Source organism: Acidaminococcus sp. AM05-11 (genome assembly GCF_003472805.1).
GTDB classification, from domain to species: domain Bacteria; phylum Bacillota; class Negativicutes; order Acidaminococcales; family Acidaminococcaceae; genus Acidaminococcus; species Acidaminococcus hominis.
Map to the genome: position 1 here is coordinate 1 of NZ_QRMX01000009.1, position 57,671 is coordinate 57,671.

At 54.1% G+C, this 57,671-nt stretch carries 49 protein-coding genes, 3 tRNA genes and 2 pseudogenes (1 of these 54 running past the window's edge); 4 read left to right on the top strand and 50 right to left on the bottom strand.

Translation table 11 applies throughout. The features are described 5' to 3' along the window. Positions 1 to 418: 418 nt before the first annotated feature. The 16 genes from eutH to DW089_RS06325 all read right to left on the bottom strand — a co-directional run bounded on the left by eutH (position 419) and on the right by DW089_RS06325 (position 16,677). Entirely contained in the window at positions 419 to 1,492 is a 1,074-nt protein-coding gene (eutH, locus tag DW089_RS06250) for an ethanolamine utilization protein EutH (protein ID WP_233547569.1), read from the bottom strand. A 51-nt stretch (positions 1,493 to 1,543) separates the two neighbouring features. Then, positions 1,544 to 2,290 carry a gamma-glutamyl-gamma-aminobutyrate hydrolase family protein gene (locus tag DW089_RS06255; protein ID WP_199614641.1) on the bottom strand — a complete coding sequence of 249 codons (747 nt, stop codon included), beginning with the start codon at positions 2,288 to 2,290 and terminating at the stop codon, positions 1,544 to 1,546. A gap of 35 nt (positions 2,291 to 2,325) precedes the next feature. Further along, positions 2,326 to 3,732 carry a sodium:alanine symporter family protein gene (locus DW089_RS06260; protein WP_231086339.1) on the bottom strand — a complete coding sequence of 469 codons (1,407 nt, stop codon included), beginning with the start codon at positions 3,730 to 3,732 and terminating at the stop codon, positions 2,326 to 2,328. Positions 3,733 to 4,092: 360 nt separating this feature from the next. After that, on the bottom strand, positions 4,093 to 5,337 hold the full coding sequence (locus DW089_RS06265) for a MerR family transcriptional regulator (RefSeq protein ID WP_158572332.1): 1,245 nt from the start codon (positions 5,335 to 5,337) through the stop codon (positions 4,093 to 4,095). Positions 5,338 to 5,398: 61 nt separating this feature from the next. Beyond that, positions 5,399 to 6,139 carry an RsiV family protein gene (locus DW089_RS06270; RefSeq protein WP_105326887.1) on the bottom strand — a complete coding sequence of 247 codons (741 nt, stop codon included), beginning with the start codon at positions 6,137 to 6,139 and terminating at the stop codon, positions 5,399 to 5,401. Between the two features lie 87 nt (positions 6,140 to 6,226). Then, positions 6,227 to 6,961 carry an energy transducer TonB gene (locus tag DW089_RS06275; RefSeq protein ID WP_105326886.1) on the bottom strand — a complete coding sequence of 245 codons (735 nt, stop codon included), beginning with the start codon at positions 6,959 to 6,961 and terminating at the stop codon, positions 6,227 to 6,229. Then, a complete protein-coding gene (locus DW089_RS06280) occupies positions 6,954 to 7,370 on the bottom strand; it encodes a biopolymer transporter ExbD (RefSeq protein ID WP_105326885.1) in 417 nt (138 codons plus the stop codon). Before DW089_RS06280 ends, DW089_RS06275 begins: the two co-directional genes overlap by 8 nt. Then, entirely contained in the window at positions 7,367 to 7,951 is a 585-nt protein-coding gene (locus tag DW089_RS06285; protein ID WP_231086337.1) for a MotA/TolQ/ExbB proton channel family protein, read from the bottom strand. The genes DW089_RS06280 and DW089_RS06285 overlap by 4 nt, the downstream gene beginning before the upstream one ends. 53 nt (positions 7,952 to 8,004) lie before the next feature. Further along, on the bottom strand, positions 8,005 to 8,841 hold the full coding sequence (locus DW089_RS06290; RefSeq protein ID WP_158572333.1) for an ABC transporter ATP-binding protein: 837 nt from the start codon (positions 8,839 to 8,841) through the stop codon (positions 8,005 to 8,007). 1 nt (position 8,842) lies between these two features. Further along, positions 8,843 to 9,808, bottom strand: coding sequence for an ABC transporter substrate-binding protein (locus DW089_RS06295; RefSeq protein ID WP_231086335.1), 966 nt, complete (start codon positions 9,806 to 9,808; stop codon positions 8,843 to 8,845). Positions 9,809 to 9,877: 69 nt separating this feature from the next. After that, positions 9,878 to 11,788: a TonB-dependent siderophore receptor gene (locus DW089_RS06300; RefSeq protein WP_105326882.1), complete on the bottom strand. Its 1,911-nt coding sequence runs from the start codon at positions 11,786 to 11,788 to the stop codon at positions 9,878 to 9,880. A gap of 27 nt (positions 11,789 to 11,815) precedes the next feature. Then, entirely contained in the window at positions 11,816 to 12,553 is a 738-nt protein-coding gene (gene truA, locus DW089_RS06305; protein ID WP_105326881.1) for a tRNA pseudouridine(38-40) synthase TruA, read from the bottom strand. Beyond that, a complete protein-coding gene (locus DW089_RS06310; RefSeq protein WP_105326880.1) occupies positions 12,550 to 13,359 on the bottom strand; it encodes an energy-coupling factor transporter transmembrane protein EcfT in 810 nt (269 codons plus the stop codon). The genes truA and DW089_RS06310 overlap by 4 nt, the downstream gene beginning before the upstream one ends. Next, the gene (locus DW089_RS06315; RefSeq protein ID WP_105326879.1) at positions 13,349 to 14,215 is read right to left on the bottom strand and encodes an energy-coupling factor transporter ATPase; all 867 of its coding nucleotides are present in this window, start codon (positions 14,213 to 14,215) and stop codon (positions 13,349 to 13,351) included. The genes DW089_RS06310 and DW089_RS06315 overlap by 11 nt, the downstream gene beginning before the upstream one ends. After that, positions 14,200 to 15,036, bottom strand: a complete 837-nt coding sequence (locus DW089_RS06320; RefSeq protein ID WP_105326878.1) for an energy-coupling factor transporter ATPase — start codon at positions 15,034 to 15,036, stop codon at positions 14,200 to 14,202. The genes DW089_RS06315 and DW089_RS06320 overlap by 16 nt, the downstream gene beginning before the upstream one ends. A 96-nt stretch (positions 15,037 to 15,132) precedes the next feature. Beyond that, positions 15,133 to 16,677, bottom strand: a complete 1,545-nt coding sequence (locus DW089_RS06325; RefSeq protein ID WP_105326877.1) for an AbgT family transporter — start codon at positions 16,675 to 16,677, stop codon at positions 15,133 to 15,135. A gap of 113 nt (positions 16,678 to 16,790) precedes the next feature. On the opposite strand from DW089_RS06325, the gene DW089_RS06330 reads away from it, so the two are divergent. After that, entirely contained in the window at positions 16,791 to 17,564 is a 774-nt protein-coding gene (locus DW089_RS06330) for a hypothetical protein (protein ID WP_146109054.1), read from the top strand. Between the two features lie 5 nt (positions 17,565 to 17,569). Continuing rightward, on the top strand, positions 17,570 to 18,691 hold the full coding sequence (locus DW089_RS06335) for a M20/M25/M40 family metallo-hydrolase (protein ID WP_105326875.1): 1,122 nt from the start codon (positions 17,570 to 17,572) through the stop codon (positions 18,689 to 18,691). Positions 18,692 to 18,734: 43 nt separating this feature from the next. On the opposite strand, the gene DW089_RS06340 is transcribed toward DW089_RS06335, so the two are convergent. The 16 genes from DW089_RS06340 to gatC all read right to left on the bottom strand — a co-directional run bounded on the left by DW089_RS06340 (position 18,735) and on the right by gatC (position 37,672). Next, positions 18,735 to 19,064: a carboxymuconolactone decarboxylase family protein gene (locus tag DW089_RS06340; RefSeq protein ID WP_353937273.1), complete on the bottom strand. Its 330-nt coding sequence runs from the start codon at positions 19,062 to 19,064 to the stop codon at positions 18,735 to 18,737. A gap of 597 nt (positions 19,065 to 19,661) precedes the next feature. Next, entirely contained in the window at positions 19,662 to 23,693 is a 4,032-nt protein-coding gene (gene rpoC / locus DW089_RS06345) for a DNA-directed RNA polymerase subunit beta' (RefSeq protein ID WP_231086333.1), read from the bottom strand. Positions 23,694 to 23,709: 16 nt separating this feature from the next. Further along, positions 23,710 to 27,432 carry a DNA-directed RNA polymerase subunit beta gene (gene rpoB / locus DW089_RS06350; RefSeq protein ID WP_105326873.1) on the bottom strand — a complete coding sequence of 1,241 codons (3,723 nt, stop codon included), beginning with the start codon at positions 27,430 to 27,432 and terminating at the stop codon, positions 23,710 to 23,712. A 256-nt stretch (positions 27,433 to 27,688) separates the two neighbouring features. Beyond that, positions 27,689 to 28,090 (bottom strand): type II toxin-antitoxin system RelE/ParE family toxin, encoded by a 402-nt coding sequence (locus tag DW089_RS06355; RefSeq protein ID WP_105326872.1) that lies wholly within the window; start codon positions 28,088 to 28,090, stop codon positions 27,689 to 27,691. 83 nt (positions 28,091 to 28,173) lie between these two features. After that, positions 28,174 to 28,464, bottom strand: coding sequence for a 50S ribosomal protein L27 (rpmA, locus tag DW089_RS06360; protein WP_105326871.1), 291 nt, complete (start codon positions 28,462 to 28,464; stop codon positions 28,174 to 28,176). A gap of 5 nt (positions 28,465 to 28,469) precedes the next feature. Then, positions 28,470 to 28,796, bottom strand: coding sequence for a ribosomal-processing cysteine protease Prp (locus DW089_RS06365; RefSeq protein ID WP_105326870.1), 327 nt, complete (start codon positions 28,794 to 28,796; stop codon positions 28,470 to 28,472). A 3-nt stretch (positions 28,797 to 28,799) separates the two neighbouring features. Then, a complete protein-coding gene (gene rplU / locus DW089_RS06370; RefSeq protein ID WP_105326869.1) occupies positions 28,800 to 29,111 on the bottom strand; it encodes a 50S ribosomal protein L21 in 312 nt (103 codons plus the stop codon). A gap of 162 nt (positions 29,112 to 29,273) precedes the next feature. Next, positions 29,274 to 29,795, bottom strand: a complete 522-nt coding sequence (locus tag DW089_RS06375) for a cyclophilin-like fold protein (RefSeq protein ID WP_105326868.1) — start codon at positions 29,793 to 29,795, stop codon at positions 29,274 to 29,276. Positions 29,796 to 29,947: 152 nt separating this feature from the next. Then, the gene (locus tag DW089_RS06380) at positions 29,948 to 30,559 is read right to left on the bottom strand and encodes a flavodoxin (protein WP_105326867.1); all 612 of its coding nucleotides are present in this window, start codon (positions 30,557 to 30,559) and stop codon (positions 29,948 to 29,950) included. A 17-nt stretch (positions 30,560 to 30,576) separates the two neighbouring features. Then, complete coding sequence (locus DW089_RS06385; protein ID WP_199614643.1) at positions 30,577 to 31,101, bottom strand: cyclophilin-like fold protein; 525 nt, start codon at positions 31,099 to 31,101, stop codon at positions 30,577 to 30,579. Positions 31,102 to 31,249: 148 nt separating this feature from the next. Next, positions 31,250 to 32,131, bottom strand: a complete 882-nt coding sequence (locus tag DW089_RS06390) for a LysR family transcriptional regulator (RefSeq protein ID WP_105326866.1) — start codon at positions 32,129 to 32,131, stop codon at positions 31,250 to 31,252. Between the two features lie 80 nt (positions 32,132 to 32,211). Next, positions 32,212 to 32,733 carry a cyclophilin-like fold protein gene (locus DW089_RS06395; RefSeq protein WP_158572334.1) on the bottom strand — a complete coding sequence of 174 codons (522 nt, stop codon included), beginning with the start codon at positions 32,731 to 32,733 and terminating at the stop codon, positions 32,212 to 32,214. Positions 32,734 to 32,758: 25 nt separating this feature from the next. Beyond that, complete coding sequence (locus tag DW089_RS06400) at positions 32,759 to 34,090, bottom strand: GDSL-type esterase/lipase family protein (protein ID WP_231086331.1); 1,332 nt, start codon at positions 34,088 to 34,090, stop codon at positions 32,759 to 32,761. 365 nt (positions 34,091 to 34,455) lie between these two features. Then, a complete protein-coding gene (gatB, locus tag DW089_RS06405; protein WP_105326864.1) occupies positions 34,456 to 35,904 on the bottom strand; it encodes an Asp-tRNA(Asn)/Glu-tRNA(Gln) amidotransferase subunit GatB in 1,449 nt (482 codons plus the stop codon). Next, positions 35,904 to 37,370: an Asp-tRNA(Asn)/Glu-tRNA(Gln) amidotransferase subunit GatA gene (gatA, locus tag DW089_RS06410; RefSeq protein ID WP_105326863.1), complete on the bottom strand. Its 1,467-nt coding sequence runs from the start codon at positions 37,368 to 37,370 to the stop codon at positions 35,904 to 35,906. Before gatA ends, gatB begins: the two co-directional genes overlap by 1 nt. 14 nt (positions 37,371 to 37,384) lie before the next feature. Beyond that, complete coding sequence (gene gatC, locus DW089_RS06415) at positions 37,385 to 37,672, bottom strand: Asp-tRNA(Asn)/Glu-tRNA(Gln) amidotransferase subunit GatC (protein ID WP_105326862.1); 288 nt, start codon at positions 37,670 to 37,672, stop codon at positions 37,385 to 37,387. Between the two features lie 224 nt (positions 37,673 to 37,896). Between gatC and DW089_RS06420 the strand changes: the two genes are divergently transcribed. Together DW089_RS06420 and DW089_RS06425 are read left to right on the top strand one after the other, a co-directional pair. Continuing rightward, complete coding sequence (locus tag DW089_RS06420) at positions 37,897 to 39,033, top strand: PLP-dependent aspartate aminotransferase family protein (RefSeq protein ID WP_105326861.1); 1,137 nt, start codon at positions 37,897 to 37,899, stop codon at positions 39,031 to 39,033. Positions 39,034 to 39,148: 115 nt separating this feature from the next. Continuing rightward, entirely contained in the window at positions 39,149 to 39,439 is a 291-nt protein-coding gene (locus DW089_RS06425) for a GNAT family N-acetyltransferase (RefSeq protein ID WP_105327423.1), read from the top strand. Between the two features lie 63 nt (positions 39,440 to 39,502). On the opposite strand, the gene glyS is transcribed toward DW089_RS06425, so the two are convergent. The 18 genes and pseudogenes from glyS to DW089_RS06510 form a co-directional block, all read right to left on the bottom strand. Continuing rightward, positions 39,503 to 41,563 (bottom strand): glycine--tRNA ligase subunit beta, encoded by a 2,061-nt coding sequence (glyS, locus tag DW089_RS06430; RefSeq protein ID WP_105326860.1) that lies wholly within the window; start codon positions 41,561 to 41,563, stop codon positions 39,503 to 39,505. Next, complete coding sequence (gene glyQ, locus DW089_RS06435; RefSeq protein WP_105326859.1) at positions 41,563 to 42,441, bottom strand: glycine--tRNA ligase subunit alpha; 879 nt, start codon at positions 42,439 to 42,441, stop codon at positions 41,563 to 41,565. The genes glyS and glyQ overlap by 1 nt, the downstream gene beginning before the upstream one ends. A 196-nt stretch (positions 42,442 to 42,637) precedes the next feature. After that, complete coding sequence (locus DW089_RS06440) at positions 42,638 to 43,402, bottom strand: glycosyltransferase family 2 protein (protein WP_105326858.1); 765 nt, start codon at positions 43,400 to 43,402, stop codon at positions 42,638 to 42,640. A 16-nt stretch (positions 43,403 to 43,418) separates the two neighbouring features. Beyond that, on the bottom strand, positions 43,419 to 45,446 hold the full coding sequence (locus tag DW089_RS06445; protein ID WP_118286960.1) for an LTA synthase family protein: 2,028 nt from the start codon (positions 45,444 to 45,446) through the stop codon (positions 43,419 to 43,421). A gap of 182 nt (positions 45,447 to 45,628) precedes the next feature. After that, positions 45,629 to 45,703 (bottom strand) — tRNA-Ile (locus DW089_RS06450). A gap of 45 nt (positions 45,704 to 45,748) precedes the next feature. Further along, positions 45,749 to 46,504, bottom strand: a pseudogene (rpoD, locus tag DW089_RS11800) (RNA polymerase sigma factor RpoD); the annotation flags it as partial. 495 nt (positions 46,505 to 46,999) lie between these two features. Then, a pseudogene (locus tag DW089_RS11805) lies at positions 47,000 to 47,527 on the bottom strand (RNA polymerase sigma factor region1.1 domain-containing protein); the annotation flags it as partial. A gap of 40 nt (positions 47,528 to 47,567) precedes the next feature. Beyond that, positions 47,568 to 49,385, bottom strand: a complete 1,818-nt coding sequence (gene dnaG / locus DW089_RS06460; protein WP_105326855.1) for a DNA primase — start codon at positions 49,383 to 49,385, stop codon at positions 47,568 to 47,570. Between the two features lie 109 nt (positions 49,386 to 49,494). Beyond that, on the bottom strand, positions 49,495 to 50,316 hold the full coding sequence (locus DW089_RS06465; RefSeq protein WP_199614651.1) for a pyruvate, water dikinase regulatory protein: 822 nt from the start codon (positions 50,314 to 50,316) through the stop codon (positions 49,495 to 49,497). Then, positions 50,309 to 50,965 (bottom strand): helix-turn-helix transcriptional regulator, encoded by a 657-nt coding sequence (locus DW089_RS06470; protein ID WP_105326853.1) that lies wholly within the window; start codon positions 50,963 to 50,965, stop codon positions 50,309 to 50,311. Before DW089_RS06470 ends, DW089_RS06465 begins: the two co-directional genes overlap by 8 nt. Positions 50,966 to 51,100: 135 nt before the next feature. Then, positions 51,101 to 53,494, bottom strand: coding sequence for a phosphoenolpyruvate synthase (gene ppsA, locus DW089_RS06475; RefSeq protein WP_118286961.1), 2,394 nt, complete (start codon positions 53,492 to 53,494; stop codon positions 51,101 to 51,103). Between the two features lie 176 nt (positions 53,495 to 53,670). Further along, the gene (yfcE, locus tag DW089_RS06480; protein WP_105326851.1) at positions 53,671 to 54,216 is read right to left on the bottom strand and encodes a phosphodiesterase; all 546 of its coding nucleotides are present in this window, start codon (positions 54,214 to 54,216) and stop codon (positions 53,671 to 53,673) included. A 3-nt stretch (positions 54,217 to 54,219) separates the two neighbouring features. Beyond that, the gene (locus DW089_RS06485) at positions 54,220 to 54,786 is read right to left on the bottom strand and encodes a flavin reductase family protein (RefSeq protein WP_105326850.1); all 567 of its coding nucleotides are present in this window, start codon (positions 54,784 to 54,786) and stop codon (positions 54,220 to 54,222) included. A gap of 36 nt (positions 54,787 to 54,822) precedes the next feature. Next, positions 54,823 to 55,800, bottom strand: a complete 978-nt coding sequence (locus DW089_RS06490) for an iron ABC transporter permease (protein WP_231086327.1) — start codon at positions 55,798 to 55,800, stop codon at positions 54,823 to 54,825. 111 nt (positions 55,801 to 55,911) lie between these two features. After that, positions 55,912 to 55,986 (bottom strand) — tRNA-Glu (locus DW089_RS06495). Positions 55,987 to 55,997: 11 nt separating this feature from the next. Next, a tRNA-Gln gene (locus DW089_RS06500) sits at positions 55,998 to 56,071 on the bottom strand. Between the two features lie 95 nt (positions 56,072 to 56,166). Beyond that, entirely contained in the window at positions 56,167 to 56,910 is a 744-nt protein-coding gene (locus tag DW089_RS06505; protein WP_105326849.1) for a metallophosphoesterase, read from the bottom strand. 183 nt (positions 56,911 to 57,093) lie between these two features. Continuing rightward, on the bottom strand, positions 57,094 to 57,671 hold the 3' portion of the coding sequence (locus DW089_RS06510) for an AEC family transporter (RefSeq protein WP_231086325.1). The gene runs 346 nt beyond the window's last position; 578 of the gene's 924 nt are visible here — the last part of the coding sequence; the start codon falls outside the window, past its right edge; the stop codon is at positions 57,094 to 57,096.

Sequence of the window (57,671 nt, forward strand, 5' to 3'; positions counted from 1 at the left end):
AGGTGACTTGACCCGCACATCTGTCAATCAATATTCAGTTTTCAAAGTTCGTCTTGCTGTCTCAGCGACAGCTTGTTTATTCTAGCAAACTTAGAAGTTTTTGTCAACAACTTTTTTGTTTTTCTTTTGAAAAACAGCGTTTTGATATTTCCAAGTGTTGCTTGCTTCTCAAGAGGAAGCTTAGTTATAATACCATACCCCTGGCAGAATGGCAAAATGGAAAATTACGGTTAATAACAGTTTAAATTTGGTTTTTACGCGTTTTTTACATTCTCGCAGTTCTCTTTTCATTACTTTCTTAAACTTTACGTTACTTTACGTAAGAATTACAAAAGCTCGTTGAATCGTTCGTACTAAATCGAACAATTCAACGAGCTTTTACTTGTATCAGTTGCATATGTAACAACTATTACAGCTTTTAGCTTTTTTTATTTTCTTTGGCCGTATACCTGTTGGCCACCCATAGCGCCAACAGCGCACCCACCAGTTTACCGGCAATAACGGGAATGGTCATACCCGGCTCCACCCCAGCGGTAAAGCCCAGATAGTCCCCAAAGGTGCAGGATGCTGATACCATGAAGGCAATATTTTTGACTTTCCCGGCTTCCGTCATTTTGGGCAGCATCATGAAGGTAGGCAGCGGATTTACCAGCGTTACCCCAAAGCCAAATACATCGTCCTTGTTTACGGCCTTGCCGCCCTTCTTGTCCATGCGTTTTTCCACTGCTTTGGTTACCAGGGACATAATGGGCAGAGCACCCATAAGGAACACGGCAATGACGTCTACGATTTTCATAGCCACGTCCACTTTCTCCATACCGGCGATAATGGTAATGCCCGTTACCTGGGTAAAGCCAGCTGCCACAAGCCCCAGCGTTCCCAGCAGGGAAACCAGTTTGCCCAGCGCCAAGCAGCCGGCAATAATCAACCGAGGTCTCAGCAGCAGGCCCACTGCCAGCAGTAGGGACAGCAGCAGCACCGGCACCGTATTGTACAAGATGCTGCCCAGGGGAAACCCTGCAGCCAGACCTCCTGCCACAGCCCCAATGGGCATGGGAATAATGCCCAGCATAATTCCTTTGGCAAAAGAATCCAAGTCGTTGTCACTGATAATGCTCAGGCCCAAAGGAATCAGAAATACCAGGGTACAGCCCAGGGTAGTACCGATATTCAGGCCGGCATACAGAGCCATAGAGGGATCCTTGGCCAGTTCCATAGCCAAAGGATAACCGCCCATATCACTGGAAAGCAAGCCTCCAAACAGTGCCGGGTCCACCCCTGTGGAATTATACACCAGCGCGGCCAAAGGCTTAATATTGCTGGAAATCACAGGGGCCAAACAAATCATCCCTGCCATCCCCAGAGCCAGAGGGCCCATGGCATTGAGCCCATCTACAAACTTCTGCCCCAGCCCCAATTTGTTGCCGCGCAGATGGTCAATTCCGCCCAGCACAATACCAATGCCGATAATCATGAATAAAAGCTTGTCCAACCCCATCAAATTCACCCAGTTTCCCGCTAAATTTGCTGCCCCTGGGAAGCCTTACTGATTTGCTGCAGCAGTTACAAATGCCTTAAAAATGTTCTGCTGCTCTTGTGTAGTAAACATCATCTCTGGATGCCATTGTACGCCCAGGGTAAATACCTCAGCATCCTTCAGCTCCACCGCCTCAATGACCCCGTCCTCGGAACGAGCCGTTACCTTCAGCTTGGTTCCAGGATTTTTTACCGCTTGGTGATGGTAACTGTTTACCTCCACAGAGTCGTTACAGAGGATAGTATAGAGCAGGCTGTCTTTTTCTACAAGATTTTTATGCACAGAATATTCTCTGGGACTATTCCCCATAAAATGCTTCAGGTAACCGCCTTCGCTTTCCAGATCCTGGTACAGGGTTCCGCCCAAAGCGGTGGTCAGGATTTGGATTCCCCGGCAAATTCCTAAAAACGGTTTTTTATTGGCTAAGGCATAGCGGGTAATGTATAAATCCATTTTATCCCGCTCCGGAATAATCCGGCCGCATTGGCCAATCATCCGGGTTCCGTAATTTTTGGGATCCACATCATGGCCGCCGGTGACCAAAACCCCGTCTAATTTGGCCAGCAAAGGATCCAACTCCTGCATAGCTTTCAGCCGAGGCAGCAGCACGGGGATGCCCCCAGCCTTTTCTACCGCATAGACGTAGTCCCCTGCCAGATACAGCCAATCCTGGCCGGCAATACCTACGCCGGATTGCAGGCCCAGGCCATCCTGGGGATCATAGTTGCACGTTACACCGATTACTGGTTTCAAAGTTGTCATCGTAGTCATCCTTTCTGCCATACAAATTATTTGTTCAAGCCTTTACGGGCAGCATATTCTTTTTCCATTTTGACCCAGGGAGCCCATTTTTCCGTTTCCCATCTTTGGGGATTGGAGAAATATTCCTTGAACAGCTCCACAATCTGGCCGTTGCACCAGTATACCCCCAGCATATTGACCAGCACATACACGCCAGCAAAGAAGTCTACATAGGTAATCAGTTTGGAAATCCCAACCATGCCGCCGCCCAGGATCAATACCAGCATAATCCAGCGGGCTACGCCCCGGGCCTTTTCACCCACCAAGGCAATGAACTGGGCTTCGGTAAATTCAATCTGGGCGCAGGCGGTGGTAAAGGTAAACAGCACTACTGCTATCGTAACCAAAAGGCCGCCAAAGCTGCCCAGGCTTTGCTCAAAGGCCGTAGCCGTCATAATGGCCGGATCCAGTTTCAGGGTCCAAACGCCGCTGGTGAGCACCACCAGGCAGGTCATGGAACATACGATAATGGTATCAAAAAATACTTCAAATACGGCCCACATGCTTTGCTGAATGGGGTGATTCACATCGGCTACCGCATGAACAATGGTGGTTACGCCGGTACCGGCGTCATTGGAGTAGCAGCCCCGGGCAATCCCCCACCGGATGCTTTGGGTTACCGTAGCACCCACGAACCCGCCAACGGCAGCATGACCGGTAAAGGCATCCGCAAAAACAGCTGCCAAAGCACCGGGCAGATTGCCCACGTTCATGGCAATCACCACCAGGCAGCCTGCCATGTACATCACACTCATAAAAGGAACCAGTTTTTCCGTTACGGACAGCAGGCTCTTCATGCCGCCGATAACTACCAGGCCCACCAACAGGGTCAGCACCACCGTGGTAGCCAGCCGGGGCGTACCAATCCCCACCAGGTTATCCACCCCAGAACCGATCTGGGCCGAAGCGGCCAAAAACAGGCAGAAGATGCAGAGTACGGCATACACCGGGCTGATCCACTTCCAGCCGGTACCCTTGGTCAAGTAGATCTGGGGACCGCCTTCCCATACCCCGTTGTCCCCCATCCGGCGATACTTCATGGCCATGGTGGTTTCACAGAATTTGATGACGCAGCAGAAGAACCCGGACAGCCACAGCCAGAACACGCCCCCAGGGCCGCCAAAGGCTACCGCCATGGCCGTACCGATGATGTTGCCGGCCCCCAAGGTAGAAGCCAGGGCCCCGGTAACTGCCTGCCAGCCGGAGAACTTGCCGTCTTCACCCTTTTCCCCAAAGGATTTCCCAATGGTGTTTTTCAGGATAAAGCCCAACCGGGTAAATTGGGGAAAGCCCAGCCGGATGGACATGATGAAACCGCCGCCTACCACCCACAGCAGCATGGGGATGCCCCAGAGCCAATTTGCAAAAGCCTGCATACCTTCTAGAATAAACATAATGATTCCTCCTCGCATTTCCTGGCAGCAATGCCGTCCTTTCGTTTGTTGCCCCCATAGTAAGACCTATAGTCCACACCACGTCAAGAAGAAACTTTACGTTCTGTCCTCCGAACGTTTTCTTATTGTATGCAATCTGTTCTATTTTTAGCCATTTGTTTCTTGTATTAACCATAATGTATACTGTATTAACCATACAGCATTCTTGGTTCCTATTCTTTCAGACTTTATTTCACCAAACTCGCTTTAAAAAAGTCATTTTTATTTTTTTGTATAATTCTCCGTTTCGTTCGCCCCAGGGATTTTGCCTCATAAAAAAAAGATGGAGTTAACTCCATCTTTTTCAAAAATATTTTTCGCTTACAATTTTTTCCCCACATATCCATACATTTCCAAGGGTTCCCCATCCACATGTTCGGTATACATGTGATGTTTGGTGGTCTCCAGCACCGTCCCCAGCAGCTTGGTCTTCAGGCTGTACCCATTCTGCCGATACTCTTCCTCCAGGGCTTTCATACTGCACATCCGGCTGCTGCCCTCGGGGTACTTACGCATCAGGTTTTTCCGGCTTTGGCTGCCCCAAGGCAGGCTTTGGTACGCCCCAATCAGCTCTGCTCCGGGCTTCAGCTGTTCCTTCAGGTTCTGAAGCTGGCACTGCTTATGGTAAAAGCTGTATTCCAGCTCTCCAAAAAGGGCCACCACCAGATCAAGGGACTCCCTGGCCAGTGGCAGGTGCTCACCGGCATCCGCAATATACAAAACCTTTAGATCAGGAGCCAGGGTCTCCATCAGGGATTTATAGTCTGCCAGCACTTCCGGGTACTTGTCCGCAATGATGTACAGACAGTCCTGGGGCAGATTGTCCAAAAAATTATAGATAAAAAAGTAGCCGTTGATGTTCCCTTCAAAAATCACTTTCCCGTGCAAGTCCCTCTTGTTCAGCTCCTGCAGCATAAATTCCGGGCAGCGAGGCGCACAGATACTGAACTGGAGCCCGGTCTCATGGTACAGTTTCCGCTCCAGGTCCGGGGTATCGTGGTTTCCTGTATAAAGGTTCCCCGTCAGCAGGATGCCGTTGCGAATCTCCATCTGGCAGCCGCAGTCACAGCGCAGCTGCCCTTTCATCAGGAAAGACCGGCTGATTTCCCCACCTTCAATGGTAAAGCTTTTGCCGCAGTGGGGGCAGCGCAGCAGGGCAATGGCCTCCAGCGGCACCCCGCTGGCAGCCGTATGGGCAACCTTTTTCCGTTCTTCCAGCTGCCGGATTTCCTGCTGGAGCAGTTCCAGGCTGGCGTCCAGATTTTCCCGCTGCTGCCGCAGCTCCTTGGCCTTATTTTCCAATAGTTCAATGCATCGGTTCAGGGTGGCTGGCTCGATAAAGTTGGACATCCGTTTCAGGTACAGCAGGCTGCGGATTTCCGTAATGCTTAACTGCATATTTTTCAGCCGCAGGATAGTTCCCATATCCAGCTTATCTTTCTCGCCAAAATGCATCTGGGTTCCCACCACCTGGGGCCGCAATAGACCCATTTTCACGTAATAGCGGACCGTGTCCTTGGAAACCTGGTACAGGTCCGCAAAATCTCCGATTTTCAGATCTTGCATGGGAATTCCTCCTATAGGGTAAAAGCAGGCAAAGCCATAGGGTTTTGCCTGCTTTTTTTGCTCAAATACCGTTTTGCATGGACAGATCGATGATGCCCACCGCATACGGTGCGATTTCGTAGGGCTGGAACAAAAAGTGGATACTGCCGTCCGGGTCCAGATAGTAATTTTCCGGCAATTTTTCCAAGCCCTTAAATTCCGGATAGAAGTAATGGCCTGTGCCATAGGGCGTTGCCCACAGCTTTTCGTTGATTTTTTCCAGAGTAAACAGGGCTTTCTGGTGCTTGGGCACAAGGTCCTGCCATTTCACCAGCTCCCCGGTCTTGAGAGAAAAGGTGTAGCCCCGTTCCCAACTCAAGGGGTGGGCTGCCCGTTCAAAATAATCCATACCGTATTCCCGCACAGACAAATACCCCTCGCCGTAATGGCACAGCCGGTAGTGGATATAGGAGGTCAGCTTTTCCGAATGAACGTTGGCTTTTTCGTAATCCTTCCGGGACTTTTCCGCTACCTTTTTCAGGTACCGGGAAATTTTCCGGGATGCCTCCGGATTCTCTGCCAGGTACACCTGGGGATAGCTGAGATTCAGGCCATTTTCCTGAATCAGCTGGCTGCGGATCACCAGCCCCTGCTGGGCAACCATGACCTGCCCTGGAAATTCCCCTTCCAGCGGCTGCTCCAGGGTCAAATGGGCGGTTTTGGCCCAATCATTTTCTGCCGCCTGACTCATTCCTGGTCCGGACAGTACCAACGCCAGGGCCATAAATCCCGTCAGCAGCAAGCCTGCCTGCTTCTTTCCCATACTGCCTCATCCTTTCCTGTCTAGACACTTGCCACGACTTATTCTCTCCTTGTATTATACAAAGCCTTTTCGGCCTCTGCAAGAAAATCACTCCTCCAGGCTGTACCGTACCCGAATTCGGGCGGTGCTGGTTATGGGCTGTCCAGTCCGGTCCAGGGCCGGCTGGAACTGCCCCTGCCGGACCGACTGGAGAGCCGCCCGGTCCAGCCGGTCGTAGCCGGAGCTTTCCTCCAACCAGGCTTCCGTTACGCCGCCCGAAGGGCTTACCGTTACCCCTACCAGAACGCTGCCTTCTTCGCCGGCACTCCGGGCAGAGGCTGGGTACACCTTATGGTAAGAGGACAGGACGGGTCCCCGGCTAAGGTCCGCACTGCCGCTTCCAGCCCCGTTCCCAGCCCCGGAGCCAGAGCCTTCTCCGCCGCCTTCTCCACCGCCATTAGCGCCAGTGCCCGTGCCGGAGCCAGCAGGGCTTGCTGTGCCAGTCCCGCTGCCCGCAGCGCTGGGAGCAGAAAACCCTGCACTGCTCTCCCCCGTAGTAAGTACTCTTTTCCCCGGCTCGCCTCCTTCTGCTGAAGGGCCGGTAGGGGTCTGCAGCAGCTGCTGCAGTACCTGTTCCGTATTTTCCCCAGTACCGGCAGCGTTGCCAGACACCCCGGCTGCGCCGCCTGCCGTATTGCCCCCCACTTCCTGAAGGGTTACGTGAATGCTGGGGGGCTGGGGCGCTGGCCGCAGCTGGTACAGCAGCCCGCCTGCTGCAAAGACGAGCAAACCATGCACCAGCAGGGACCAGCCCAGATACCCGGGCCATTTTCCCTTAGCCATGACTTCCCTCCAGCTGCACCGTCAGGGCAAAATCCTTGATGCCGCAGGTTTTCAGTTCTCCCATAACACCCATGACCCGGCCGTAGCTTACCTCCTGGTCGGCCCGCAGGTTCACCACCTGACCCTTGCCCTGCTGCACCGCAGTCTGGGCCTCAGCCTTTAGCTGTTCCACCGTTACCGGCTGCCCCTGGAAATAAAGGCCTCCGTCCCGGGTAAGGGTTACTTCCAAGGGTGCTTCCTGCTGGAGTACCCCTTGGGCCTTGGGCAATTCCACGGGTACCCCGTACTGCTGGGTCATGTACATGGTACACACAATGAAGAAGACCAGCAGCAGAAACACCATATCAATCATAGGGGAAATCTGGATATTGGATTCCTTTTCCGAGGAAGAAGAACCGAAATGGATCATTGGTGCCAGCCCCCTTGCTGCGGCAGGCTGTCCGCATTTTCCATAAAGGTATTATCCACCTGTTCCAGCTCCCCTGCCAGGGTTTTTACCCGCTGGGCAAAATACGTATGACAGCAAATGGTCACAATGGCAATCAGCAGGCCAAAGATGGTGGTAATCAGGGCTTCCCCCACCCCGGCGGTAACCGCCAAAGGATTTTCCCAGCGGGTACCCAGGGCATCAAAAGAAGCCATCATCCCGGTGATGGTTCCCAAAAGGCCCAAAATAGGCGCCAGGGTCACAATCACCTGGAGATAGGTCAGGCCTTTTTCAAAATGCTGCAGCAGCTGCCGGCTTTCCCCTACAATATAGCTCTCCTTGGTCCGGACCTGGGGAGGAGCGGAAAGAAGTTTCCGTCCCAAAGCCGCCATTTCTCCCGGAGTATTCTCTGTCAGCTGCCAAGCCTCCTGCCAGCGGCTTTCCCGCAGCAGAGCGCAGAATTGCTGGGGAAAAACCCGGCCTGAATCCTCCTTATGAAAATACTTCCACCGTTCCAGGGTAAGGGCCAGGGAAATCACAGAACAAAGCAGCAGGGGCCACATTACCAAACCTCCCCGCAAAAAATAACTCCAACCTGTTTTCAGCCATTCCATCACTAATCTGCCTCCGTAAATCGATTTTTCAAAATGTCCTGCAATAACTCCTGCTGCCGTTTTTCCTGTTGGGGATTGGGCCGGGGCTGAATCCGCAGCCCTCCAGGGCCCCGCACCACCTGGCAGGAAAGGCCATAAGCCTCACTCAGCAGCGTTTCTGTCAGCACCTGTTCCGGAGTGCCCTGGGCCAGAATTTTTCCCCGCCCCACCAGCACCAGCCGATCACAATAAGCCGCAGCCAGGGTCAGGTCGTGCAGGGAAAGCAGAATTCCCAGGCCTTTTTCCACCAGCTGGCGGCAAAGCTGCAGCAGCTGTTCCCCCGCCGCCAGGTCCAGTTCCCCCAGGGGCTCATCCAGCACCCAATAGGGCGCCTGCTGGAGCAGGGTCCGGGCCAATAGCACCCGCTGGCGTTGGCCTCCGGACAATTGGTCCACCGGCTGCGCCGTCAGTTCTTCCGCTCCCATAAGGGCCAGACAGCGCCGGGCCTGCTGCCGCTCCGCTTCCCCTTCCTGGGCCAGCCAGGAAAGATAGGGATAGCAGCCAGTCAGCACCACGTCCTCCGCCGTATACCCAAAAGCAAGCTGCCCGTCCTGGGGCAGGTAGGCAATTTTCCGGGCAAGCTGCTGCCGGCTGAGCTGCCTAAGTTCCCTTCCGTCCACCTGAGCCGTTCCCCGCCCAAGGGGCAGGATTCCCGCCAGGCTTTTCAGCAAGGTGCTTTTCCCGGCACCGTTAGGGCCAATGAGCCCTACACACTCTCCTTGGGCCAGGGAAAAGTCCACCTGGTCCAAAACCTCTTTTTCTCTATAGCCCAATCGGGCCCCAATTAATTCCAGTGTCATATCAGTACCCCTTGAGCAGCGGCTCTTTGTCCCAAACAAACAATTTCCGGCCAAAAGCTGCGTTGGCCATGGCCTTGATGCCATACACCAGCTGGGGAGAAGCGTCATAGACGTACCGGTCCGGCAGCGCCACCAGATGCTTCAGGCCCCGCAGCTCCTGGTAGGCCGGATTGGCAAAAAACTGCTGCCGGATAGCCGCATAATCCTGCTGTTCCTCCGGATAGGGCTGGGCCACCAGGAAAAAGTCCGGGTCCGCCCGGAGCACTGCTTCAGGCGTCAGGGTATCTCCGTTTTTCAGGCCGGCTTCAGCCAAGCCATTGCGAAAGCCCGCCCGCTTGGTCAATTGGTCGTAAAGGGACCCGGTGCCGCCGTAACGGCTCATCAGCGAAACCAGAAACCCCACCGGCCGGGGCTGGGGCTCCTGGGCCACCACCCGGTCGATTTCTGTCAGCTGCGCTTCCAGCTGCCGGACCACCTTTTCTCCGGTCTCTTCCTGCCGGAGGGCTTTGGCCATCAGCCGTACATTGTCTTCCACTTGTCCAAGCGTAGACGGGCCATAGCACACCACCACAGGAATCCCCAGTTCCTCCACCTTGGCAATCAGCCCCGGATCGGACCAGGTGGAAGCCAAAAACAAATCCGGCTGGACGCCAGCCACAGCTTCCGGGGTATAATCCCGCAGCCGGGGGGTGACGCCTTTGGTTTCTTCACTGATAAAGGAGACCCCCGGTTCCCCGTCCAGATAATAGGCAGCCGCCAAACGCTCTGCCGGCACCAGGGTCAGCAGGGTTTCATCCAAATGGAGGGAATCGGTCACAATCCGCCGAGGCTCCTGGGGCAAAGTGACAGTTTTTCCCCGGACATCTACTACCGTATAGCCGCTTTTTAGCTGGGGTTTTGCCGTTGGGCCACAGCCAAAAAGCACCAGCAGCACACCCAGCAGCAATAGAAAGCGCAGGCTTTTCATGGGGTTCCTCCTTCTTAGGCTTCAGATACAGAAAAAGAGGCTGTGCAGCGCTCAGCCTCCCCTTCCTCTTTAGAACGAATATTCCGCGCCAACCATAATCCGGCGTCCGGGCATGGGATAGCTATCCTGCCCTCCGACTACGCCGCCCTGCTCAGCATAGGCTGCGTTGGTCAAATTGTAAACTGTGGCGTAGCCGGTCCAGTTTTGGTTAAACTTGTACCGGGCATTGAAATCCATGGTCAGGTACCGGTCTTCCCCGTAGTTTTTCCGGCTGAGACCGGTGGCTGCCCGGCCCCTAAGGGACAGGTTCCACCGCAGGTCATGGAACCGGACCCCAAACTGGTAGTAGTTGGGGGCATAGTTGTTGTCCCGGGTGTAGCCTGCATCAGCACGATTATCTTCCACTTTTACATAAGTATAAGACCCTTCCAAATCCCAATGCTTATTCAAATGGTGCACAGCGGACAGTTCCAGGCCGCGTTTCTTTTCTTTTTGGATATTCTCCGCGTAGGAATCCGTGCGGTACTCATTAACCTTCACTTCGCGCCACTCAATAGCATTGTTTAGCAGGCTATAGAAAGCATTAATGCTCACATCAGTTTTGGGCGTGGCCTTAAAGTTGTAGCCAATATTCCACACATTGCCGGTTTCCGCCTTCAGGTTGTCCTTGCCTACATATTTGCCCCACCCCCACAGGGACAGGTCAGAATAATAATACAGGTCATCGATGGTGGGCGTCCGAAATACCTGGTTCCAGGATACGTACAGATTGCTGTCCTGGGAGAATTTCTTGTTCACGGAAACACTGCCCGTGGTCCGGTTCCCGCTGTGGCTATGGTCATCATAGCGGACCCCGGCGTTTAACTGCCAGGAAGGCAGGAACTGCCACTGGTCCTGGACAAAGAGAGCCTTGTTGTTATACCCCTGGGTTCCCGTATAGCTGGCTATATTTTCAGCTTGGGCATGCCGGTATTCCAGACCCGCAATCAGCGTATTGTTCTCCGCCAGTTTCAGGTTCTGCTGGGCCTCCACCGCCCAATCGGTTTCGTCCATGCCCCCCAGGTTGTAGTAGGAATAATAGTTCCGGTACAGCTGCACATAGCCTTTGTTGTCCAGGTTCCGGTTCCAGTCGTAGCGCAGGCCCACATTGTTGGTTTTCTTGTCAATCTGGGAAGGGCTGTAATAGTTCACCTGGTAGGGGTTATTGCCCTCCAGATTGGAATAGTCATAGTTCAGGGTCAGGCCGCTGTTGGCATCAAAATCCTGGGTCACCTTCAGGGACAGGGCGTCCTGGGTATAGTCACTTCTGCCGGGCCACCGCTTGGTGTCCCCATTATGATCCTTATACTTTGTGTAGGAAGCCTTTTCCAGCTGGGCACTGACCAGAATTCCGGTTTTGTCCTGCCGGCCGCTGACGGTTACCCCCAGGTCCTGATTGCCCCAGGAGCCATAGCCTGCCCGCAGGGTTCCCGTAGTTTCTTCCGTATTTTTCGTGATAATATTGATTACGCCGCCTACGGCGTCCGCCCCGTACAGGGTGGAGGCGCCGCCTTTCACCACTTCAATCTTCTCAATGGCGCCCATGGGCGGCAGGGTATTCAGGTCAAGCGTAGCCTTCACCATAGACCCCATACTATTATTTACCCGGCGGCCATCCACCAGCACCAGCACCCGCTCATCTCCGTTGAGCATCACGTGGCGCTCACCGGCGCCAATACCACCCTGCATGACCCGGGCACCGGATACATCCTCCAGGGCTTCCGCCACATTTTCGTAGCCCCGCTCCTTGATCTGCTGGGCCGTAATCACCGTTACATTGGCAGGGGTATCCGCCTTGGTATTTTTCAGCCGGTTGGCAGTAATGACAATCTCCTGTACCGGTTCCTGGGCCGCATCGGCCGCCAGGGCCAGTCCACTGCCCAGAGTCAAAAGGGTCAGTGGTACCGTTACGCTAAGGGTTTTCCCCATCATTTTTTTCATTGCAAAAGCCCCTTCCAATTTTTCGTTTTAATATTTCACATGCATTAAATAAAGTCCTTGGGCCGGAGCAGCCATCCCCGCTTGCTTCCGGTCCTTAGCGGCCAGTACCGCCGCAAAATCTTCTACCGTCCATTTGCCGGTGCCCACCCGCACCAGACAGCCCACAATATTGCGCACCATCCGGTACAGGAAACCGTCCCCGGTAATGGTAAACACATACAGGTCCCCGTCCTGCACCCAATGAGCTTCCTTCAGGGTCCGAACCGGGGACCGATCCTGGCTCCCTTGGTTTTTGAAGGAAGAAAAGTCGTGGGTGCCCAAAAGCAGCTGGGCTGCCTGGTTCATGGCTTCTACCTCCAGGGGCTCCCGGATTTCCCAGGTATAGTTCCGCTGACAGGGATCCGGCAGAGGCGCATAAAGTACCTTGTATTGGTACGTTTTTTCAATAGCATCGTAGCGGGCATGAAAATTCTCCGGTGCCACTTCCGCGGTGCGGATGACAATATCCGGGGGCAGGACTGGCTCCAAAGCCCGCCGGTAGTTTTCCGGGGGAATGGGACTTTCCGTAGAAAAGGAAATCACCTGTCCCAGCCCGTGGACTCCGGCATCGGTCCGGCCTGCCGCCTTGATCAAAATCGGTTCGCCCAGTACCCGGGTCAGGGCCCGTTCCAGCACCTGCTGGACACCTACCCCGTTTTTCTGGCGCTGGAACCCTTGGTAACTGGTTCCGTCGTAGGCCACCAGGGCCTTAATGGTTCTTCTCATGCAGCAAGCGGCCCCCATTTCAAAAAGGCCAGCAGGGCAAATAGGCCCAGCATCACCAGGGCCGCAGCGCCATCACCTTTTTTATAAACCAGTTCATTCATCCGGGTCCGACCTTCCCCGCCCCGGTAGCACCGGGCTTCCATGGCCAGGGCCAGTTCATCGGCCCGGCGGAAGGCAGAAATAAACAGGGGAATCAAAATGGGCAGCATATTCCGGGCCCGTTTCATGATATTCCCCGAAGAAAAGTCCGCACCCCGGGACATCTGGGCCTTCATGATCCGGTCCGTTTCCTCCAGCAGGGTAGGAATAAAGCGCAGGGCAATGGTCATCATCATGGCCAGCTCGTGGGCCGGCACCCCGATTTTCTTAAAGGGCCGCAGCAGGGATTCTATTCCATCCGTCAGTACAATGGGTGACGTAGTAAAGGTCATCAAGGAAGAAATCAAAAGCAGCAGCACCAGTCTCAGGGACATCTTGATTCCCAGAATGATGCCTTCTTCTGTCAGGGTAATGAATTTCCAGCTCCACAGCACCTTCCCGGGATCCGTAACAAAATGAATGCCCATGGTCAGCAAAATAATGACCCACAGGGGTTTCAGCGACCGCAGCAGCAGACCTGCCGGCAGCTTGGCCAGCAGGGTGCCCAAAAAAATCAGGGCAATCAGCAGTCCGTAGGACAACGGCGAATCGGCCATAAACACCATGACCATATAAAACAGGACGGACAGGATTTTGGTCCTGGGGTCCAAACGATGAATGCAGGAATTGCCGGGATAGTATTGGCCCAGCGTAATATCAGTCAGCATGTTTCCACCCCTTTGCCCGCATAATAGCTGCCACCAGTTCGTCCTGGGTAAGAGGCGTACCGTGCAGGGGCAGCCCAGCCTGTGCCAGCTCATCAGCCAGTTTCAGGCTCTCCGGAATATCCACGGACAGCTCCTGGAGCTTTTGGCGCTCCTTGGCAAACAATTCCCGGGCCGGGCCGTCCAAATGGACCTTCCCGCCCTGCATTACCAGAAGCCGGTCCGCATACTGGGCCGCTTCTTCCATACTATGGGTAATGAGCAGCACCCCCATTTTCCGCTTATGGAAAATTTGCAGCAGCTGGTGGAACACATTGTCCCGGCTGACCGGGTCCAAACCCGCACTGGGCTCGTCCATAATCAGGTAATCCGGTTCCATGGCCACTACCCCGGCAATGGCCACCCGGCGCATCTGTCCGCCGGACAATTGGAAAGGAGACCGTTGGGCAAAGGTATCGTAGTCCAAATCCACAAATTCCAGGGCGCTTCGGACAGCTTCTTCCACTTCTTCCGGGGTCTTTCCCTGATTCCGAGGCCCAAAAGCCACGTCTTCATAAATAGTTTCCGCAAAGAGCTGGTGTTCCGGATATTGGAATACCATACCCACCTTGCCCCTGGCGGTTTTTACCTGGGCACCTTTGCCGGCCAGGTCCACCCCATCTACCAGCACCCGGCCGGAAGAAGGATGGAGCAGCCCATTCAGATGCTCAGCCAGGGTGGACTTGCCGCTGCCCGTGTGGCCGATAAGCGCTACAAATTCCCCTTTTTCCAGGGTAAAGCTCACATCATCCAGGGCTTTCTGCTCCAGACTGGTGTGGGCCATATAGGTATAGGAGATATGATCTACTTGGATGGACATAATGCTTCACACAACTCCTTATGGGTCAGAATGGGAGGCAATTTGTGCCCCTGTTTGTTCAGGACATTGGCCACCTCAGCGGCCAGAGGGCATTCCAGGCCCAGGGCACGAATCCGGTCCACCTGGGTGAATACCTCTTTGGGGGTGCCTTCCAGGGCGATTGTTCCCTGGTCCATGGCGATGATCCGGTCCGCCAGGATGGCTTCCTCCATTTTGTGGGTAATGTACACAATGGTAATGTGTTTTTCCTTGTTCAGCCGCAGCACCGTGCTGACAATCTCCTGCCGGCCTTTGGGGTCCAGCATGGCGGTGGGTTCGTCAAAAACAATGCAGCGGGGCTCCAGGGCCAGCACCCCGGCAATGGCCACCCGCTGTTTCTGGCCGCCGGACAGCCGGTGAGGTGCATGCTTGGCATACTCAGTCATGCCCACCACTTCCAGGGCCTGCTGGACCCGAGGCCGGATTTCCGGTCCGGGCACCCCGATGTTTTCCAGGCCAAAGGCCACATCTTCTTCCACGATGGCAGCCACAATCTGGTTGTCCGGGTTTTGGAGGACCATGCCCACCTGCTGGCGCACCGGCCACAGGTTCTCTTCCAGGGACGTATCCATTCCCGCTACCAGGCACTGGCCTTCCGTGGGCAGCAAAAGGCCGTTGAAATGCCGGGCCAGGGTGGACTTGCCGCTGCCGTTGGTGCCAATAATGGCCACAAATTCACCGGGGGCAATGGACAGGTTGATGCCCTTTAGAGCCGTCATTTCCTGGTTTTGGCCATCGATATAGGTATGGGTCAAATTTCTCGTTTCAAGTATCGGTTCCATAAAATCCTCCATAAATTAAGATTATAACTTTGTTGACCGCACCCCGTCAATGACACAAAAAAAGTGGTGTGCAGATTCGCACACCACTTCAGGTTCTTACAGGATTCCAGGAGGAAGCATAGTTCCTACACCAGGTCCAATGGGCAGGCCCAGCGCCAGCCAACCAATCAGGAAAAGGATCCAGGCAATCTGCAGCACAATCGCAATGGGGATCATGTTGGAGATCAGGGTACCAATGGCAAGATTGGGCATGTATTTTTCCTGGGCCACGCTGAGGATCATCCAGATATACGGGCTCATAGGCGTGAAGCAGTTGCCCGGGGAGTCCCCCAGCCGGTACAGCAGTTGGGCGAAACCAGGATGGTAGCCCAGCAGCATGAACATGGGAACGAAAATCGGGGCGAAAATAGCCCACTTGGCAGAACCGGAGGAAACGAAAATGTTTACGCCGGCGGTAATCAGGATAAAGGCAATGCACATGGGGATACCGGTAAAACCAACGCCCTTCAGGAAGTCAGCGCCGCTGATGGCCATCAAGGTACCCAATTGGGTCCAGTTGAACAGCCCTTGGAACTGGCCGCAGAAGAAGCAGAACACCACATAGGCGCCCATACCGCTCATTTGTTTTACCATGGCACCGTTGATGCTTTTAATGGAATTGAATTTCCCGGTGCTCATACCAAACACAATGCCGGCAATGCTGAACAGGAAGAACAGAATAGGAATCAGGCCCTTCAGCAGCAGAGAACCTACCAGGGTATGACCGTCCTTGGACAAGATGCCCGTAAAGAAGCCTACAGCCAGAATAACCACGTAGATAATAACGGCCAGCGCAGAATGATGCAGGGCCTTGACTTCCGTGGGGGTTACTTCAACAGCCTCTGCTTCCGTTTCCGCCCCTTCGTACTTGCCAAAGCGCGGTTCGATGATTTTTACAGAAACTGCACCAATCACCAAAGAGCACAGGAAGGTGGAAACGAACATGAAATACCAGTTACAGGTTACGTCTACGGCAAAGGCGCCGGGCGTACCCAAAAAGGCATCAATGGCCTGGTTGGTCAAGCCTTGCAGCAGGGAGTCAGTGCCTGCCACCATCAGGTTGGCGGTAAAACCAGCCTGGGCACCGGCGTAGCCAACGATCATGCCTACCACCGGGTGCTTTTTCACGCCGATGTACACAATGGCGGCCAAAGGCGGAATGACGATCATGGCCGTATCGGAAGCGATGTTGCCCACCGTACCCAGGAAAGCAATCAAATAGGGAACAATGGAGGGCGGCACATTTTTCAGGGACCGTCTCAGCATGGTCACCAACAGGCCGGATTCTTCACAGAACCCGATGGCCAGAGTCATGGTGATTACCAGACCCATGGGGGCAAAGCCGGTGAAGTTCTTGACCAGGTTGTTCAGCAGCCAGGTTACCCCGTCCTTAGAAAATAGGTTTTGGGATACCACGGCTTTCCCAGTTGCCGGGTTCACCAGGCTGAAATTGGTTGCGGTCATTACGGTACCAATTACAGCAGCGATTAAGAATAAGACCACGAACAGAATTGCGGGCGGAGGCAATTTGTTGCACACGGTTTCAATGGTATTCAGAAACCGATCCACCCAGTTTTGCTTGGATGCTTGTTTTGCTTCCATGCGATGCACCCTCCTTTTAGTTTTGTATACTAAGCACAGCAGCCCAGCTGCTGTGAATTAGTCAAAACCTCGAACATTTCTTCACAAGAAGTTCGGATTGTCTTTATAATAGCATGTTTGGAAAAGCCTTGTCCAGTCTTTTATCTTGTTATTATTTTCATGAATTTCTATGTTATAATAATTACAAGTTCAACTTTTCCCTCTACTTCTGCAAAAAAATTCCCAAAGGAGAATCGCCTATGGAAAGTGTCGTTATCAATTTGTTCCCCAATTTTGCCTTCTGGAAGCTCCATTCATTAAAGGAATATTTACTGTTCTTTTTGATGCTGGCAAGCGGAATTGCTCTGCTTTTCTACGTTTTGCGCCGCATGAAGAAGGCCAGGACCCCCGCCGGTTCCTTGAAGCGGATTACCGAAGCCGTGCAAAAACAAAGTCATGGAAAAGCCCGCATTTTACGGCCGGCATCGCCTTTACTCCAGGGCTGCGACCTGTTAGTACTTTTAAATCAGGATTTGGTTATCCTTAAAAACGTGTATACCGGATACTTTATACAAGGTTCGTACCATGCCGAACAATGGAAAATTTCTGATAATTCTATGTCGCAGGAAATAGCGAATCCCCTTCCATTCCTGCAAAAAGACGCAATTGAGATTGAGAATCTGCTAAAAAAGAATAAAATAGAAAATCTAACTCTGCATTATTTTGTGCTTTTCTCGGATAATTATGCAGAACCGGAGATTACCCTGGATGATGCGGCCCTGCCCTACGCCCAAACCCTGAAAACCTTCAAGGACTGGCTGAAAAAACATCAGCTGCATCCCCATACGGCCCAGGAACTGGAGGCAATCCAAAAGGCCCTGGAGCCCCTGTGCAAAGTAGAGGAGTGAAACCCATGCCCAACCAAAAACGTTTATTGGAAACCTTTCTCACCTATGTCCAGGTGGATTCTGTATCCGGCAGCGAGGCCCCTATGGGGGAGCTGCTGCTGAAAACCCTGCGGGAGCTGGGCCTGGAGGTCCGGCGGGATACAGCTGGCAGGGACAGCGGTACCGGAGACGGCTTTAACGTCTATGGAAGACTGCCCGGTACCCTTCCCGGCAGCCCCGTACTGCTGGTGGCCCATATGGATACCATGCCCCCGGGCTGCGGCATCAGGCCCCAGGTTAACAATGGCCTGATTACCTCGGACGGAACCACCGTCCTGGGCGGCGACGACAAGTCTGGGGTGGCGGCCATTGTGGAAGCCCTCCGCTCCCTGGTGGAGGAACAGCGTCCCCACCGGACAGTGGAAGTGCTGTTTACCATTGGAGAAGAAACCGGTATGCAGGGCACAAAACATTTGGACTATACCTGGTTTCAAAGCAAAAACGCCCTGATTTTCGATCTGGGCGGTCCCCAGGGCACGCTGGTGACTCAGGGGCCTGGGCAGCTGAAATTCAAGGCCCTGGTCCACGGCCGCAAAGCCCATGCAGGGCTGGCTCCGGAAAAGGGCATCAGCGCCATCCAGGCAGCAGCCAAAGGTGTGGCCGCCATGAACCTGCTGCGCATTGACGAAGAAACCACCTGCAACCTGGGAACCTTCACCTGTGTGGGCCCCAACAATGTGGTGCCGGACCTGGTCCTGCTCCAGGGGGAAGTCCGCAGCCGCAGCCTGGAAAAACTGAACCGGCAGGCAGCACACCTGAAACAATGCCTCCAGGAAGCCTGTGACGCCGCAGGAGCGGTCCTGGACTGGGAACTGGTAACCAACTATACGGTCTTCCAGGTACCGGCCCAGAATCCCTTTGTACGGGAGGTGGGCGCCGTCTACCAGGAGCTGGGCTTTACCCCCGCTATCCAGGCCACCGGCGGAGGCAGCGATGCCAACGTGCTGGCCCTCCACGGCTTCACCCCCCTCATCCTCAGCACCGGTATGAGCAAAGTCCATACCACGGAAGAAGAACTGCGGGTAAAGGACCTGGAAGACACCTGCACCTTTATCCACCGTCTTCTTACCCAGCCAGGGAAAAACTAACGTTATGAAAAAAGCTCCGGAATTTGTATCCGGAGCTTTTCCTTTATTTGCCCGTCTGGGCGGGGCTTCCATAAATTTCCTTCATGTAGCGGAATGCCGCCCACGCCTTGGGCCAGCCTGCATAAAAAGCTGCCTGGGTCAGGATTTCGGCCATTTCTTCCTGGGTCACACCATTTTCCTTGGCTTTAGCAATGTGGTGCTTTAGGGAACTGTCCAGGACCCCGCTGGACATGACCGCCGTAACCGTCACAATGCTTCTCAGTTTGGGAGACAGCTCCTTTTCCCGGGCCCAAACTTCCCCAAAAAGCACATCATCGTTCAAATGAGCAAATTCCGGGGCGATACTCCCCAGTTGATCCCGGCCGGCAGTCACCTTCCCTGCCGGCTTGGCGGCAGGTGCATTCTGGGCCGCCGCCGCATAAGCGGCCCCAGTGGACAGCAGCAGAAAAGACGCAGCCAGTGCGGCTGCCCATTTTTGTAAACGTTTCCCTGTTTTCATCTTTATGCTCCTTTCAAAACCTCCAGCCTGACAAAAAACAACTGGATTTTCTCCTTTTACTATATCGGAATAGGCCATTCATGTAAAATATTTATTTCACATGAATGGCCATACGAAAATTGCATGATTTAATAAAAAAGCAAGGGGATGTGAAAAAATAAGACTTCTATCGTCGCCTTTGGCGACACTTCCTACACGCTTGCAGGAAGCGTTCCAGACCTCTACTGGTCAAGTGACAGACAAGGGTGGTGCAGGTATTTACATACCTAAATTTTATCTCAAAACCCGTTTTGCACATGACTAGTATAGGTCTAAGACCGGCCCATTCAAGCGTGAAGGGGCTGTCAGCACGTAGGGCTGACTGAGGAAGTTTTGAGACACAGATACGGCTATAACGAACAATAAAAATGGCTTGCGAACTAGTTTGAATTCGCAAGCCATTTTTTCACAGCCCCTTGCTCTAAGTGCTTCTTATTCTTCAGTTTCAACGGACTGGGCAGCCTCTTCCTGTGCTTCGGCAGGACGATGGAGCTTCAGTTCGATGTTCCGATATTTCGGCATACCGGTTCCGGCAGGAATCAGCTTACCGATGATGACGTTTTCTTTCAGGCCCAGCAGCGGATCAACCTTGCCTTTGATGGCAGCATCGGTCAGGTTTCTGGTGGTTTCCTGGAAGGAGGCAGCGGACAGGAAGGAGTCCGTAGCCAGGGAGGCTTTGGTGATACCCAGCAGGATGGGATGTGCCTTGGCCGGTTCCTTGCCTTCAGCCAGGACCTGATCGTTTTCATCCTCGAATTGGGCAATGTCCACAATGGAGCCCGGCAGCATGTTGGTGTCACCGGCATCATCAATGCGGTATTTCCGCATCATCTGACGAACCATTACTTCCACGTGCTTATCGTTGATTTCTACGCCCTGGGACTTGTACACGCCCAGTACCTGTTGTACCAGGTAGTGACGGGTAGCGGCAGGACCGGAAATACGCAGGATATCGTGGGGGTTCAGGGAGCCTTCGGTCAGGCGGTCACCCACCTCGACGGTATCGCCTTCGGCCACATGAATCTTGGCGCCATAAGGAATATGGTAGGTATCTTCCGTGCCATCTTCCTTTTGGATGATGATGAAACGGCCATCGTCCTTTTCCTGAATGTCCACCACACCGGCGGATTCGGACAGGATACCAGGATGTTTCGGTTTTCTGGCTTCGAACAATTCTTCGACACGAGGAAGACCCTGGGTAATATCGTCAGCACCAGCAACACCGCCGGTGTGGAACGTTCTCATGGTCAGCTGCGTACCAGGTTCACCGATTGCCTGGGCGGCAATGGTACCAACGGCTTCGCCCACTTCCACCTTTCTGGCAGTAGCCAGGTTACGGCCGTAGCAGGCCCGGCATACGCCATAGTGGGATTTACAGGTCAGTACGGAACGGATCTTCACCCGGCCGTCGCCGTGTTTTTCACGCAGGTCGGCAATTACGTCGGCCATATCTTCGGTAATGTAGTCGTTGACATGGTACAGGACTTTGCCTTCCGTATCCACGATTTCTTCGGCCAGGACACGGCCAACCAGACGATCCCGCAGGGATTCCAGTACCGTGCTCTTATTCTTACCGGAGGTAATGGCTTCTACGTACACGCCATCCACTTCGTTGTTGCGGATTTTCAGTTCCTTGACGGTACCGTCAGCCAGGATGGCTTCAATGGTATCGGCAGTGAACTTGTCCCCAGCATGGGCCAGTACCAGCCCAGACTCGGTTTCGATATCTTCTTCCACTTCCTTGTTCAGGAAATGGTGGGTCATATGTTCCCGGAAAGCAGCTTGCACCTTTTCCTCGCTGACGTTGATCTGCAGAGTTTCAGGTTCTTCGTTGCTGTCTTCATCCTGGGGATACAGGCTGATTTCCAAAATCCGGGCAGCCAGGAGACGGTCAAAGACGTCTTCCGTTACCACCGTATCGGCCTCTGCCAGAATGGAGCCATCCACAGGGCTAAGCACGCTGGAAGCCAGGGTACGGCCTACGGCGTATTCCTTCAGCTTGTGCTGGCTGGAACCCAGAACGGCCTTGCAGAAGCGGGCGCGTTCCCGTACCAGATTCATGCCGGTAACGTCGCAGTCATCTTCCCGGACGATAACGTCCTGGGCCACGTCTACCAGACGACGGGTCAGGTAACCAGAGTCGGCGGTACGCAGAGCCGTATCGGCCAAACCTTTACGGGCACCGTGGGTGGAGATGAAGTATTCCAAAATGGTCAGGCCTTCACGGAAGTTGGATTTGATAGGACGGTCGATGATCCGGCCGGAAGGGTCAGCCATCAGACCACGCATACCAGCCAGCTGACGAATCTGCTGGATGTTACCACGAGCACCGGAGTTGGCCATCATGTACACCGGGTTGAAGGCGTCCATGGTGTTTTTCATCAGGGCGTTGGCTACATCTTCCGTTGCCTTATCCCACAGGGCGATAACTTTGCGGTACCGTTCATCCGGGCTCATCAAGCCGCGGTTAAAGAGGGTTTCCACCTTATCAACCTGTTTTTCGGCAGCGGCCAGGATGGAAGCCTTTTCTTTCGGGATCTGAATATCGGAAGCAGCAATGGACAAGCCGGATTTACAAGCGTTGTCGTAACCCAGTTTCTTGACAATATCCAGCACCCGGGCAGTCCCGAAGTTGCCGTACAGCTTATGGGCTTTAGCCACCAGGCGGCCCAGTTCTTTCTTATCAATCAATTTACCCAGCAGCCAGGTACCATCTTCCTGTTTGGAGTAATAGCGCATTTCCAGCGGCAGTTCGCAGTTGTAAATGATATTGCCCACAGAAGTGGTTACCAGGCTTTCGCCCTGGTCGGAAGCTTCCGGGAAAATTTCTGCATTGGGCACGCGGACTTTGATCCGGGCCTGCAGATCAATGACTTTATGGAAGTAGGCCAGACGAGCTTCGTCAAAGCTGATGAAGCGGCGGCCTTCACCCTTGGCGCCATCCTTGAAAATGGTCAGGTAATAGGCACCCAAAACCATATCCTGGGTAGGAACGGTAATTGGTTTTCCGTTGGTAGGAGCCAAGATGTTGTTGACACTCATCATCAGTACCCGGGCTTCAGCCTGGGCTTCTGCGGACAGCGGCAGATGGACAGCCATCTGGTCACCGTCGAAGTCGGCGTTGTACGGGGTACATACCAACGGATGCAGTTTGATGGCGCGGCCTTCGGACAAGATGGGTTCGAAAGCCTGGATACCCAGTCTATGCAGGGTCGGGGCACGGTTCAGCAGTACAGGATGTTCTTTGATAACGTCTTCCAGAACGTCCCAAACCACGTTGGTAGCCCGTTCCACCATTCTCTTGGCACTCTTGATGTTGGTGGCAGAACCGTTTTCAACCAGGCGCTTCATTACGAAGGGCTTGAACAGTTCCAAAGCCATTTCTTTCGGCAGACCGCATTGGTGCATCTTCATTTCCGGGCCTACTACGATTACGCTACGGCCGGAATAGTCAACACGTTTACCCAGCAGGTTCTGACGGAAACGGCCCTGCTTGCCTTTCAGCATGTCGGACAGAGATTTCAGAGGACGGGTGCCAGGGCCCGTTACGGCACGGCCGCGGCGGCCGTTATCGATCAGGGCATCTACAGCTTCCTGCAGCATCCGTTTTTCGTTCCGGACAATGATGTCAGGAGCCTGCAATTCCTGCAGCCGTTTCAGACGGTTGTTCCGGTTGATGACCCGGCGGTACAGGTCGTTCAGGTCGGAGGTGGCAAAACGGCCGCCGTCCAGCTGAACCATAGGACGCAGGTCAGGAGGAATAACCGGAATTACATCCATAATCATCCATTCGGGTTTGTTGCCGCTTTTCAGGAAAGCTTCGCATACATCCAGCCGACGGACAATATTTCTTCTCTTTTGCAGGCTGGTTTCCGTTTTCAGGGCAGCCCGCAGTTCCTTAGTCAGTTCTTCTACGTTGATTTCATGGAGCAGTTCCTTAATGGCTTCTGCGCCCATGCCCACCCGGAAGGTAGGGCCGTATTCACTGAGTTTATCCTGGTATTCTGCTTCGGTCAGCAGTTGTTTTTTGGTCAGGTTGGTATCGCCCGGATCCAGGACAATGTAGCTGGCAAAGTACAGGACTTTTTCCAGGGCTCTTTGGCCAATGTCCAGGATAGCGCCCATCCGGCAGGGAATTCCCTTGAAATACCAGATATGGGATACGGGAGCAGCCAGTTCAATGGAGCCCATCCGATCGCGGCGGACCTTGGAGCGAGTAACTTCTACACCGCATTTGTCGCAGACGACCCCTTTATAACGGATGCGTTTGTACTTGCCGCAATGGCATTCCCAATCCTTGGTAGGTCCAAAAATCCGTTCGCAGAACAAACCATCCCGTTCCGGTTTCAGGGTTCTATAGTTGATCGTTTCCGGTTTGGTTACTTCCCCGTGGGACCAAGATCTGATCTTTTCGGGAGAGGCCAAGCCGATACGCATAGAATGAAATTTATTTACGTCTAACAAGAGCACTCACTCCTTTCTACTCTTCATCAGAATCGTTGCCGTCATCTTGGGAATCATCCAGGCTCATATTCCCGATATCGGCAATCACATCAAAATCACTGGTTTCCGGCTGATCTTCATCCGGGCTCAGGTCATCCTCGCTGGCAGGAGCTTCGGTGCCGATATTGGCTGCGGTACTGGGAGTCTTGCTGGCCATATCCATGTCCAGTTCTCTGGCAATATCGCCCATTCCGATATCTTCATCTTCGTCATCCAAATCGATTTCTTCATCATCTTCATCCAGCACTTGGATATCCAGGCCGATGCTCTGCATTTCCTTCACCAATACCTTGAAGGATTCAGGCACGCCGGGTTCAGGAATATTTTCGCCCTTAACGATGGCTTCATAGGCTTTCACACGGCCTACCACGTCATCGGACTTAACGGTCAGGATTTCCTGCAGGGTATAGGCAGCGCCGTAAGCTTCCAGCGCCCAAACTTCCATTTCACCAAAGCGCTGTCCGCCGAACTGTGCCTTACCACCCAGAGGCTGCTGGGTAACCAGGGAGTACGGGCCGGTAGAACGGGCATGGATCTTATCGGCAACCAAATGGTGAAGCTTCAGGTAGTAGATGCAGCCTACGGTAACCGGGTTATCAAAGGGTTCGCCGGTACGGCCGTCATACAGGGTGGTCTTGCCGCTGGGGTCTACACCGGCCAGCTTCAGGGTCTTGCCCATTTCTTCATCGTGGGCACTATCGAACACAGGAACAGCTACCTGTACCGCATGGTCCACCGTTTGGGGCATGCCAAATTGGTCATAGTCATAGCCGGCTTCCCGCAGCTCTGCTTCCAGGTTGGGATCCTTTTCTTCGATTCTTCTGCCCAAAGAGCAGGCGGCCCAGCCCAGATGGGCTTCCAAAATCTGACCGATGTTCATACGGGAAGGTACGCCCAGGGGGTTCAGTACGATTTGTACCGGTTCGCCGTTGGGCAGGAAGGGCATATCTTCACGGGGCATAATCCGGGAAACAACACCCTTGTTGCCGTGACGGCCGGCCATCTTATCGCCTTCACTGATTTTCCGTTTTTGTACGATATGTACCCGTACCTGCTTGTTTACGCCAGGAGGCAGTTCATCGCCGTTTTCACGGGTGAATACCTTGACGCTGACAATGATACCGGATTCGCCGTGGGGAACCCGCAGGGAGTTATCCCGGACTTCCCGGGCCTTTTCGGCAAAGATGGCACGGATCAGGCGCTCTTCAGCGCTCAGTTCGGTTTCTCCCTTAGGAGTTACCTTACCTACCAGAATGTCGCCAGGGCGAACTTCTGCACCAATCCGGATGATACCGTCTTCGTCCAGATCCTTCAGGGCTTCTTCAGAAACGTTGGGAATATCCCGGGTGATTTCTTCAGGTCCCAGTTTGGTATCACGGGCATCACAGTTGTATTCTTCAATGTGAATGGACGTAAATACGTCGTCTTTTACCAGGTCTTCGGAAAGCAGTACAGCATCTTCGTAGTTGTAGCCTTCCCAGGGCATGTACGCAGCAATGGCGTTGCGGCCCAGGGCCAGTTCACCGTGATCCGTAGCAGGACCATCGGCCAGTACCTGGCCTTCTTCCACCTTGTCGCCCTTGTAGACAATGGGTCTTTGGTTGACGCAGGTGCTCTGGTTGGAACGTTTGAATTTCAGCACGTTGTATTCGTCAATGCCGCCGTTGTCGTCCCGGGTAACCAGGATCTTGTCGCCGCTGACGTATTTTACCGTGCCGGCGTGCTTGGCCAGGATGCAGACCCCGGAGTCCACAGCCACCTTGTATTCCATGCCGGTACCCACTACAGGAGCTTTGGGGTTCAGCAGGGGCACAGCCTGACGCTGCATGTTGGCACCCATCAGGGCCCGGTTGGCGTCATCGTTTTCCAGGAAAGGAATCAGGGCAGCAGCAATGGACATTACCTGTTTAGGAGAAACGTCCATGAAGTCAACCCGGCTGGGGGAAATGGACAGCACATCGTTCTTATCACGGGCAATAACGTGCTCGTTGACAAAGGAGTTGTCATCATTCAACGGTTCGTTGGCCTGGGCAATAACGTAGTTATCTTCTTCATCAGCAGTCAGGTAAACGATTTCGTTGGTAACCTTCTTGTTTTTCTTGTCCACCTTGCGGTACGGGGTTTCAATGAAACCGTACTTGTTCACCACACCATAGGTAGCCAAAGAACCGATCAGGCCGATGTTAGGACCTTCAGGGGTTTCAATAGGACACATACGGCCATAGTGGGAAGGATGGACGTCGCGGACTTCGTAGCCAGCTCTTTCTCTGGACAGACCGCCAGGTCCCAAAGCGGACAGACGGCGTTTGTGGGTCAGTTCGGCCAGAGGGTTGTTCTGGTCCATGAACTGGGACAACTGGCTGCTGCCAAAGAATTCTTTTACCGCAGCAACCACCGGGCGGATATTGATCAGGGCCTGGGGCGTAATCACGTCGGCATCCTGGAGGGTCATCCGTTCCCGGATTACCCGTTCCATACGGGACAGGCCGATACGGAATTGGTTTTGCAGCAGTTCGCCTACGCAGCGTACACGCCGGTTGCCCAAATGGTCGATATCGTCCTTGCCTTCCATACCGTCGATCACGTTCAGCAGGTAGCCAAAGGAAGCAATTACGTCCGCCGGGGTAATGGTCCGAACAGAAGCGTCAATATCTTTCGTAACAATCATGCGTTCCGGATGTTCCTGGAATTTTACCCAGACCTCGGCATAGCCGGCATCCTTGAACAGACCGCTTTCTTCAATGGTGTTGATTTCTTCGTCGCCAATCACGGTGCCAGCGGGCAGAACCACTTCGCCCTGGGTGCCATCGGGGTTTTCGAAGGCCAGGGGAGAAGTCAATTCCTTGCCCAAAAGGCGCTGACGCCAGCCCAGTTTCTTGTTGACCTTGTAACGGCCTACATTGGCCAGGTCATAGCGGCGGTTGTCGGAGAAAATATTCCGGATCAGCTGTTCGGCGTTTTCCAGGTTGGCAGGTTCGCCGGGACGCAGTTTCCGGTAGATTTCCAGCAGTGCATCGTCTTCGTTCTTGGTGCTGTCCTTGGCCAGGGTAGCAACCAGGTACGGATGTTCGCCGAAAGTGGCAATAATATCATCGTTGGTGGGCAGGCCCATCACCCGCAAAAGAGCCGTAGCCGGCAGCTTACGGGTCCGGTCCACACGGGCGTAGATGATTTCGTTCAGGTCGGTTTCGTATTCAATCCAGGCGCCCCGGTTAGGAATAACGGTGGTGCCGTACAGGAACTTGCCCATGGGGTCCATGTCCTTGGCGTAGTAAACGCCAGGAGAACGCACCAGCTGGCTGACGATAACCCGTTCTGCGCCGTTGATCACGAAGGTACCGGTATCGGTCATCAGGGGGAAGTCACCCATGAATACGGTGGATTCCTTGATTTCCCCGGTATCCTTGTACAGCAGGCGGACATCTACATTCAAAGGAGCGGCATAGGTTGCGTCCTTTTCCTTGCAGGTTTCCACATCGTATTTGGGATCGCCGATGGTGAAATTCTCAAAGCTCAGTTCCAGGTTGTCGGTAAAATCCTTAATAGGAGAAACATCCTGGAAAACATCATATAAACCTTCTCTTATGAACCACTCATAAGATTTTCTCTGTAAGTCGATCAAATGAGGCATTTTCAATACTTCTTTGATCTTGGCATAACTGTACCGCAAACGGTCGCCATTATGAACCGGCTTAAACATGTGGGTTCTCACTCCTTTTCTCTGGGCAGGTCTTTCTAAACAAAAAAAATAACAAGGCGGTCAATTAGAGAGATTGATCAGCCTTGTATCGTGTACGTTTTCTCAGTCATCATGTCGTGCTCCTCTCCTCACTTGAGCGGGAACGCGATGTCCAACCACTGAGCACTCGCGGAACCTATTCATCCTGCTATAAAAACTTCATGGACAATTATTATACTACGTATTTCACGGTAATACAATACCTTTTTTCTGGTTTTTAAGACTTTTGGGGTTCAGTTTTTTCCCGGCCGTCCCGCACCAGTTCCTGCCAGGCAGGCTGGTCCCAGGCCAGACGCACAATCGCCACCAGGTCATAACCGGCATTGTACCGATAAAAAATCAAAAACCTGCCGCAATCATAACAACGGACGCCTTCCAGATCCAAAAGGGAGTCCTGGGCATTGGCCGCCAGTTTGGGGGTCCTGCCCAATTTCTCAAGGGTTTTGTCCAGCGCCGCCAGCTCTTGGGCTGGCAGAAGGAGCTTGGCTTGGGTCAGATCCTGAAGGGCCAGCTGGGCCCACATTACATTGCCCTGGGCATCTTCCGTATTATCCTGCCATAGGCTCTGCAAGCCTGCGCCCACATAGGCGCGTACCTGTTCCCGTTCTTTGGCTTCCATAATCCTTCCCTTTCCCCTGCTTCTGCAGCATGACAAAAAGGGAGCCACTGCAAAAAGCTTTCTGCAGCAGCCCCTCTCTTATTTTATGCTTCGGCTTCAACCGGGTAAACGCTGATCAAGCGACGATCTTTACCGCTTCTTTCAAAAGCAACCTTGCCGGCAACTTTTGCATAGATGGTGTAATCTTTACCCATGCCTACGTTTTGACCCATATGGAAACGGGTCCCACGTTGACGAACGATGATGGAACCAGCAGTTACCAGCTGACCATCATGAGCTTTCGTACCCAGACGCTGTGCGTTGGAGTCACGGCCGTTGTGGGTGGAACCAGAACCTTTTTTATGGGCGTGTAATTGAAGAATCAATTCGAACACTTTGCTCACCTCCTGTGTTCTTCAGTAGTCAGATACTGGGGATAATACCGTTTCAGCTCTTGAAGCCCGCAGACCATGGTCTTTAGCAGGACTTCCGTTTGCTCATTGGGAGCATCCTCCAGTCTTACTTCCAGCGTTCCGTCTGCCTCATCGACAGCGCACTGCACTTTATGGCGGAGCACACGCTCCATGCCCAGTACGGGAAGCTGCGTATCCAGGGATACCAGCGCACATACCTGATCGAACCCTTCCGGATTAGAATCGGCATGTCCAGAAACCCGGTACCCGCTGATTTTGTCCTGATCGTTGTAGTAAATATCTACTTGAATCATGACTTATGCTTCGATAGAAGTGATCTCAACCTGAGTATACGGTTGACGATGACCCTGGCGTTTGCGATAGTTGGATTTTGCTCTGTATTTGAAAACAAAAATCTTATCAGCTTTGCCTTGTTTAGCAACTTTAGCAGTTACTTTAGCGCCTGCAACAGTAGGATTGCCTACCTTTACATCGCCGTCGTTGACTACAGTCAGAACATCGTCAAAAACGACTTCCTGGCCTTCTTCAACGTTCAGTTTTTCGATGTTCAGCACATCACCTTCACTGACGCGGTATTGTTTGCCGCCGGTACGAATAATTGCGTACATGTTTGCACCTCCCTCATCCAAGACTCGCCGAATACGGTACTCCTTCCGGAGTTTCAGGAACCCCTCCGGGCGGTAGTGCGAGTTTCACACTAGTTTTTATACTATACAACAAAAAACGGGAAAAGTCAACGCAGACTTCTCCCGTTGCAGCGCCTTTGGTACCTATTGCAGAAACAGATCAAAGGTGGCCAGCTGATTTCCTGCCAAAAGCTGCAAATCGCCTTCTACGTGACCCAGTACCTGCCCGGTAAACTGGGGTCCGCCGCTTTTGTAGAACAGCACAAACCGGTCCTTTTCCGGCCAGAAGACGATATCCCCCGCCTTGTAGCCTCCCATCTGGAGATTGTCCGTGGGAAACTGGTCCACATCCTGGTAGTACACCGCCGTCTGCCCGTCCAGGTCCTTTAAGGCCAGGGTGATGGGCAGTTCCCCTACCAGGGCATGGGTGGTGGCATTATCCTCCACCGAGGCCCACAGCACCTTGTCCCCCAGGGTAATCCGCACCCGGGCCCGGCTGAGATTAATTACGCCGCCCGGCCAATTCTTCTGCTGCACCCGGGCAGCCTGTTTGATGCCCGTCTGTTTCTGGTCCGCCTTGGCCGTTTTTTCACCGGCACAGCCTGCTGCCATAAGGCTCAGCGCCAGCAGCGCTCCTAGTAAAGCGCCGCCCCATTTTCTTTCCATGTTGTTCCCCTCCTGCTGAAAGAAACCTTTACAGCCATAGAGTACGCCTTCTCAAGCCCGTTGTAAATCCCGATTTTCCCAGACAATTTCGCAAAAAAAGCAGGAGGGTAAATTCCCTCCTGCCAATTTTTGCGCTGTCTCCGGCACTGTTTTTATTTTTTGAGGGGAACGCCAACCTTGGCCAGCCAATCCCGCAATTCCTGCTCACTGCCGCTGTAGCGCAGGCCCTCTGTCACTTGGGCTCCTTTGGCCGAAGCCTCTAGGATGCCCACACTTTTTTCAATGGGATAGCCGCCGCTGGTACAAAAGGGCACCACTTTTTTCCCGGAAAGGTCGTAGGATTCCAAAAAGGTGTTCATCATCAACGGTGCCTGATAATCCCAGATGGGATAGCCCACAAATACGGTATCGTACTGTTCCATATGGTCGATTTTGGTTTTCAGCTTGGGCCGGGCATTGCTTTCAATTTCCTTGATGACCATTTGCAGATGCTCCTGATGGTCGGCCGGATAGGGTTTCTCCGGCTGCAATTCTACCAGGTCCCCGCCCACCAGCTGATGAATTTTCTCTGCAGCTGCCCGGGTAGTTCCCGTATGGGAATAATAAGCGATGAGGATATGGCTGCCGGCACTCTGTTGATTTACAGCCTTGGCTGCCTGGGCAGCCGGCTGGCTGGCAGAAGAACTCTCCCCGCAGCCTGCAGCGAAAAGCAGTACCAGTCCCAGTATCAGGGCCCACAGGCCCTTCCAGTTTCTTTTTTGCATAGCGTCCTGCCTCCAGTCTACTGCTGCAGCTCAAAGGTAACCTTCTTGTCCCCGGCCCCGTCAAAAAGCTCTACGCCCTGGTCAATATGGCCCAATTGCTGCCGTTCAAATTCTTCCCCATTCTGCTTGTAGAGAATCACAAAGCTTCCCCGGGGAGCCCAGTACACCAGATCCCCTACAGCGTAGCGGTCGGACCGGGTCTTTTCTGTAGGGAAAGTACCGGCGCCAAACCGATAGCACATTTCCCGGCCGTACAGATTTTGCATATCCAGGGTCAGCGGCAGTTTCTGGGCCAGGGCGCGCATGGTGGCATTGTCTTCCACCGTAGCCCACAGCACCTGATCCCCTACCGTAATTTTCAGTTTGGCGTGTTTCAGGTCCACCGGACCTTTTGCCGTATTTTCCTGGGCTGCCGCTGTTTTTCCCGGCTGGGCGGCCGGCTGGCTTTGCCCGCCTTGGGACGACTGGGCACTGCCGCAGCCTCCTGCCAGCATTCCCACCACCAGCAATACACCGGTAACCAGCATCCATTTTCCTTTCATATGCGTTCCTCCCTATCAGTTATGTTTGCTTTCTGCTTCTACTCTACCTTTTTCCCATTAGAATGTAAAATACCTATTTCAGCTTGCATCCAATGCCTGAAAGGCATTCTAACGATGCAAAAAAAGCGCTGGAAAGCCAGCGCTGCCATTAGTCTTGGGGCGTATATGCATCGTGCTTTTTCCGGAAGAACTCCAAAAATTTTTCTACCGCATGAAGCTCCGGGGTGAACCGCTTCCAGGCCAGCACAGAAGTAGCCGGAAGGACCGGTTCCAACCGGCGGAACACCACCTTTTGGGGATCATACAGGGATACCACCCCATCAATGGTCAGGGCCTTCAGATAGCCCTCCCTGACTACATTGGCCACATTGGTAATGATATTGTAGGTAGCCCTGATGTTCAGCCTTCCCTTCAGCCAATGCTGGAGCTCCCCCCGGAGAATCTGCCGGTTGCTGACAATAATGGGCAGATCCTTCAAGTCCTTTTCCGTAATGTATTCCTTCTGGGCCAAAGGGCAGTCCGCCGCCATCAGCAGTCCCCAATAATCCACATCCTTCATGCGGATGTAATCAAAGGAAGAAGTATCCACCGGCTCCATCATGACGCCCAAATCCAGGGTGCCATGCTCCAGCTGTTCCTTAATGTCCACCGCATTGCTGTTTTGGAGGTCAAAGGTCACCTCCGGATATTCCTGCTGGAACTCCGTCATGCACCGCATCAAAAACTGGACACATTTCAGGCCTCCGCAGCCGATGCGGATATTGCCGGCAACTTCCCCATGGTGATGGATATCATTTTCCAGCTTGTCCATCATGGACACGATTTCCAGGGCCTGATGACGCAGGATTACCCCGGTTTCGGTTAAATGAAAATGGCGTCCCCGGACAAACAATTTCTCTCCCAGTTCTTTTTCCAGTTGGGCCAGCTGCCGGGACAGGGTGGGCTGGGTCAGGTGCAGCAGTTCCGCTGCTTTGGTGATATTTTCTTCCTGAGCCACCATCAGGAAATATTGTAACAGGCGCAGTTCCATAGTAATTCCTCCTGTCTGCGGAAAGTTTCAGGTACGCAAGAGAGACTGCTCCCTGGGAAGCAGTCTCCGCTGTGCCCAGCTCACTGGGCTTTGGCTATTTCAACTTTTAAGGTTCCCTGCAAGGCGTTCAGGACGGCTTGGGGTTCATCCACATGGCCCAAAATTACCAGATTGCCAATGGACGCAGATTTTTCCTCGTCCTTTACGAATATGACAAAGTTCTTGGCCGGCGGCCAGTAAGCCAGGTCCCCGTTTTTATATCCGCTTTGCACATCGCTGGCTTTATAGGACAGGTCCAGGGTATCCCCACAAAAATCGTTGTCCGACGGATTCAGGGTAACCGTTTTGGGCAGCTGTCCCAAAAGTTCCTGGGCAGGAGCTGAGTCATTGAAATGGGCTTTCACCTGCTTTCCATTTACGGTTAGCCTAATTGGCATCGTCTTCTGTGATGCGCTGGCGGAAGCCGTTTTCTCCGTAGCCGCCGTTTTGGTTTCCTGGGCCGTGCTGCTGCCCGTTCCTGTAGACGCCACTGACCCGCAGGCCGCCAAAGAAAGGCAGCAAAGCAGTCCTGCCAGTCCGGCCAAACACCGTTTTTTCTGCATAAACATTCTTCCTTTCCCCCTTAGCTCATGATAACGGTTTGAATTCTCCGATATGCTGGTTGATGACCCGGCCCATGATTTTTTTCATGTTCCAGTCCCCATGGATGCCGTCCAGGGCCAAATTGGTGGGAAGCTCGTCCCCCATTGCCTCAAAGGGCGCCGCCACATCAATATGGGGCTGGGTACGGATAAACCGGTTTACTTCAGCAAAGGCAGCCTGCCAGTTTTCGTCCGTAGGTTCATCAAAAGCCTTTTGAATGTTGGCCGGATTGATGGGCGGAAGGGTCAGCAGGATGGGCATAATTCCCCGTTCCCGGGCCTTCTGCTGCAGGGTTTTCAGGTCTGCAATCACGTCTTCTGCGGGCACCCCAGCCCGAAGGCTGTTGCTGCCGCCCATAATCAGCAGATACTGGATATGAAAGGGCGTCACGTCCTGATCAAACCGGTCCACCATCATTTCACTGGTATCCCCGCTTTGGGACAGGTTGATTACCGGGAAATTCAGATAGTGCCCATAGCTGTAGGCGTAGTCCACGGGACTAAAGGACAGGTGCCCGCCCCCGTGGGAAATGCTGTCCCCGTAAATTCCCGCCACCCATTTCTTATCCGGGTTGTTGGTAATCTTCTGGGGTTCACTCCAAATCCCTACCGGCCGGCCGTTCTTATCCATGCCCCGGACCCGCCAGTAGAATTCCCCAATCCGGGGCTCTGCATCATACAGGTCCGTCAGCACCGTTTCTTCTGCATAGACCCGGTAGCGGGAAGTCAGGTAGCCCTCGGGATTTTCCGGATACCGGTCCGTCACTTCCACTTCGTATTTTTCTGCCCCCGGGTTGCCCGTATAGGCATATACCGGGTACAGCAGCACCGTAGCATTGCCCTTGGTGGCACTGGGCCGGGGCAGAGGAGCATCCCGGTCCACCTTCCGCCAGCTCTGGGTCAGGCTTTGGGGCTGAGAGTAGGGGGTAATGGGGTTGCCGTCCAGGTCAAAGGCCCGGACCCGCCACAAAAGGGGAATGTTCTGCTTCCGCTCCTGGGCAAATTGCTGCTCCGGCAAAAGCAGGTTGCTGGTAAACACCTGCTCATTCCGGTACACCGCCTGGGGTGCCGGCTTTTGGGGATCCGGGGAAGTTTTGTCCGCCGGGAAAATTTCCACTTCGTAGCGGACCGCGTTCAGGTTCTGAGGCCATTGGATCATGCCCAGTTCCTGCTGAACCGGTTCTTCCTCTGAGGAAAGGGCCGCAGCCGGGCTGCTTTTCAGCCGCTGGGCGGTAAACGTCCCCAGCAGCAGGGCGGGCAGCAAAAACATCATCAATACTTTTCCCAGTAAGGGTCTGGGGGCCCGTTGGTGCAGCATATTCAGCACTCCTTTCTGCGGCCAAGCAGCCGGACAAGCAATGGCAATAACTGCCATAGGGTTTGCAGGTTTTGGTTCTTTCTTGTCATCATACTACCTTGTTTGTTCAAAAATGTAAAATACCTATCTATCATTTACTTCTATGCCAAAAGCGAATAGTTTGTGAACTGCCCTGCCCACCCCAAGCGCCTGACGCCAAAATTTTCCACAAAAAAAGTCCGAAGTCCAGCCCGCAGGCATCCCTTCGCTTATATTCCCCGCCGGCGGCACCTAGGCACCGCCCTGCGGCAAATTCTAAGCAAAGTATCCCTACAGGCTTAGACTTCAGACTTTCCGCACTGCCTGGCAAGCCAGGTCAGTTTTTCTTATTCCCCTTTGATGGTTTTGATGATCAGCTGGTTGACCATGCCCGGGTTGGCTTTCCCACGGGATTTCTTCATGATCTGGCCTACCAGGAAGCCAATGGCCTTATCCTTGCCGGCCTTGAAGTCGGCAACGGACTGCGGGTTGGCTGCAATCACTTCATCCACCATGGCTTGGATGGCACCAGCATCGCTGACTTGTTCCAGGCCCAGTTCCTTCACCAGTACGGAAGGAGCTTTATCACTCTTGAGCATTTCTGCAAAGACCTTCTTGGCCAGCTTGCTGGACAGAACGCCTTTTTTGATCAGGTTGACCATTTCGCCCAAATGCTTGGCAGAAATGGGGAACTCGCTGATGGTGCAGTTGTTGGCATTCAGGTAGGCGGAAACGTCACCCAGCATCCAGTTGGCTACACCTTTTACGTCTTCCACGCCTTCAATGGCAGCATCGAAGTACTCGGCCATTTTCTTGTCGGCTACCAACAGTTCTGCATCGTATTCCTGCAAACCTTTTTCCTTGATCAGCCGTTCCTTCCGGGCATCCGGCAGTTCCGGCAGGGCTTTTCTGGCCCGTTCGATCCAGGCATCATCAATGATGATGGGAGCCAGGTCCGGTTCCGGGAAGTAGCGGTAATCGTGGGCTTCTTCCTTGGAACGCATGGAGAAGGTCATGCCTTGGGCATCGTCCCAGGTACGGGTTTCCTGTACCACATGGCCGCCGTCTTCCAGGATTTCCTTCTGGCGTTCTACTTCGTATTCAATGGCTCTTTCCAGGGCTTTGAAGGAGTTCAGGTTCTTGATTTCTGCACGGGTGCCGAATTTCTTGGCGCCTACAGGCATAATGGAAATGTTGGCATCGCAGCGCATGCTGCCTTCCTGCATTTTCCCATCGCAGACTTCGGTGTACTGCAAATAGGAACGCAGTTTTTCCATATAGGCCCGGGCTTCAGCGGCACTGCGCATATCCGGTTCGGATACGATTTCAATCAGGGGTACGCCGGCACGGTTGTAGTCCACGGCGGAGAAATCGGAAGTGCTGATGGAGGCACCGGAGTGCACCAGTTTGCCGGCATCTTCTTCCATATGGATCCGGGTAATGCCAATGCGTTTGGTTTCCCCATCCACGTTGATGTCCACATGGCCGTTCAGGCAGATGGGCTGATAGAATTGGGAAATCTGGTAGGCTTTGGCCAAATCCGGATAGAAGTAGTTCTTTCTGTCGAATTTGCTGTAGTGTTGGATGTCGCAGTTCACGGCCAGGCCAAAACGCAGGGCAAATTCCACCATTTGTTTATTGATTACGGGCAGGGCACCGGGCATGCCCAGGCAAACCGGGCACACATGGGTGTTGGGGGCGCCGCCGAATTCCGTAGAGCAGGAGCAGAAAGCCTTGGTTTTGGTTTTCAGTTCTGCATGGACTTCCAAACCGATTACGGTAATATATTCTGTCATTATTTCTTACCTCCCAGGGACGCCACAGATTTATGGAAATCCGTAGCCTGTTCAAAGGTGTAAGCAGCCCGCAGCAGGGTTTCCTCATCCAGGGCCTTGCCGATCAGCTGCGCACCTACCGGCATCCCATCCACAAAGCCGCAGGGAATGGAAATACCGGGCAGGCCGGCCATATTCACCGGGATGGTGGTTACGTCCAGCATGTAGACCGTCAGGGGATCCATTTTCCCATCCAGAGGATAAGCAACCACAGGGGAAGTGGGAGTCATCAGTACATCGCATTGCTTGAAGGCTTCGTCAAAGTCCCGGCGGATCAGGGTCCGTACCTGCATGGCCTTGTTGTAGTAGGCATCATAGTAACCGGAGCTGAGTACGTAGGTGCCCAGCATAATGCGGCGGCGTACTTCCTGGCCGAAGCCTTCGGTACGGCTCTTGCGCATCATTTCCGGAGCGGATTCCGCTTGGGCATCCCGGAAACCATACCGTACGCCGTCGTAACGGCCCAGGTTGGCGGAAGCTTCAGCCGGAGCAATGATGTAATAGGTAATTACGGCATATTCCGTATGGGGCAGGGACACTTCAATGACCTTGGCACCCAGTTCTTCGTATTTCTTGGCAGCCAGGCGGATCTGTTCAGCAACCTTGGGATCCGTGCCCTGACCGAAATATTCCTTGGGCAGACCAATGGTCAGACCCTTTACATCCTGCCGCAGAGCCTTGGTGAAATCAGGCACCGGGGCGTTGTAGGAGGTGGAATCGTGGGCATCTACCCCGCAGATGGTGTTCAGTACCAGGGCAGCGTCGGTGACGTCCCGGGTAATGGGTCCAATCTGGTCCAGGGAAGAAGCAAAAGCTACACAGCCATAACGGGAAACCCGGCCATAGGTGGGTTTAATCCCTACGCAGCCGTTGAAGGAAGCGGGCTGACGGATGGAACCGCCGGTATCACTGCCCAGGCTCCAAATGGCTTCGCCGGCTGCAATGGCAGCAGCGCTGCCGCCGGAAGAACCGCCCGGTACCCGGGACAGATCCCAGGGATTGTGGGTAATTTGGAAATGGGAAGTTTCCGTGGTAGAGCCCATGGCAAATTCGTCCATGTTGGTCTTGCCCAGGAAAATGGTTTCGTCCTGTCTCAGTTTTTCGATGACATGGGCATCGTAAACAGGAATAAAGTTTTCCAGCATCTTGGAAGCGCAGGTGGTGCGCAGGCCTTTGGTGCTGATATTGTCTTTGATGGCGCCGGGCACCCCAGCCAAAGGCCGAAGGGTTTCTCCCGCTGCAATTTTGGCATCCACCTTGGCAGCCTGTGCCAGGGCGTTTTCCTTATCCAAAGTCAGGTAAGCCTTGACCTGATCTTCCACTGCGTCAATCCGGTCATAAACGGCTTTGGTCAGCTCAACGGAGCTGATTTCTTTTTTCACCAGCTTCTCATGAAGCTCGTGTGCTGTTTCGTTATATAAAGCCACTGTTCTGCCTCCTCTTATTCGATGACCCGAGGAACCTTAAAACCGCCCTCGTATTCTTCCGGAGCATTCTCCATTGCCTCTTCATGACTTACGCCGTGCTGGGGCACGTCTTCCCGCAGCACATTGCTGATGGGGAGTACGTAGGGAGAAGGTTCAATTCCTTCGGTATCCACTTTCTTTAAGATTTCAGCATAATTCAAGATTTGGTTAAACTGCTCTACAAACTTGTCCATTTCGTCCGCCGGTACATTCAGCCGGGACAGATTTGCGATATGCTTTACATCACTTACTGTTACGCTCATTTCTTCACCGCCTATCGAAATCTTTTAAAATCATTTGTACCCAAAGATTATATCACAGCCGCCGGGATTAGAAAACCACTTTACCCCTGCCAGCCCCATTCTATAAGGGTCCGTTCCACCTTGACAAACCTACAGGAAAACAGTAATGTATAGGCATCGTTAAAAGTATATTAATTAACTATGTATTGTCTTCACCCCAGGTGAATTCTAAGGAGGAAACTGCCATGAAATTTAACACTGCCTGTATCCACGGGGACGGCCCCAACGATGCACTGGGAGCCGTATCCCCGGCCATCTACTGTACTTCTACCTTTGCCCATCCGGGACTGGGCAAGTCCACGGGCTATGCCTACACCCGGGAATCCAACCCCACCCACGAACGCCTGGAAAAAGTAATGACTACCCTGGAAGGCGGCGTGGATGCCCTGTGCTTTTCCACCGGCATGGCCGCCATTGACGCCGTAATGCGCCTGTTTGGAACCGGGGACCACATCATCACCGGCTTTGACCTGTACGGCGGTTCCTTCCGGATGTTCCGTTCCGTGTACGAACCCCTGGGCCTTTCCTTCTCCGCCGTCCACACCAGCGATCTGAAAGCGGTGGAAGCAGCCATTACCCCGGCTACCAAAGCCATTTACCTGGAAACCCCCACCAATCCCACCATGGAAATTACGGACCTTAAAGCCCTTCACGAACTGGCAGCGGCCCACAACCTTCTGGTGATTGTAGACAATACGTTCCTGACCCCCTACTTCCAGCGTCCCCTGGAACTGGGCGCCGATATTGTGCTCCACAGCGGCACCAAATATCTGGCTGGCCACAACGACATCCTGGCCGGCTTCGTTATCAGCAAGGACCCGGAAATTGCTGCCCGGCTGCGCCTGATCTACAAGACCACCGGCGCCATGCTCAGCGTGTTTGACGCCTGGCTGATGCTCCGCAGCCTGCGCACCCTGCCCCTGCGCATGAAGCAGCACGAAAACAATGCCCAGCACCTGGCCAAGTGGCTGCAGGAGCAGCCCCAGATTGTCAAGGTGCTGTACCCCGGCCTGCCGGACCATCCGGGCTATGCAATCCAGAAAAAGCAGGCTTCTGGCTTCGGCGGCATGATTTCCTTCTACGTAAAAACCGCAGAAGCCGCCAAAACGGTTCTGGAAAGCGTAAAACTGATCCAGTTTGCAGAAAGCCTGGGAGGCGCAGAAAGCCTGATTACCTATCCCATTACCCAGACCCATGCGGACCTGACCCCGGAAGAAGCGGAAGAAAAGGGCATTACCCATACCCTGCTGCGTTTCTCCGTAGGCCTGGAAGACTGGGAAGATCTGCGGGATGATCTGGCCCAAGTCCTGGCAAAACTGTAACAAATTGAATTACTTTTCTCTTGAAAAAGCGGACAGCGAAAAAATGCCCGCTTTTTTTGCCATTCTGTACTATACTAGAGCTATGAACTACTGTCAGCACAAGGAGGAAGATACTATGGCAGCTATTGAAATCATTCAGGAACTCACCCATAAACGGGCCGCAGCCTACGACGGGGACAAGGTGATTGGCACCTGTACCTTTGTACCGGAAGGAAAGGTCTGGACCCTGGACCATACCATCGTGGATCCCAATTACGGCGGCCAGGGCATCGCCGGCCAGCTGGTCTACAGCGTGGCAGAAATGGCCCGGCAGCAGCAGGCCAAAATCATTCCCCAATGCTCCTATGCAGCCGGGGTTTTCAAACGCAAAAAAGAATACGAAGACGTATTGTACAAGGAAGAATAGGAAAAGGGACTGTGCCGCGGCACAGTCCCTTTTCCTATAGGCGGAGCTGGGCTCCGCCGTTTTTTATTTCATGATCAGCTGGCTCAGGTCCGCCGTTTGGTTTACCTGACGCTTTACTTCCTGCATCAGGGCCAGACGGTTGTTTTTCACCGCTTCGTCCTTGTCCATAACCATTACTGCATCAAAGAAGGCATTCACCGGAGCCGCCAGCACATCGTTGGCTTCCAGTACCTTCTTAAAGGCACAGGCCGCTTCCAGGGGCACCGTAGTCACTTCCACTTTTTGCAGCACTTCCCACAGGGCTTTTTCCGCAGGATCCTGGAACAGGGCAGCATCCACCCCATTTTCCACTTCGTGGTTCTTGCTGATATTTTCTACCCGGGTAAAAGCCTGGATGCTGTCCGCAGCCTGGGGCATTTCCAGGTAAGCAGTCAGGTCGTCAGCCTGCACAAATACATTGGCCAGATCATCGCCGACCGGCACTGCCAGCACTGCATCTACCACATCGTAGCGCAGGCCCTTGTCTAACAGCATATTCTTGGCTCTTTGGGCAAAGAAGTCTTTTACGCTGTCGATGAGTTTGGCCAGATTTTCCACTTCCACCGGCAGGTTCTTCAGAGTAACTTCCAAAATCTTACCCAGGGGGAAGTGTACATTGCCGTCGGAAAGGATGTTCAGGATACCCAGAGCCTGACGCCGCAGGGCATAGGGATCCTGGGAGCCGGTGGGCGCCATGCCCCGGCTGAAGGTAGCCATAATGTTGTCCAATTTATCGGCAATGGCCAGAATGCGGCCTTCGTTGCTTTGGGGCAGTTCATCGCCGGCAAACCGGGGCATATATTGTTCCCCAATGGCTTGGGCCACAGCTTGGCCTTCCCCATCTAACAGGGCATATTCCCGGCCCATGGTACCTTGGAGTTCCGTAAACTCGGTTACCATGCCGGTAACCAGGTCGGCCTTGCACAGGGCAGCGGCCCGGTCCAGGGCAGCGCCGTCAGCGGGCAGATTGGTGGTTTGAAGCAGGGCAGCGCACAGTTTGCGCAGCCGTTCGGTCTTGTCGTACATATTACCCAAACCATGCTGGAAGGCCACCGTATGCAGGGAAGCCCGGTGCTGTTCCAGAGTTTTCTTTCTGTCCCCTTCAAAGAAGAAGACCGCATCGTCCAGCCGAGCCCGCAGCACCCGTTCGTTGCCGTGGGTTACAATATCCAGATGTTCAGCGCCGCCGTTGCGGACGGTGATGAATTTGGGCATCAGCTTGCCGGCCGCATCAAACATGGGGAAGTATCTCTGATGATCCCGCATGGGGGTGATGATGGCTTCCTTGGGCAGCTTCAGATAACGGTCGTCAATATGGCCGCACAGCGCCGTGGGGTATTCCACCAGGTAGAGCACTTCTTCCAGCAGGTCCGGAGAAATCGCTGCTTTGCCGCCTTCCTTGGCAGCCAGCTCCTCAATCTGCTTTTTGATCATAGCCCGTCTCTTGTCCGGATCCACAATAATGAAATTGTCTTCCAGGGTCTTTTCATAGGCGGAAGCCGTAGGAATGGTAATCAAATGGTTGCTGAGAAAACGATGGCCCCGCACCTGGTTCCCGCTTTTTACATCGTTGGCTTCCACCGGGATTACCTGGTCGTCCAGAAGGGCGCACAGCCAGCGGAAGGGACGGACAAAGCCAAAGTCGTAGTCAGCCCAACGCATGGTTTTGGGGAAGTTCAGAGAATGCAGAATATCGTCCAAAATGCCGGGCAGCAGATCCACGGTCTTTTGGCCGGCCAAATGTTTCACGGCATATACGTAGCCGTCCCGCTGCACCAGGTCCGCCACGTCCACGCCCTGGCCCCGGGCAAAGCCCTGGGCGGCCCGGGTGGGTTTGCCCTCTGCGTCAAAAGCAATCTTCAGGGCCGGGCCCTTGCTTTCCGTGGTCATATCCTGCTGCTGGTCTGCCACTTCGCTGGCCAGGAAGGCCATGCGCCGGGGAGTACCGTAGACTTTCAGGGAGCCAAAGGGAATCCGGGCTTCCTGGAGTTTTTTGCCGGCCAATTCGCCGTATTCTTTCAGAATGCCGGGCATGTATTGGGCCGGCATTTCTTCCGTTCCGATTTCATATAACAAGTTCGCCATTATTTTTTACCTCTTTTCAGCAGGGGGAATCCCAGATTTGCCCGTTGTTCCACATAAGCCGCAGCACACAGTCTGGCCAGGGCCCGTACCCGGGAAATGTAGTTGGTCCGTTCACTGACGCTGATGGCGCCCCGGGAATCCAGAAGGTTGAAGGTGTGGGAGCATTTCAGCACGTAGTCGTAGGCCGGACGGATGTTGCCGGTAAGGATAATCCGTTTGGCTTCCTTTTCGTACTTGTCGAACAGGTCAAACAGCAGGTCGATATCGGCCAGTTCGAAACTGTAGCGGGACTGTTCCACTTCGTTGGTGTGGAACACATCTCCATAGGTTACATTATCCACCCAGTTGATGTCGTAGACGTTTTCCACGCCCTGGATGTACATGGCCAGCCGTTCCAGGCCGTACGTGATTTCTACAGCCACCGGTTTGATGTCCAGGCTGCCCACTTGCTGGAAGTAGGTGAATTGGGTGATTTCCATGCCGTCCAGCCATACTTCCCAGCCCATGCCCCAGGCACCCAGGGTAGGAGATTCCCAGTTGTCTTCTACAAAGCGGATATCGTGTTCTTCCGGGTGAATGCCCAGTTCCCGCAGGCTTTCCAGGTACAGTTCCTGGATATTGGACGGGGAGGGTTTCATAATGACCTGGAACTGATGGTGCTGGAACAGCCGGTTGGGGTTGTCCCCGTAGCGGCCGTCAGCCGGGCGGCGGGACGGTTCTACGTAGCAAACGTTCCAAGGTTCAGGTCCCAGTACCCGTAAAAAAGTCGAAGGGTTCATGGTGCCGGCGCCCTTTTCAATATCATAGGGCTGGGCCATAATGCATTTCTGCTTGCCCCAGTAGGCCTGGAGCGTCAAAATGATGGTTTGAAAATTCATGTTTTCTCCTCCTATACAAAAACTCCCGTCTCTGTAATATAGACAGGATTATCTACATTACAGGGACGGGAGTACACTTCCGCGGTTCCACCCTGCTTGCTGCACTGCGCAGCCTCTCTTGTAAAACGGGCGCTCTGGGATGCCATCCCCTTCATTGCGCGTTACGTGGCAACTATAACAAATCCCGGGGCAGTTGTCAAGACTTCTCCTTTTTCTTCAGGCTCCCCCGCTCCACCAGCTTCATGTATTTCATGGCCGTATAGATGCCGTGCTGGAGGGTGGCGATAAAGCCCATGCTGCCTTCCAGGATGCCCCCTTCCAGCAGGTATACCTTGAACATCCCTCCCAGGGCATGGCGGGCGGCCTGGGCAGCGGTGGCCCGGCGGCCCTGCTCAAAAGCGTCCCGGGCCCAAATGGTGGTGTAGTGTCCAGCCTTATCCCACCACTGCTGGAAGGAATCGTAGGTAAAATGCCGCAGGCTTTCCGTCAGCGCCGTCAGCGGCAGGGGACACACCGGCCGCTCATGCACCTTGTGTTCCCACCGGACCTGTCCGGCAGGAAACAGCCGGGTAACCCGGTCGGGGCCAAAGGCGCCCCGATGAAATTCGTGGCCAAAGGCAATGTTGATTCGCTCCAGGGAATACTGGTGGTCCAGCGGCCCTGCCTTAATGGCCTTGATTTTTTCCACAGCTGCTGCCGTAAGCCGTTCATCGGCATCCAGATACAGCACCCAGTCGCAGCTTACCCCTGTCAGGGCAAAATTCCGCTGGGCCGCAAAGTCCTGGTCCCAGGCCCGATAAATTACCTGGGCCCCCAGTTTTTCCGCCAGCGCCACGGTTTCATCGCTGCTGCCGGAGTCCACAATCAGTACCTGGTCCGCCACCAGTTTGGCCGAGCGGATGACGCCCCGGATATTTTTTGCTTCGTTGCAGGTGAGTATCACTGCGGTCAATGTTCCCATGACAAAATCTCCTTCTTTAGCTCCGGAACACTTCCGGATGCCGTACCAGATAACCGGTCAAGTTCATATAGGCTGCCCGCTCCTTGGTATAGGGCGGCTCCCCTTCTTCCAGGGCGCTGGGATCAAGGCCCGGCCCCAGAGGCTGATAAAAATGGTGGGAATAACTGCCAAAAGCGTCCCTGCGCAGCCAGTGGTAGGGAGATACCACGTGGTCCACCGGTTCCAGAAGGGACGGGCAGAGCGAATAATAGGTAAAGCCCTTGGGGGCAATCAGTTCAAAAATGGTGGGAGCAATGTTCATATGTCCCCCGATGGTATTATCTGCCAAACTGTGGGCGTTGAGCTCCCGATGGTTAAACAGCAGCACCGGACTGTGCCGCTCCCGGAGATTGCAGTCCCGGCCCATCAGGGAGGTTTTGCTGAGCACCGGGCTCATATCGATGGAATGGTCCCCGGTCAGGATAAACAGGCAGTCCGGGTACGCTTCCTGCATGGTGCGGATGAACTTGCCCACTGCCTGGTCGGAGAACCAGAAGGTACCCAGGTTCTTTTGGATTTCCTTGTTTTTCCGAATATCTTCCGGGGCGTCCGGCATCACCTGTTCCGGATCATAGCCGTATTTGGCCAGCGGAATCTTAAAGGGCCCGTGATAGCTGGTGGTATAGAGGAAATGGAACTGGTAAGGGCCGCTGGTTTCTTCCTGCTGGAGGATTAATTCCGCCGCCTTTTCCAGGAATACATTGTCGTACACCCCCACCCAGGTTTTGGGAGCCTCCGGACCGCAGAAGTCCGTAGCCGTCATCACCTGGTCAAAGCCGCAGGCCGGGGCAAACCGGTTGAAATTGCCGTAGGTCACGTTGCCCCCATACCAATAGGTGGAATGGTAGCCCAGCTTTTTTAGCTGTCGGGGCAGGGCCGTGGGCAGGTCATTTTGCCAGAAGCTTTCCTTTTCGTTCAGTTCCAGGCCTGCATCAAAAATGCCGCTCATCAGGCTCACGATAGAAGGCCGGGAAATAATGCCGGCGGACAGGGCGCTGGTCAGGGCCGCCGTATGGGGATTATCCATCAGCTGCCGGCCGCCGCTGACCAGATTCAGGCAGGCAAACTGGGGATCAAACAGCTGCTGCAAATAGGTTTCCCCTACAAACAGGAATATATGGGTGGGCTTGGTAATCCGGGGTCCCTGGGCCGTCCGGGGAAAGCCATAAGCCGGTTCCGGCAGCTCCCTTAGGGGCTTTTGGGTGGTCACAAAGGGTTCCAGGGAAGACAGGTCTTCCTCGTCCGTATGCTCGTAGGCGGGGTTCAGCTTGTGCTTCAGGACCTGCTCCAGTGCCACCAGGTCGTCCACCATAGCCTTGGCAAAAAAGATGTCTTTTTTTACCACACTGGGAATGGTATCCCACTCGGGCTTGTCATCGTGCCAAAAAGTGCCCCCGTAGCGGAACCAGTAAAAGGCGGCAATGCAGCCCAGGAACACCAGGGTATTAAAGCCGTACCGGAGTACTGGATTTGGGATTTCCGGATAGGGCAGGCTGGGCAGGTGCAGCAGCCCGGTAATGCACAGGCCGCACAGAGCCAGATAGGGCAAAAGCAGCAGGAGAAGCTGCAAGCCATGGTCCTGATGGAAAAAAATATCCACCAGGTTATGTTTTTCCGCTTTGGCGCCCAGCTTCAGCGTCTGGTTGTAGATGTCGTGGAAATGCTTATAGAACAGCATCTTTCCTGTAAAGGCCAGGTACAGCACCAGACTGTAGATTAGGCCCCCTAATAGCCGCAGGCTGTCCCCCCAGGCCGCGTAGGCCGGGAAAAAGGCGCCGGGCAGGGACAGCAGCACCAGGGGAATTAGAAAAACATAGGCGTTAAAATCCATTCCCCACCAAAAACCGTAGCGGAAGCAGTGCCAAAGCACCGGTCCCTTTCCGGCCAGACTTTTGTAGGGTTGGTACGCCCGGATAAACAGGGCACGGAACACCGCGCACAAAATTGGAAAGAACAAAAACAGTTTCACATCCTGCTGCAGCAGGTGAAAAAATACACTAAACACAGTAACCTCCTTTGGGCAGCTGGCTTTCCAGTTCCCTGTTGTATTGTACACGATTTCCCGCCTTCCGTCACGCTGGAACCTTGGCACAACGACTGATAAACTGCCGGAAATACAAAACGAACCCCCTGCCCGGTACCGGCGCAAAGCCGATCCCTGGCAAGAGGGTTCGTAAAGGATTAGGTTGGTGGGCCCACAAGGATTCGAACCTTGGACCAACCGGTTATGAGCCGGGGGCTCTACCGCTGAGCTATAGGCCCAATCGTGAAGATTATATAACAGGACCTGGAGGCTGTCAATAAAGCCTATTCCAGGAATTCCTTCAGAGGCTTGCTCCGTTTGGGACTTCTCAGCTTACGCAGGGCCTTGGCTTCAATCTGCCGGATGCGCTCACGGGTAACCCCAAAGTACTGTCCTACCTCTTCCAGGGTCCGGGTCCGGCCGTCCAAAAGGCCAAAGCGCAGTTCCAGTACCCGGCGCTCTCTGGGGCTCAAATGCTCCTGCAGCACCTTTTGCAGCTGTTCCTGCAGCAGGGTATAGGACGCCGCATCCGCCGGGGAGGGAGCTTCCTGGTCTTCGATAAAGTCACCCAAATGGGAATCTTCTTCTTCGCCAATAGGAGTTTCCAGGGAAACCGGTTCCTGGGCAATCTTTTGGATTTCCCGCACCCGTTCCACAGGCACATCCATTTCCTTGGCAATTTCTTCTGGGGTCGGTTCCCGGCCCAGTTCCTGCAGCAGCTGGCGGGATACCCGTACCAGCTTGTTGATGGTTTCTACCATGTGGACAGGAATCCGGATGGTCCGCGCCTGGTCGGCAATGGCCCGGGTAATGGCCTGGCGAATCCACCAGGTTGCGTACGTACTGAATTTAAAGCCCTTGTTATAGTCGAATTTTTCTACGGCCTTGATTAACCCCAGGTTGCCTTCCTGAATCAGGTCCAAAAACAGCATACCACGGCCTACATACCGTTTGGCAATGCTGACTACCAGCCGCAGGTTGGCTTCAGACAGGCAGTTTTTGGCGTTTTCGCCGCAGTATTCCATCCGGTGCAGCATTTGGGTAAAACGCTTTTTGGTCTTATCCAACTGGGCCTGGAGTTCCGTATCTTCTTCCTTGGCCTTGGACAGCTTATCTTCCACCACCGTAAGGATTTCTTGGATGGTGCCCAGGCAGCTTTCCTCGGCTTCATCTGCAGAAGGATCCGGAGCATTCCGGGTTACATGGGCAATCTTGTACTTGTTTTCCAGCAGCAGCCGGTGCAGACGCTTTTTCTCGTCCATGGTGAAAGCACTGGTCAGGGCTTGGTATTGGTCCATCTCCAGCACATGGGAATCACCGGTAATCATCTGGATTTTCTTGTACACCAGGTTGATAGCCCGGTTGTCACACCAGGCACCTTCCTTGGTAATCAGCTCATTGGCTTCTGCAAGCAGTTTGGCAGGGGCCAGACGTTTGTTCACCGGCGGGAATTCTCCGTCGGGCTTGTCGCCTTTCAAAATAGCTTTGGCCTGATTGCCCTTATCGGCTCTCTTGGCCAGTTTGACTTCATCGTCACCAGCCAGCAGAGGCACCCGGCCGATTTCTTTTAGGTACATCCGAACCGGGTCATCTACAATGACGCCTTCCGGCACCGACAGGTTGCTCAGTTCGGCTTCGTCCACTTTCAGTTCATCTTCGTCAATGGTGGGCGGTTCTTCTTCTTCGGAGCCATCATCCACCACTTCAATGTTCTTCTCGGCCAATTTGGAGTAGATGGCATCCATTTCGTCCACGGATACGCTGTCCACATTCTGCAGCCGGTCTTGAATCTCTTTATAGGTGAGAACGCCTGCGTTCTTGTGGGCCAGTGCTTCAAACTCAGCTATGTATTCGGCCACGGTCTTTGCTTTTTCTTTCTTACCGCTCTTGCTTTTCACTTTCGTACTTGATTCCGCCTTTCCCGTGGTTTTTGCCGCCCTTTTCTTTTTCGGAACGGCCTTGGCTTTACCCGTTTCCGGGGTATTGTCGTCCGCTGTTTTGTTTTCTGCTGCCTTTGCAGCCAACACCTGCGGGTCCATTTCGACTTTCTTTTTCTCGGTCATCGGGGCGTTCCCTCCTTTCCTGCTATTCAGAAAAACTATATTATTGGTGTTGGGCCAATTTTGTCAAGTTCTCTACTTCCAATTTTATTCGCCGGCATTCTGCCAATTCCTGCAAAAATTTTTCATTGCGCTCTTTTTCATACTTTTCCGCTAGTTGGCTATGTTTTTCATATTCCTTTTCCAAGGCCGCAATCTGCAGCCGGTTCAGGCAATCCCGCAAAATGGAGGGCAGACTGGCTTCCGGCAGGTTCAGGCTGAGAATCCGGGTCAGTTCGGCACTGCCGTCTTCCGACAAACCGGCAAACAGGTCCCGGGGATCCCGGTAGGTTCCCTCCTGGCAGCTTTTCAGCCACAAAAGAAAGATTTCCTGACGGCCCGGGGTGGTAAAGGCCTCGGTATGCACAATCCCTTCCTGCCCGGGCTGGGGCAGCACCCCGCTCAGCAGAGCCCGGAGCACATGGCGTTCCGCCTGCTCCGTAGGGCTGGTGACCTTGACCTTTTGCTGCAGCAGCCACTCCGGATTGTATTTCCGCTGTCCCTCCTGATGGGTCAGTTTCCGGTACTCGCTTTGGATCAGCCCTTCGTCAATGGTCAGGCGCCGGGCAAGGAGCCGGATCCGTTCTCCCGCCTCCACCTCGCTGCGGCACAGCCGGAAAAAGGGCAGCACCTTGGACACCGCTTCTGCCTTACCCCCCAGGGTTTCCAGGTCGCACTGGGCCAGGGTGGCTTCCACCTGATAATCCATGCCGGTTTGGGCATTTTCAATGAGCTTTGCAAAGGCGTCCCGGCCTTCCTTCCGGATAAATTCATCCGGGTCCTTTCCGTCGGTTACGTGCATCACCCGGCATTTTAGGCCTGCCTGGAGAGCCAGGGGAATGGCCCGAAGGGCCGCTTCCCGGCCAGCCCGGTCACTGTCGAAACAGAACACCACTTCAGGGGTAAGCCGCTTTAACAGTTCGGCCTGCTGCTGGGTAAAGGCCGTCCCCATGGAGGCCACCGCCCAGTCAATGCCGGCTGCGTGCAGGCTGATGGCATCCATATGGCCTTCCACCACCAGCGCCTGCTGCCGCTGCCGAATGGGAGACGCCGCCCGGTCCAGGCCAAACAGCAGCCTTCCCTTATGGAACCAGGCCGTTTCCCCAGTATTCATATATTTGGCCGGCGAGGCTTCTGCATTAAGAATCCGTCCGGTAAAGCCCACTACATGACCCCGGGGGTCCTTGATGGGAATCATGATTCTCTCCCGGAACTTGTCGTAGACGCCGGAACTGTGGCTTCTTGCCACCACCAGGCCCGCCTTCAGCAGCACAGCTTCCTTTACGCCCCGCTGCTCCAAAGCCTCATGGAGGGTGGAGAAGTCAGGCGGTGCCATGCCCAGTTCAAAGGAGGCAATTATGGCATCCCCAATGCCCCGGCCGGCCAGATAGGCCAGGCCCTGCTTGCCATATTGGGTATTGATCAGACAGGAATGGAAGAACTTGGCCGCCAGGGTGTTGGCGCTCAGCACTTCCTTGGTTTCCTGCTCCCGGGCAATTTCCCGGGCCGTCTTGGCCCGCTCCGGAATGGGAATCCCATACTTCTGGGCCAGTAATTTCAATGCCTCGGGAAACTCCACATGGTCCCGCTTCATCACAAAAGAAAATACGTCCCCGCCTGCTCCGCAGCCAAAGCAGTGAAACAGCCCCTTGGCCGGGTCCACGGTAAAGGACGGTGTTTTCTCCCCATGAAAAGGACAGCAGCCCCAATAGCGGCTGCCCTTGCGCTTCAAATTGACGGTTTCAGAAACAATGGATACCAAATCCGCTGCCTGCCGTACCTGCTCTTTGAAATTGGCGTATTTCTCTTTCATGTCATCCATGCAGTGTTCATCCTTTTTTCCACGATAATATATGTATTCGACAAAAAAAAAGGATTTCCTTCTTTTTACAAGGAAACCCTTTTTTCTGACATTTTCACTTTTCGTTGGCTTAATAGTCGTAGCCAAACCGCTTCCGCAGATATTCCAAAATCAGGCTGGCCGTTTCTTCAATAGCCCGGTTGGACACATTGATTACCATGCAGTGGAGCCGCTGCATAATGGCCCGGGCGTAGTCCAGTTCTTCCTGGATCCGGCGCAGGTCGGCATAATTGGCTCCGTCCGTTAGCCCCATGGCCTTGAGCCGTGCTATGCGGATTTCGTTGAGCTTATGGGGATCAATCAGAAGCCCGATAATCCGATTGGAGGGCACCTTGAACAGTTCCTCCGGCGGCGGAATCTCCGGCACCAGGGGCACGTTGGCTACCTTCAGCTGCTTGTTGGCCAGGTACATGGAAAGCGGCGTCTTGGACGTCCGGGATACCCCGATAATAACCAGGTCAGCCTTGGCCAAGCCCCAGGGATTTTTCCCATCATCGTACTTGATGGCAAATTCCACAGCGGCCACCCGTTTGAAATACTCGTGGTCCAAAGCGTGAATCAGCCCCGGCTGGTTCTTGGGCAGGAGGCCGGAGGTCTTTTCAATGGCCTTCAGCACCGGCCCCAGGATATCCACCACTTCCACATCCAGCTCCATAGCTTTTTGGGCAATGGCTTCCCGCATTTCCGGAGAAACCATGGTATAGCATACAATGGCATTCTGTTCCTTGGCTTCCGCCAGGATTTTCTCAATCTGTTCCGTGCTCTTGACGTAAGGAACCCGGATGATGTCAAACTTTTCCTGCACAAATTGGCTGGTGGTGGCGCGCACCACCGATTCTGACGTTTCTCCAATGGAGTCAGAAATTGCGTAGATAATCGGTGCCTTAGCTATGATAGTTGCCTCCCTTCCCCTCTGCCAGTTCTACCAGCAGACGGGTAAAATTTGTTTTGCTGACCCGGCCAATCAACTGCAGCCGCTTGGGGTCCTCTTCCACTTTCCGAACTACCGGCAAACAGTCGATTTCGTGGTCCATAAGCCGCCGGGCCGCCTGGGCCGCCGGTTCTTCCGGATCGGCACAAATCATTTTGCTCAGCGGGGTCATGACCATGGCAATGGGCATATGGCTTAGGTCGGAGCCTGCATTCAGGGCTGCCTTCAGCAAATCCTTCCGGGAAACCACCCCGTAAAGCAGCCCGTCCGGAGGCTCCACCACAAACACCGTGCCCACGTCTTCCAGAAACATGGTCAGCACCGCATCGTAAGCGCTTTTGTCGCTGCCGATAACAATGGGCACCGACTTGATATCCTCCACGGTAATGGAGGACAGTTCCTCCTGAAGCATACCCAGGGTGTTCTTTCCCGTATAGAAATACCCCACCCGGGGCCGGGCATCCAAAATGCCGCTCATGGTCAAAATGGCCAGATCGGACCGCAGGGCAGCCCTGCTCAGGCCCAGTTCCCGGGCAATGGTTTCCCCTGCCACCGGTCCAGTTTGTCGTACGATTTCTGCTATCTTCTTTTGCCGCTCACTAAGAGGCATGGGGGCTCATCTCCTTTTTCCGGCCCTGCCGTCTGGCTTTCTATTATAAAGCAAAGCAGGGGCCGCCGCAAATGCTTTTGCCCCTGTTCCGCTTTGACGGAAAGGTCTCAGCTTCCGTCCGCTGTATAGTCGTTGTTACCAGGCCAGTTCTTCCTCGTGGCGGTTCCGGCCCCGTCCCGTCAACTGGTCCAGAATCAAGCGCTGTTCCACCTGGGCCACCATTTTCTTGGTGAACTTCACCGTATCCGGGTTCACGGACATACTGTCAATGCCGCATTGTACCAGGAATTCGGCAAATTCCGGATATACGCTGGGAGCCTGGCCGCAGATGGAAACGGTCTTGCCGTCCTTGTGGGCCACTTCAATCAGGTGACGGACAGCCCGTTTTACTGCCAGGTTCCGTTCGTCAAACAGATGGGCAATGGTATCATTGTCACGGTCGCAGCCCAAGGTCAGCATGGTCAGGTCGTTGGAACCGATGGAGTAGCCGTCCACAAACCGGTTGAATTGGTCAGCCAGGATAATGTTGGCAGGGATTTCTGCCATCAGCCAAACCTTAAAGTCCGGCCCTCTGTGCAGCCCTTCTTCGGCCATGATTTCCACCACTTTTCGGGCTTCGTCCACGGTGCGGCAGAAAGGAATCATTACGTTCAGGTTCTTCAGGCCATATTCTTCCCGGACCTTCCGTACGGCAGCAATTTCCAGCCGGAAGGCGGCGGTGTACTTGGGATCATAGTAACGGGAAGCACCTCTCCAGCCCAGCAAGGCACTGGATTCATGGGGTTCAAATTCTTCGCCGCCTTTCAGATCCCGGTATTCGCTGGACTTAAAGTCGCTGAAGCGCAGGGTAACCGGCCGGGGAGCCATGGCAGCGCAGACCTTCCGGAAGCCTTCAGCCAAGGATTCCACCACTTTTTCCGGATGACCAGTTTTGATTAAATATAAGGGATGTTCATGAATGTAGGTGGTCCAAATGAATTCTTCCCGCATGAGGCCAATACCGTCGCAGGGCAGGGAAGCGTATTTTTCGGCCAAAGCCGGATCACCCAGGTTCATATAGATTTTGGTACCCGTTACCGGGAAGGTTTCCTGGGCCACCACCTGGGGCTGTACCGCAGCCGTAGTAGCCGCTGCCTTCTTCACTTGCAGGTTGCCGGCAAAGACCACCCCGTTGGAAGCGTCCACCGTAACTTCTTCCCCGGTTTTCAGCACTTCCGTGGCGGCCTGGCCCCGGCTCTTGGTACCTACAATACAGGGAATCCCTAGTTCCCGGCTGACAATGGAAGCGTGGCAGGTCATGCCGCCGCTGTCGGTCACAATGGCCTGGGCCTTTTTCATGGCCGGTACCCAGTCAGGCGCGGTCATTTCCGTTACCAGGATTTCCCCGTCCTTGAATTCATCAATATCCTTGGGGTCCGCAATCACATGGACCTTGCCGTAGCCCATACCCGGGCTGGAGGGCAGGCCTTTGACCAGAACCTTGGCGTTTTCCCCAGCGTTTTCTTCCTGCACGGCTTCCACCTTCTTTTGTTTGTTTCTCCGGGACCAGACCGTTTCCGGGCGAGCTTGGAGAATCCAGATCTTGCCGTCCCGTTCGTCAATGCCCCATTCCATATCCATATAGCAGCCGTAATGGGCTTCGATTTTCTTGGCGTACCCGGCCAGTTCCAAAATCTGGCTGTTGGTCAGGGTCTGCTTCTTCCGGTCCGCTTCCGGCACCGGCACTTCTTCACAGTCCCCACCCTTTTTGCGGATCAGCATTACGTCCTGTTCATTGACCGTAGCGGACAGGATTTTCATATCAGCTTTGGACACAATGTAGCTGTCGGGGGTAACGGTACCGCCCACTACGTATTCGCCCAGGCCATAGGCCCCTTCAATCATGATATTCTTGTCGTCCCCGTTGGCCACATTTACCGTAAACATTACGCCAGCAGCCTTGGAGAAGACCATCATTTGGATAACTGCGGACAGTGCCAGGGACAGATGGTCAAAGCCCTGTTTTTCCCGGTAGTACACAGCCCGGTCCGTAAAGCAGGAAGCGTAGCATTCCTTTACCTTGGCAGTCACCCGGTCGGCACCCTGGATGTTCAGGTAGGTATCCTGCTGGCCGGCAAAGCTGGCGTCAGGCAGGTCTTCTGCGGTCGCACTGGAACGCACGGCTACGTAGGGATCCTGTTCCCCCATTTTGTCCGCCAGTTCCTGATAGGCCTTGCGGATGGCTTCCTGTAAATCCTGGGGCATTTCCTGTTCCATAATGGCTGCCCGGACCTGGCCGCAGATACGGCTCAGCTGGTCGCTGTTTTCCACATCGGTGAGCCCAGCCAGCAGGGTGCGGATCTTTTCATCCAGCCCAGTGGATTTCATAAAATAGCGGTAGGCATAAGCCGTAGTTGCGAACCCATAGGGAACGGGTACATCCGTTTTGGAAGTCATTTCCCCCAAAGAAGAAGATTTGCCGCCGACAATGTCCACGTCTTTTCTTTCGAGCTGCTCAAACCACAACAGATATTCTTTAGATTTGTCCATTTTCTACTCCTTTACCCCACGCTATTGCGTTGTTTATCTTTAATATAGTGTATACTATATCACCATCATGCGTCATATTCAAGTAGTACCCGCCAAAAATACCGCAAGATTTCTTTGTACCTGTCCCAAAAACAGCAAAAAAATACCTGGCAGACTTTAGGTCTGTCAGGTAGGTTTCACAGGGTCAGCTGGTGCAGCGTTTGGCCGCCCAGTTCTTTCCAGATGGCAGTGCTGCCGTCCAGAAGCAGGTACCCCTGGGTGCTGCCGCCCTTGGGCAGGGACACGGACCCAGGATTCAGGTACAGGTTGTTCTGGCCAAAAGGTACCCAGGCCGGTACATGGGTATGGCCATGGAGCAGCACGTCCCCGGGCTGCAGGGGCGGCAAATGTTCCAGGTTATAGTGGTGGCCGTGGGTAGCAAAAATCAGACGGCCACCGGCTTCCAAAAGGGCATAGTCTGCCAAGATGGGAAAGTGCAGCACCAGCTGGTCCACTTCCGCGTCGCAATTGCCCCGGACGCAGAAAATATGCTGCCGGATGCCATTTAACAAATCAATGACCCGCTTGGGAGCATATTCCCTGGGCAGGTCATTCCGAGGGCCGTGGTACAGGATATCTCCCAGGAGCACCAGCCGGTCCGCCTGCTCCCGGGCAAAGTCCTGGAGCAGCCGGGCACAGTAATAGGCGGAGCCATGAATATCCGAAGCAATCAGGTATTTCATGAATTATTTTTTCACCGCCGTCAGTTCCGGTTTCTGGAAGGCTTTGCCCACCGTTTCCCAGGCTACCAGATAGGTGTGGTTGGCCGGATCGTAAACCAACGGCCGCAGCTTGGCCGGGTCAATCACCCCATCCGTCAGGACGCTTTCGTCAGCGCTGACGTTGACAATTTCCCCTACCAGCCGTTCGCTTTCCTCATCGTAGGACAGGACCTTGCATTCCAGGGCCATGGGCAGTTCCTGGAACAAGGGTGCGTTCACCAGGGTGGATTTTACCGGCGTCAAGCCAGCTTGGGCCACCTTGTCCGGCACCTTATTGCCAGAAACCACGCCTACATGATCGCAGGCCTTGAGCTGGGCTTCCACGGCAATACTTACCGTGAAGGCGCCTGTAGCCTTCAGATTGGCTACCGTCTTATGGGTCCGGGCCAGGCAGAAGGAAATCTCCTGGTCATTGCTGATACCGCCCCAGGCCGCATTCATGGCGTCAGGCGTGCCCTTTTCATCATAGGTGCCGATGATGTATACCGGCAGCGGATAGCTTAACGGTTTTGCTCCAAAACTTTTACGCATAAAACTCACTCTCCTTAACCTTTATATTATACCATTTCACAAGTGTTTCCTTAACAAAAAGAGAAAATAGGGAGCGCCCAAAAGGGACGTAATCACCCCTACCCGCACTTCCGTCCCCGGTACCACAAGCCGGCCCAGACTGTCACAGAAAGTAAGCAGCCCGGCCCCGCCCAGGGCGCTTAGGGGCAGGAGGAAACGGTGGTCGGGCCCCAGCTGCAGCCGCAGGATATGGGGCACCATAAGCCCGATAAAACCGATATTGCCCCCGGCGCATACGGCCAGCCCCAGCAGCAGGGAAACCACGGCCAAAAGACCATTGCGCCACCGGCCGGCATCCATGCCCACAGCCAGGGCTTGTTCCTCCCCCAGGCTAAGGACGTTTAGCTGCCGGCCCCACAGGCACAGCAGAAGCAGTACGGCAAAAAGAGGCGGCAAAATCCAGTGGACCTGCTGCCAGGTGCCGGAAGAAAGGCCCCCCAGGGTCCAGAAAAAATACTGGCGAAGCACCGGTTCAGGCGCAAAGGAAAGCAGGCCCGCCGTAAGGGCCCCGCAAAACAGGCTCACTGCCGCCCCAGCCAGCAGCAGCCGGACACTTTGGCCGCTGCCGCCCCGCCGGCCCAGAGCCCCCACGGTACCGGAAGCCAAAAGGGCTCCCAAAAACGCCCCCAGCGGGAGAAACAGATACTGTTTTTGGGGCAGTCCCAAAAGGAGTACCGCCACCGCCCCCAGGGCGCCGCCTCCAGACACCCCCAGCAGGCCGGGGTCCGCCAGGGGATTGCCGAAAATGCCCTGGAGCACCGCTCCGGACACGGCCAGGGCGCTGCCTGCCCCCAAGCCCAAAAGCAGCCGGGGAAGCCGCAGGTTCCATAACACATTTTCTTCCAGAGGGGTCAGCTTCCCCAAAAAGAAATGGACCGGAGATACCCCTACCAAGCCTGCAAAAAGCGAAAACAGACAGGCTGCCAGAAGCATAAGCAGCAGCAATAGTAAGCCTTTCTTCCGTTTCTGGTGCACGGCTGGCCTCCTTTCAGATACAAAAAAAGACGCCTTGGAAACCGATTCCACAGCGTCAATCTATATAACTATAAGTGAAGTTCTCAATTGCGGGAATTCCACGTGCTTTCGTGGTAGCGCCAACGAGAATTGAACTCGTGATTTCGCCTTGAGAGGGCGACGTCTTAGCCTCTTGACCATGGCGCCAGATAAAAAAATGGCTCCGGGACTAGGGCTCGAACCCAGACTAGAAGATCCAGAATCTCCTGTGCTACCATTACACCATCCCGGAGTAAATCTACCTCATCGGTAGTACTGTTATAGTATAGAGTTTTCCTGAAAAAAATGCAAGTACTTTTTACAACTTTTTTTCATTTTTTTCTCCGGTCAGTCCAAAAGCTTGATCGGGCGAAAATCCAAATAGTCCCCGGATACCAAATGGTACTGGATGCCATGGTAGTCCCCCAAATGGCTGTCGTGGAACTGTTCCTTCCCGTGGCAGTGGGAATACACCACCTGCTCCACCCCATTCTCCTCGGCCAGCTGGGTGAAGATGCTGTCCTGCTGAAGAATATTGGTGGGCGGATAATGAAGGAACATAATGAACTTGTGATACCCGGCCTTTTTGGCCGCCGCAAAAGAGATTTCCAACCGCCGGGCTTCCCGGACCACCAGTTTTTCTGCGTGCGCCGCCTTTTCCTGGTCCCAGCCCATAATCCGGCCGTACCGGTCCAAATAGAAGGGTCCTTCAAAGGTAAACCCCTTGGTCCCTACCAGGGCATAATCCCCGTAGGCATAAAAATTGTTTTGGAGGAAGGAAAGCCGGCCCTGGAACAGGGCATTGAGCTTTCCGGTTTTGGCCGTGTCCCAGAACATATCGTGGTTGCCCCGCAGCAGAATTTTCCGGCCGGGCAGGGCTTCAATAAAGGCCAGGTCCTTGGTGCACTGGTTCAGCTTGCGCCCCCAGGAATGATCCCCGGTCAGCACCAGGGTATCCTCCGGTTTAACCAATTCCCGGCAGTTCCGGGCAATTTTTTCTTCATGGTGCTTCCAGACCGGTCCCAAAGAATCCATGGATTTCCCTTTCACCTGAAAGGCCAAATGCAGATCTCCCAAGGCATACAGAGCCATTTTATTCTCCTTTCCCGAAAGCACCTAGGCGCTCCCGCCAGCAGCCGTTTATGATACTATTCGCCCTTTTATGCCAAATTCCTTTAGACAAAAGGGCCGCACCCCAGGAGGCAAAACCTGGCGTGCGGCACTGTATGTTTCTCTTGGGGAAAAGCTTCCGCTCATGGCATTGGCGCGTACTAATTACCCGATGAGATAACACCAAAGAGGAATGGTCACCATGGAAAGCAGGGTGGACAAAATCACCACCTGGGTGGCAAAGGGAGCATCGCTGTGGTACTGGGCAGCGAAGATAGCTGCTGTGGCCCCAGCCGGCATCCCGGTCATCATGACGCCCACCCCGGTACCCAGGGCATCCAGGCCTGCAACCCTGCAAATCAGCCAGGACAGGGCGGGCAGCACCCCCAGCCGCAGAAAGCTGAACAGGAAGCTGTCCCGGTTAAAAATGGACTTCAAAGGCACATCGGCCAGAATGGTCCCAATAATAAACATGGTCAGGGCGGCGTTGCAGTTTCCAATATAGCCCACCGTAAGCTGGAGAAAGCCTGGCAGCTGCCAGCCAGTCACCATGAGAAGCATGCCCAGGTAAATAGCCACCAGACAGGGATGGGTCAGGACTTTTTTCAGCACCTGCTTCCGGTCCGTGTGCTGACCGGCGATAAAGTAGGACGTACCCACGGACCACATGATGATCCGCATGGGAATCAGGTACACAGAGGCGTACAGCAGGCCCAGGGGGCCATAAACCCCTTCTGCTACCG

Excerpts from the sequence above, each read along its gene's own strand:
- DW089_RS06260 (WP_231086339.1), bottom strand. The coding sequence starts at position 3,732 with ATGTTTATTCTAGAAGGTATGCAGGCTTTTGCAAATTGGCTCTGGGGC.
- DW089_RS06265 (WP_158572332.1), bottom strand. The coding sequence starts at position 5,337 with ATGCAAGATCTGAAAATCGGAGATTTTGCGGACCTGTACCAGGTTTCC.
- DW089_RS06270 (WP_105326887.1), bottom strand. The coding sequence starts at position 6,139 with ATGGGAAAGAAGCAGGCAGGCTTGCTGCTGACGGGATTTATGGCCCTG.
- DW089_RS06275 (WP_105326886.1), bottom strand. The coding sequence starts at position 6,961 with ATGGCTAAGGGAAAATGGCCCGGGTATCTGGGCTGGTCCCTGCTGGTG.
- DW089_RS06280 (WP_105326885.1), bottom strand. The coding sequence starts at position 7,370 with ATGATCCATTTCGGTTCTTCTTCCTCGGAAAAGGAATCCAATATCCAG.
- DW089_RS06285 (WP_231086337.1), bottom strand. The coding sequence starts at position 7,951 with ATGTGGCCCCTGCTGCTTTGTTCTGTGATTTCCCTGGCCCTTACCCTG.
- DW089_RS06290 (WP_158572333.1), bottom strand. The coding sequence starts at position 8,841 with ATGACACTGGAATTAATTGGGGCCCGATTGGGCTATAGAGAAAAAGAG.
- DW089_RS06295 (WP_231086335.1), bottom strand. The coding sequence starts at position 9,808 with ATGAAAAGCCTGCGCTTTCTATTGCTGCTGGGTGTGCTGCTGGTGCTT.
- DW089_RS06300 (WP_105326882.1), bottom strand. The coding sequence starts at position 11,788 with ATGAAAAAAATGATGGGGAAAACCCTTAGCGTAACGGTACCACTGACC.
- truA (WP_105326881.1), bottom strand. The coding sequence starts at position 12,553 with ATGAGAAGAACCATTAAGGCCCTGGTGGCCTACGACGGAACCAGTTAC.
- DW089_RS06310 (WP_105326880.1), bottom strand. The coding sequence starts at position 13,359 with ATGCTGACTGATATTACGCTGGGCCAATACTATCCCGGCAATTCCTGC.
- DW089_RS06315 (WP_105326879.1), bottom strand. The coding sequence starts at position 14,215 with ATGTCCATCCAAGTAGATCATATCTCCTATACCTATATGGCCCACACC.
- DW089_RS06320 (WP_105326878.1), bottom strand. The coding sequence starts at position 15,036 with ATGGAACCGATACTTGAAACGAGAAATTTGACCCATACCTATATCGAT.
- DW089_RS06325 (WP_105326877.1), bottom strand. The coding sequence starts at position 16,677 with ATGGAAGCAAAACAAGCATCCAAGCAAAACTGGGTGGATCGGTTTCTG.
- DW089_RS06330 (WP_146109054.1), top strand. The coding sequence starts at position 16,791 with ATGTTTGGAAAAGCCTTGTCCAGTCTTTTATCTTGTTATTATTTTCAT.
- DW089_RS06335 (WP_105326875.1), top strand. The coding sequence starts at position 17,570 with ATGCCCAACCAAAAACGTTTATTGGAAACCTTTCTCACCTATGTCCAG.
- rpoB (WP_105326873.1), bottom strand. The coding sequence starts at position 27,432 with ATGTTTAAGCCGGTTCATAATGGCGACCGTTTGCGGTACAGTTATGCC.
- DW089_RS06355 (WP_105326872.1), bottom strand. The coding sequence starts at position 28,090 with ATGGAAGCCAAAGAACGGGAACAGGTACGCGCCTATGTGGGCGCAGGC.
- DW089_RS06365 (WP_105326870.1), bottom strand. The coding sequence starts at position 28,796 with ATGATTCAAGTAGATATTTACTACAACGATCAGGACAAAATCAGCGGG.
- rplU (WP_105326869.1), bottom strand. The coding sequence starts at position 29,111 with ATGTACGCAATTATTCGTACCGGCGGCAAACAATACCGCGTCAGTGAA.
- DW089_RS06375 (WP_105326868.1), bottom strand. The coding sequence starts at position 29,795 with ATGGAAAGAAAATGGGGCGGCGCTTTACTAGGAGCGCTGCTGGCGCTG.
- DW089_RS06380 (WP_105326867.1), bottom strand. The coding sequence starts at position 30,559 with ATGCAAAAAAGAAACTGGAAGGGCCTGTGGGCCCTGATACTGGGACTG.
- DW089_RS06385 (WP_199614643.1), bottom strand. The coding sequence starts at position 31,101 with ATGAAAGGAAAATGGATGCTGGTTACCGGTGTATTGCTGGTGGTGGGA.
- DW089_RS06390 (WP_105326866.1), bottom strand. The coding sequence starts at position 32,131 with ATGGAACTGCGCCTGTTACAATATTTCCTGATGGTGGCTCAGGAAGAA.
- DW089_RS06395 (WP_158572334.1), bottom strand. The coding sequence starts at position 32,733 with ATGCAGAAAAAACGGTGTTTGGCCGGACTGGCAGGACTGCTTTGCTGC.
- DW089_RS06400 (WP_231086331.1), bottom strand. The coding sequence starts at position 34,090 with ATGCTGCACCAACGGGCCCCCAGACCCTTACTGGGAAAAGTATTGATG.
- gatB (WP_105326864.1), bottom strand. The coding sequence starts at position 35,904 with ATGACAGAATATATTACCGTAATCGGTTTGGAAGTCCATGCAGAACTG.
- gatC (WP_105326862.1), bottom strand. The coding sequence starts at position 37,672 with ATGAGCGTAACAGTAAGTGATGTAAAGCATATCGCAAATCTGTCCCGG.
- DW089_RS06420 (WP_105326861.1), top strand. The coding sequence starts at position 37,897 with ATGAAATTTAACACTGCCTGTATCCACGGGGACGGCCCCAACGATGCA.
- DW089_RS06425 (WP_105327423.1), top strand. The coding sequence starts at position 39,149 with ATGGCAGCTATTGAAATCATTCAGGAACTCACCCATAAACGGGCCGCA.
- glyS (WP_105326860.1), bottom strand. The coding sequence starts at position 41,563 with ATGGCGAACTTGTTATATGAAATCGGAACGGAAGAAATGCCGGCCCAA.
- glyQ (WP_105326859.1), bottom strand. The coding sequence starts at position 42,441 with ATGAATTTTCAAACCATCATTTTGACGCTCCAGGCCTACTGGGGCAAG.
- DW089_RS06440 (WP_105326858.1), bottom strand. The coding sequence starts at position 43,402 with ATGGGAACATTGACCGCAGTGATACTCACCTGCAACGAAGCAAAAAAT.
- dnaG (WP_105326855.1), bottom strand. The coding sequence starts at position 49,385 with ATGGATGACATGAAAGAGAAATACGCCAATTTCAAAGAGCAGGTACGG.
- DW089_RS06470 (WP_105326853.1), bottom strand. The coding sequence starts at position 50,965 with ATGCCTCTTAGTGAGCGGCAAAAGAAGATAGCAGAAATCGTACGACAA.
- ppsA (WP_118286961.1), bottom strand. The coding sequence starts at position 53,494 with ATGGACAAATCTAAAGAATATCTGTTGTGGTTTGAGCAGCTCGAAAGA.
- yfcE (WP_105326851.1), bottom strand. The coding sequence starts at position 54,216 with ATGAAATACCTGATTGCTTCGGATATTCATGGCTCCGCCTATTACTGT.
- DW089_RS06485 (WP_105326850.1), bottom strand. The coding sequence starts at position 54,786 with ATGCGTAAAAGTTTTGGAGCAAAACCGTTAAGCTATCCGCTGCCGGTA.
- DW089_RS06505 (WP_105326849.1), bottom strand. The coding sequence starts at position 56,910 with ATGGCTCTGTATGCCTTGGGAGATCTGCATTTGGCCTTTCAGGTGAAA.